41 protein-coding genes and 1 pseudogene (1 of these 42 running past the window's edge) are annotated in these 57,671 nt (G+C 39.0%); 20 read left to right on the top strand and 22 right to left on the bottom strand.

Features of this window, described 5'->3' with window-relative positions:
• Window positions 1-329, top strand: the final stretch of a protein-coding gene (locus tag ESZ36_RS16375; protein WP_170235866.1) for a LysR family transcriptional regulator. Its footprint begins 628 nt before the window's first position; only the last 329 of its 957 coding nucleotides appear in the window; its start codon lies beyond the left edge, outside the window; it ends in the stop codon at window positions 327-329.
• A gap of 273 nt (window positions 330-602) precedes the next feature.
• Here the strand turns inward: ESZ36_RS16375 and ESZ36_RS16370 are convergent, their stop codons facing one another.
• The 4 genes from ESZ36_RS16370 to ESZ36_RS16355 form a co-directional block, all read right to left on the bottom strand.
• On the bottom strand, window positions 603-1,586 hold the full coding sequence (locus ESZ36_RS16370; protein ID WP_146789852.1) for a HupE/UreJ family protein: 984 nt from the start codon (window positions 1,584-1,586) through the stop codon (window positions 603-605).
• Window positions 1,583-2,464, bottom strand: coding sequence for a peptidyl-prolyl cis-trans isomerase (locus ESZ36_RS16365; protein WP_146789850.1), 882 nt, complete (start codon window positions 2,462-2,464; stop codon window positions 1,583-1,585). The genes ESZ36_RS16370 and ESZ36_RS16365 overlap by 4 nt, the downstream gene beginning before the upstream one ends.
• A 120-nt stretch (window positions 2,465-2,584) precedes the next feature.
• A complete protein-coding gene (locus tag ESZ36_RS16360; protein ID WP_246129138.1) occupies window positions 2,585-4,489 on the bottom strand; it encodes a DUF3604 domain-containing protein in 1,905 nt (634 codons plus the stop codon).
• Window positions 4,490-4,935: 446 nt separating this feature from the next.
• Entirely contained in the window at window positions 4,936-5,970 is a 1,035-nt protein-coding gene (locus ESZ36_RS16355) for an IS110 family RNA-guided transposase (RefSeq protein WP_146789848.1), read from the bottom strand.
• A gap of 368 nt (window positions 5,971-6,338) precedes the next feature.
• On the opposite strand from ESZ36_RS16355, the gene ESZ36_RS16350 reads away from it, so the two are divergent.
• Complete coding sequence (locus ESZ36_RS16350) at window positions 6,339-7,871, top strand: phospholipase D family protein (protein WP_146789846.1); 1,533 nt, start codon at window positions 6,339-6,341, stop codon at window positions 7,869-7,871.
• A 149-nt stretch (window positions 7,872-8,020) separates the two neighbouring features.
• Here ESZ36_RS16350 and ESZ36_RS16345 read toward each other — a convergent pair whose 3' ends face one another.
• Entirely contained in the window at window positions 8,021-9,067 is a 1,047-nt protein-coding gene (locus tag ESZ36_RS16345; protein WP_146789844.1) for a PLP-dependent cysteine synthase family protein, read from the bottom strand.
• A 227-nt stretch (window positions 9,068-9,294) separates the two neighbouring features.
• Entirely contained in the window at window positions 9,295-10,164 is an 870-nt protein-coding gene (locus ESZ36_RS16340) for a LysR family transcriptional regulator (RefSeq protein ID WP_146789842.1), read from the bottom strand.
• Window positions 10,165-10,266: 102 nt separating this feature from the next.
• On the opposite strand from ESZ36_RS16340, the gene ESZ36_RS16335 reads away from it, so the two are divergent.
• Window positions 10,267-10,860, top strand: a complete 594-nt coding sequence (locus ESZ36_RS16335) for a LysE family translocator (RefSeq protein ID WP_146789840.1) — start codon at window positions 10,267-10,269, stop codon at window positions 10,858-10,860.
• Window positions 10,861-11,310: 450 nt separating this feature from the next.
• Window positions 11,311-11,493 (top strand): hypothetical protein, encoded by a 183-nt coding sequence (locus tag ESZ36_RS16330; protein WP_146789838.1) that lies wholly within the window; start codon window positions 11,311-11,313, stop codon window positions 11,491-11,493.
• 294 nt (window positions 11,494-11,787) lie between these two features.
• On the opposite strand, the gene ESZ36_RS16325 is transcribed toward ESZ36_RS16330, so the two are convergent.
• Window positions 11,788-13,503, bottom strand: a complete 1,716-nt coding sequence (locus ESZ36_RS16325) for a M28 family peptidase (protein WP_211357802.1) — start codon at window positions 13,501-13,503, stop codon at window positions 11,788-11,790.
• A gap of 606 nt (window positions 13,504-14,109) precedes the next feature.
• On the opposite strand from ESZ36_RS16325, the gene ESZ36_RS16320 reads away from it, so the two are divergent.
• Window positions 14,110-14,850: a hypothetical protein gene (locus ESZ36_RS16320; RefSeq protein WP_146789836.1), complete on the top strand. Its 741-nt coding sequence runs from the start codon at window positions 14,110-14,112 to the stop codon at window positions 14,848-14,850.
• A 319-nt stretch (window positions 14,851-15,169) separates the two neighbouring features.
• On the opposite strand, the gene ESZ36_RS16315 is transcribed toward ESZ36_RS16320, so the two are convergent.
• Window positions 15,170-16,192, bottom strand: a complete 1,023-nt coding sequence (locus tag ESZ36_RS16315) for a DUF1214 domain-containing protein (protein ID WP_146789834.1) — start codon at window positions 16,190-16,192, stop codon at window positions 15,170-15,172.
• 223 nt (window positions 16,193-16,415) lie between these two features.
• Between ESZ36_RS16315 and ESZ36_RS16310 the strand changes: the two genes are divergently transcribed.
• A complete protein-coding gene (locus tag ESZ36_RS16310; protein ID WP_170235865.1) occupies window positions 16,416-17,381 on the top strand; it encodes a LysR family transcriptional regulator in 966 nt (321 codons plus the stop codon).
• A 234-nt stretch (window positions 17,382-17,615) separates the two neighbouring features.
• Here ESZ36_RS16310 and ESZ36_RS16305 read toward each other — a convergent pair whose 3' ends face one another.
• From ESZ36_RS16305 to ESZ36_RS16295, 4 genes are all read right to left on the bottom strand, one after another.
• Window positions 17,616-17,927 (bottom strand): hypothetical protein, encoded by a 312-nt coding sequence (locus ESZ36_RS16305; protein ID WP_146789830.1) that lies wholly within the window; start codon window positions 17,925-17,927, stop codon window positions 17,616-17,618.
• A gap of 112 nt (window positions 17,928-18,039) precedes the next feature.
• Window positions 18,040-18,201, bottom strand: a complete 162-nt coding sequence (locus ESZ36_RS22560; protein ID WP_170235864.1) for a hypothetical protein — start codon at window positions 18,199-18,201, stop codon at window positions 18,040-18,042.
• Between the two features lie 363 nt (window positions 18,202-18,564).
• Window positions 18,565-19,698, bottom strand: coding sequence for a zinc-binding dehydrogenase (locus ESZ36_RS16300; RefSeq protein ID WP_146789828.1), 1,134 nt, complete (start codon window positions 19,696-19,698; stop codon window positions 18,565-18,567).
• A 111-nt stretch (window positions 19,699-19,809) separates the two neighbouring features.
• The gene (locus tag ESZ36_RS16295) at window positions 19,810-20,487 is read right to left on the bottom strand and encodes a glutathione S-transferase family protein (protein ID WP_146789826.1); all 678 of its coding nucleotides are present in this window, start codon (window positions 20,485-20,487) and stop codon (window positions 19,810-19,812) included.
• A 229-nt stretch (window positions 20,488-20,716) separates the two neighbouring features.
• Between ESZ36_RS16295 and ESZ36_RS16290 the strand changes: the two genes are divergently transcribed.
• On the top strand, window positions 20,717-21,628 hold the full coding sequence (locus ESZ36_RS16290; protein WP_146789824.1) for a LysR family transcriptional regulator: 912 nt from the start codon (window positions 20,717-20,719) through the stop codon (window positions 21,626-21,628).
• 457 nt (window positions 21,629-22,085) lie between these two features.
• On the top strand, window positions 22,086-22,994 hold the full coding sequence (locus ESZ36_RS16285; RefSeq protein ID WP_146789823.1) for a LysR substrate-binding domain-containing protein: 909 nt from the start codon (window positions 22,086-22,088) through the stop codon (window positions 22,992-22,994).
• A 462-nt stretch (window positions 22,995-23,456) separates the two neighbouring features.
• Here the strand turns inward: ESZ36_RS16285 and ESZ36_RS16280 are convergent, their stop codons facing one another.
• Window positions 23,457-24,749, bottom strand: a complete 1,293-nt coding sequence (locus ESZ36_RS16280) for a putative bifunctional diguanylate cyclase/phosphodiesterase (protein ID WP_246129145.1) — start codon at window positions 24,747-24,749, stop codon at window positions 23,457-23,459.
• Window positions 24,750-24,821: 72 nt separating this feature from the next.
• Complete coding sequence (locus ESZ36_RS16275) at window positions 24,822-25,997, bottom strand: CBS domain-containing protein (protein ID WP_146789821.1); 1,176 nt, start codon at window positions 25,995-25,997, stop codon at window positions 24,822-24,824.
• Window positions 25,998-26,237: 240 nt separating this feature from the next.
• Here ESZ36_RS16275 and ybaK point away from each other — a divergent pair, with 240 nt between their 5' ends.
• On the top strand, window positions 26,238-26,705 hold the full coding sequence (gene ybaK / locus ESZ36_RS16270; protein WP_146789820.1) for a Cys-tRNA(Pro) deacylase: 468 nt from the start codon (window positions 26,238-26,240) through the stop codon (window positions 26,703-26,705).
• An 86-nt stretch (window positions 26,706-26,791) separates the two neighbouring features.
• Here the strand turns inward: ybaK and ESZ36_RS16265 are convergent, their stop codons facing one another.
• Window positions 26,792-28,465 carry a M28 family metallopeptidase gene (locus ESZ36_RS16265; protein WP_146789819.1) on the bottom strand — a complete coding sequence of 558 codons (1,674 nt, stop codon included), beginning with the start codon at window positions 28,463-28,465 and terminating at the stop codon, window positions 26,792-26,794.
• Window positions 28,466-28,694: 229 nt separating this feature from the next.
• On the opposite strand from ESZ36_RS16265, the gene ESZ36_RS16260 reads away from it, so the two are divergent.
• From ESZ36_RS16260 to ESZ36_RS16230, 7 genes are all read left to right on the top strand, one after another.
• Window positions 28,695-29,021 carry a hypothetical protein gene (locus ESZ36_RS16260; protein ID WP_246129137.1) on the top strand — a complete coding sequence of 109 codons (327 nt, stop codon included), beginning with the start codon at window positions 28,695-28,697 and terminating at the stop codon, window positions 29,019-29,021.
• Between the two features lie 88 nt (window positions 29,022-29,109).
• A complete protein-coding gene (locus tag ESZ36_RS16255; protein WP_146790069.1) occupies window positions 29,110-29,307 on the top strand; it encodes a CPXCG motif-containing cysteine-rich protein in 198 nt (65 codons plus the stop codon).
• A gap of 211 nt (window positions 29,308-29,518) precedes the next feature.
• Window positions 29,519-29,818 carry a PaaI family thioesterase gene (locus ESZ36_RS16250; RefSeq protein ID WP_246129136.1) on the top strand — a complete coding sequence of 100 codons (300 nt, stop codon included), beginning with the start codon at window positions 29,519-29,521 and terminating at the stop codon, window positions 29,816-29,818.
• A gap of 335 nt (window positions 29,819-30,153) precedes the next feature.
• Window positions 30,154-30,630, top strand: a complete 477-nt coding sequence (locus ESZ36_RS16245) for a Cif family virulence factor (RefSeq protein WP_146789817.1) — start codon at window positions 30,154-30,156, stop codon at window positions 30,628-30,630.
• A 451-nt stretch (window positions 30,631-31,081) separates the two neighbouring features.
• Window positions 31,082-31,720, top strand: coding sequence for a thiopurine S-methyltransferase (gene tmpT / locus ESZ36_RS16240; protein WP_146789816.1), 639 nt, complete (start codon window positions 31,082-31,084; stop codon window positions 31,718-31,720).
• A 52-nt stretch (window positions 31,721-31,772) separates the two neighbouring features.
• Window positions 31,773-32,312 (top strand): DinB family protein, encoded by a 540-nt coding sequence (locus ESZ36_RS16235; RefSeq protein ID WP_146789815.1) that lies wholly within the window; start codon window positions 31,773-31,775, stop codon window positions 32,310-32,312.
• A gap of 27 nt (window positions 32,313-32,339) precedes the next feature.
• Window positions 32,340-32,903, top strand: a complete 564-nt coding sequence (locus ESZ36_RS16230) for a dihydrofolate reductase family protein (RefSeq protein ID WP_146789814.1) — start codon at window positions 32,340-32,342, stop codon at window positions 32,901-32,903.
• A 149-nt stretch (window positions 32,904-33,052) separates the two neighbouring features.
• Here ESZ36_RS16230 and ESZ36_RS16225 read toward each other — a convergent pair whose 3' ends face one another.
• The 7 genes from ESZ36_RS16225 to ESZ36_RS16195 form a co-directional block, all read right to left on the bottom strand.
• A complete protein-coding gene (locus ESZ36_RS16225) occupies window positions 33,053-33,355 on the bottom strand; it encodes a hypothetical protein (protein ID WP_146789813.1) in 303 nt (100 codons plus the stop codon).
• Between the two features lie 39 nt (window positions 33,356-33,394).
• The gene (locus tag ESZ36_RS16220; RefSeq protein ID WP_146789812.1) at window positions 33,395-34,993 is read right to left on the bottom strand and encodes a PfaD family polyunsaturated fatty acid/polyketide biosynthesis protein; all 1,599 of its coding nucleotides are present in this window, start codon (window positions 34,991-34,993) and stop codon (window positions 33,395-33,397) included.
• 270 nt (window positions 34,994-35,263) lie between these two features.
• Complete coding sequence (locus ESZ36_RS16215; RefSeq protein WP_146789811.1) at window positions 35,264-35,551, bottom strand: GIY-YIG nuclease family protein; 288 nt, start codon at window positions 35,549-35,551, stop codon at window positions 35,264-35,266.
• Between the two features lie 217 nt (window positions 35,552-35,768).
• Window positions 35,769-41,852, bottom strand: a complete 6,084-nt coding sequence (locus tag ESZ36_RS16210) for a beta-ketoacyl synthase N-terminal-like domain-containing protein (RefSeq protein WP_146789810.1) — start codon at window positions 41,850-41,852, stop codon at window positions 35,769-35,771.
• A 175-nt stretch (window positions 41,853-42,027) separates the two neighbouring features.
• The gene (locus ESZ36_RS16205) at window positions 42,028-44,748 is read right to left on the bottom strand and encodes a PfaB family protein (RefSeq protein WP_146789808.1); all 2,721 of its coding nucleotides are present in this window, start codon (window positions 44,746-44,748) and stop codon (window positions 42,028-42,030) included.
• Window positions 44,748-53,039, bottom strand: coding sequence for a type I polyketide synthase (locus ESZ36_RS16200; RefSeq protein WP_146790067.1), 8,292 nt, complete (start codon window positions 53,037-53,039; stop codon window positions 44,748-44,750). Before ESZ36_RS16200 ends, ESZ36_RS16205 begins: the two co-directional genes overlap by 1 nt.
• A 19-nt stretch (window positions 53,040-53,058) precedes the next feature.
• The gene (locus tag ESZ36_RS16195; protein WP_170235863.1) at window positions 53,059-53,946 is read right to left on the bottom strand and encodes a helix-turn-helix domain-containing protein; all 888 of its coding nucleotides are present in this window, start codon (window positions 53,944-53,946) and stop codon (window positions 53,059-53,061) included.
• Between the two features lie 467 nt (window positions 53,947-54,413).
• Between ESZ36_RS16195 and ESZ36_RS16190 the strand changes: the two genes are divergently transcribed.
• From ESZ36_RS16190 to ESZ36_RS23140, 4 genes and pseudogenes are all read left to right on the top strand, one after another.
• The gene (locus ESZ36_RS16190) at window positions 54,414-55,262 is read left to right on the top strand and encodes a 4'-phosphopantetheinyl transferase family protein (protein ID WP_146789804.1); all 849 of its coding nucleotides are present in this window, start codon (window positions 54,414-54,416) and stop codon (window positions 55,260-55,262) included.
• Window positions 55,263-55,700: 438 nt separating this feature from the next.
• Entirely contained in the window at window positions 55,701-56,558 is an 858-nt protein-coding gene (locus ESZ36_RS16185; protein ID WP_146789802.1) for a DUF6236 family protein, read from the top strand.
• A gap of 115 nt (window positions 56,559-56,673) precedes the next feature.
• Window positions 56,674-57,147 (top strand): hypothetical protein, encoded by a 474-nt coding sequence (locus tag ESZ36_RS16180; protein WP_146789800.1) that lies wholly within the window; start codon window positions 56,674-56,676, stop codon window positions 57,145-57,147.
• Between the two features lie 249 nt (window positions 57,148-57,396).
• Window positions 57,397-57,540 (top strand): annotated as a pseudogene (locus ESZ36_RS23140) (excalibur calcium-binding domain-containing protein); the annotation flags it as partial.
• Window positions 57,541-57,671: the final 131 nt, after the last annotated feature.

Raw genomic sequence — 57,671 nt, 5'->3', positions numbered from 1 at the left:
GGGAAAAAATGGAAAAGTTTAGTCACCCTATCGATAACGTATTATCTGCCCATGGATTACAACGAAATATCATATTCGGTAGTAATCAGTTGCAAATATTAATGGAAATATTAAGAACTAGTGATCATTTGTTTATAGCGCCCTCAGTGGTAATGAAGTCTGTAGAGTTTAGTAAGTTTTTCAACCCTATTTATCATTTTGCATCGGACAAAAAAAATGATATAAAATTATTTCTGGTTGAACACGACAGAATACAAAAGTCTCCAGAGCACCAGTGGTTTAAGCAAGAGTTGTTAACGCACCTAAAAGCGATGAACGACAAAAGCTAATGTCGGCTATTGGCTAGCTAGAGAAGTCTCTAATGCTCACTAGCCAATGTTAACAAAGATACGAAAGCTGACCTTGATAGAAATCTATTTGAAACCTTAATTTGTTCTGATGGCATAAAAAATAAAATATAGTGGGGTCAGCTTTCTGATCATATAGCAGACATAAATTTAATGGCTCTCTGGCACTACAAAGGAACACAATGCTCCTTTTAATACTTTATTGATATTGGTAAAAAGTGCCAGATACCATGCCGCTAAACTTATGAGAAACGATTAAAACGCCGCTAATCGTTCCAGCATCCATATACTAGCAAGAGAACCACATAAGTAACTTACTGGAAAACGCAAAGTATCTTTCGTTAGTGGTTTATACAATTTCGATATCACATAAAAAATAATAAATAACGCGGCGACAAATAATAACTGACCAATTTCCACGCCAATATTAAAACAGAGCAGCGCCATTATTTTTTCAGTTTCAGGTAAACCAATATCAGCTAATACTGAAGCGAAACCAAAGCCATGCAATAAACCAAAGCTTGATGAGACCAAAACAGGATAACTTAAGCTTAAGCTGTCTTTATTATTTTTAGCTATTTCCCACGCTAGAAATACAATGCTCAGTGCTATGACAGCTTCAACAGGCGGGATAGGTATAGAAAGCACACCTGTTGCTGCGAGAATAAGGGTAATTGAGTGTGCAACAGTAAAGCCTGTTATCGTCATTAAGAGTTTTTTTCGTGTGCCAGATATATAAACCAAACATGCTACAAAGAGTAAGTGATCAAAGCCAATCAGAATATGTTCAGTACCCAACACAATATATGTGAGTATTGTGTTCTCAGCTTTTAAGTCATCCTTGCCTGATACTGAAAAGCTTTGCTGATCGGCATTCAGTACCGTGGTGATAGTTTGTTGTTTTTTATCGATGATGCGTAATAGCACATTTTTATTGGTTTTAGTCAGGCCGTCCACGTAAACAGTAAAACCTGTTAAACCTTGTGCCCTTTCGATGGACCATTTTTCAATAACCGCTGTTGTTGTTTTTCGCGAACGTGTTGTACCTACTATCATGGTTTGTTCATCAAACGTAACAGATAGCGGTGGAGTTTTTCCTGATTTTAGGGGCAGTTTCCAAACAACGTCGAATGTTTTGTTATCAAGGGAATTAATAGTGAGAGAGGCCGGACGCATATCATCCGCGAACACCGACTGACTAATTAACATAAACAAGCATAGTGAAATTAAATACTTCATTGTTCGGGTTCTTTGCTTATTGCCACTTTTACGTCTGCTATTGTTTCTAGGGCTTTGCTTTCAGGCATTTGTACTTCCAGTTTATATTGCGCTAACAACTGTTCTTCATATTTTTCCTGAACATTTTTCTTGTTTTGATAATGCCAATCATCCAACACCTTTTCTTTAACACTCTCAAGTGTTCCAAGTTTAGCGGCAACATGGTCAGTTAAATAAATAAAATGTAGACCCAGTGCAGATTCAATAGGACCAAACCACTGATTTAATGGTTTGCCTTTTAGGCTTTCGGGAAATTCACTGCCCAGATTACGAGTAAGTTGAAAATTTGTTGCTTCGACGAAATCACTTTGCATTAAGCTTGGGTCACCAACAGGTGCTAAGCCTTTTATAATTCGTGCTTGTTGAGTAGATAGTAGTTGGTCTAATTCATCTTTTAGGCGTTCGGTAGAAATGTATACTTGGGTAAAACTATAAATGGCAGGGCCAAGATATTTATCTTGATGTAAAAGATAATAATCTTCTAACATTTTAGCCGAAGGCTCTTCTGCGGACGCTATGTCTTCAATTAAGTAGAGCATTTTTTTATGTAGCTGTGAATTTATCACCGCGTCATTTTTGTCTAGCCCCAAACTTCTCGCTTCACGTAAATAGGCATCTTGTGTTGCAAAAGCTTTTATAGCGCGCTGTAATTCTTTTTCATTGGGTAGTCGTTTCCAGCGGGTTAAAAAATGGTTATTTATTTGCTCAATCTTTCCTGCACTGATAACAATTGTATCCGATTCATTCGTACTAGGATTCAATGAGTTGTACGTCACAAAAAATAAAATGCCGATTAAAAGAAAGTGAATTAAGGGATCAGTCAGTAGTTTTTTTATCATAGATTGGGTGTCTTGAATTATGTTTCTTGAGTGTGGTATTGAGAATTTATTTTGGCTTTAAATAAAAGCCCGCAAAAGCGGGCTTTATATTGGAAACCATAACAAATCACTTAACTATTTCTATTTAGGTGAGAACCAAATTGGTGAGGTATAAGCACGTTCCTGCCCCACTAACTTAGCATTCTTATGAACTTTAGCGCCTAACTTAACTACATCGTAAAGAATCCAAGTCGGTGTAGGTATCTCTAATACACGAACATAATAAAAAGCAGATTCGTTTTTATCAAAGTCTGGATCAGTCCATACAGCGGCTAATTGAGGATCACCTATGTTATCAATCCAAGTTGCAGTTTTAAGATCAACGGTATTGCCAACTGGCTGTTTAGCACGGCCATTGTTGTCAATTTTACGACCATCGGATACTGCAAGGTCATAGATTTTTTCATGTAATTTTCCGCCTTTATCAATCCAACCTTTAATCATTTGAACTCTGTCAAGGTTAGCACTTTGTGGATCTTTTAAAGCGGTTACCATAAAGCTTGGAGACTTACCTTTAGCTTTAACAAGCTCGCCCCCCATAGGTACACCTTTTTTATAACCAATGGCTGCAGAGTTATTAGCGTATAAGTCTTCTTCTGTGAAGCCCCAACCGCCAAACATACGCACTCTCATTCTTGGACCTGTGGTACCGTAAGTTTCTTTACGTTCCCAAGCATCAAATAAGGCTTCACGTGTATTCTCTGCTGCCCAGATCCCCGTGTATCCTGATGCAAGAAGTGCATAACCTTCATGCGCACCTAATTTTGATTTTACAAAAGGATGGCTAGATCTATCTTTATTAGGCTCTACGCTAGTCGACTTACCAAAAAAGTTATCTTCATCAGCAGTTGCAAGCGAAGTATGGGTATCTGTTGCACCACCGATACCAAATTTATAAGGGTTGGTGCCTAGTTTTCTCTCTAATGCTAAACCTTGCTTAAGTGCTTCACGCGCATATTCGCCTTTAAGCATTTCAGGTTTTTTCAATTGAGAAATATCAAGATTACCAACATCCCATGTACCATAATCTGCAAATTCATCGTCTGGTGAAAGTGATGGATGTGCCTCGCCGTCACCTTTAATTTGGGTAACTTCATAATGCGGTTCCCACTTGGCACGTAGTTTCACATAATTATTATCAACTTTGCCACCAGCATAGGTATCTTCTGTTGGGAACATCCAACCATTAGATAAGTTACCATTATGAGAGAAGGCAAAAGCTTGACCTTTTTGTTTATTCTCATAATCCTCTAACCATTTATATAAATCGAGAGGATCAGTACTACCTAATGGTGGTTGCGTTGTAGGTGGTTGTACTTTTAAGGCTTTATCACCGCCATCTCTTAGCACAACATTACGGTGTAAGTTAAAGCCCTTGGGTACTGAGGTCCATTCAAAACCAATAAAGGCAGTAAACAAACCTGGTTCATTATGGTCGTCAGCGGCATTAACGATTTCTTTCCAAACGCCACCGAAAACTTTTGAGCCGGGGCTATAATCTTCAACCAGTTGCTCTGGTAGGGTCATCTGTGAAAAGTTACTGATCAAATCAAAAGCAGCTTCGCCTGCAGCTTTACCACCTTTTTTAAAGCCTTCATGCCACTCTTTACCTTTCTTATCGGCAAGTATATTAGGTGTACCCGATTTTATATCTGTAGCAATACCCATTAAATCGGTATGGTCAGCAACAACTAACCAGTCTAGCGGGCGAGCAAGCTGAATAGGCACACCTGATGAGGCGGTGAGCTGTTCGCCTTTAGCTAAGCGATAGGCTTCATCAGGACCCAGTGTGTTTCCAAAAAGGCCTGCATCCAGTGAAAGTCCAGTATGAACATGGGAGTCACCCCAATAGACATTCATTGGCACATCTGAATTAGCGTAAGGTGAGTATTTTTTTGCCGCTTCACTGACTTTGTCAGAAGCAAAGGTATTGGTAGCAGATAAGCAAAGTGTAATTAGTGTCAGAAAGACTTTATTGTGCTTCACGATAAATCCCTTATTAATAAGTCGTGCGAAACTAATGTATAGCTTGTTTTAACTGAATGTTCAATAGCTTATTAAAGATACAAATGAGACAAGCTAGAGAGTTATAATGATCTTTAATAGCAGGGAGTGATGAGCCGAACAAATACTTTTAGCTATTACAGCTTAAGTATTCGACGTATGGCAACTGCCTCTCTGGGTCAAAGCGTATATGGACTCCACGTATTTTACAATTAACAATTTAACATTAAACAAATTAAGATGCGGTCGTATATACGGCTTTTTTTGAGAAAGCTATTCTCTAGCCTATGATGTTTGCGCACCTATTATCCTTGTCGCCTTAACAGTCTTGATGACTTTCGCTTTGGTCAGGTTTTTAATAGGTTGGTCTTACCGTTTATGCTTTATCATTATTGTAAAAACTTTGCTTGTTGTTATTGCTCGTGTTTCTATATTGCTAACAATGGCTGCTGTTCATATTTTTTTTCATACCGTAACATTGCCCAAGCGGTTCTAACCGTTTTATTGGCTAAAGCAATGCAGGTTCGTTTAAGTCCTGCTCGATGAACTAGCCTTATCAACCATGCTTGTTTTGCGGTTTGGGGGTCTTCCGGTAATCGACAAATATAAGAAAGTGCACCCTGGTATAAGGCTGATCTCAGCTCCTTAATCCCTCCTGCTCTATCAATTCCGGTCATGAATACTTTACCTCCAGAGCTGTGTTGCTTAGGGGTTAATCCAATAAATGCAGATGCCTCACGGCCATTTTTGAACTGTTTCCCATCACCTATTGATGAATACAACATGCCTGCACACACTTCAGCAACACCTTCTAAATCCATTAATTTTTTGCAAGGTTGTAATTGACGAATAAGTGCATTTTTGGTTTTTATTAATTGGGCTAATTCTTGTTTTAGATGCAAATATGTCAACCACAGTTGGTTAACGGTTGATCGTAAACATTCTGGAATTGAATCTACGTCATTGAGTGTATCTTGGACGACTGTCGTTAATGCTTTAACCCCTCTAGCACTCACAATGCCGTACTCGTAAAGCATGGCACGTAGGTGGTTACTTAAAGAAGTAATACTACGAGATAAATAAACGCGACTTGTCTCTAATGTTTGGATCGTTTGTTGCTGTTCACTTTTAGGCTTACTCGATTTCAACCCTATTTGTAACGACGCATTTGCAATGGCCAGCGCATCATTAGCATCTGTTTTATGTCCTTGGAGAAAGCCTTTTACTTTTTTAGGACTAATTATCCGCACGTCATGGTCGAAATTTTCCGCATATCGGCCCCAATAATGACTGCTACCACATCCTTCTATTGCCACAACAGCAGGTTTTGCCTTTGCCAGGATCTCTTTAAGCTTTTGACGGCTAACGGCTTTATTGCTAACTAACTCACCATGTTTGCTAATTTCACAAACCTGAATAATATTCTTAGCTAAATCAATTCCAAAGATAGTAGACTTCAACATAATATGTACTCCTTAATAGTTACAGCAACTCTAGCCTAGTTGCTAGGGTTGTGGAGTCCATACATCGCCTTAGAGTATATGTAGCGTTTAATCGCAGTGCTTTCTCACTATCTTTTGTATATCTCATTTGCATCTAATGATTTATGCCACAAAAAAACCAAGAATTAAATAAATTAAGAATGCAGGTACCAAGATAGTTGCTTAAATAACAAAGTGTAATTATCCTTCCTATGTAATTCATATACCTTATGTTTTAGACAATAGACTGGTAATATTATAGGTGTTTCTAGCTCCAATGAAGTTGAATGAGATAATTAGTTAATTGAATTAAAATTTATTTTTAATAAGTAAAAGAGGAAATGTAAAAAATGCCTGCGCTCCAACGTATTCATGTAATCATTATTTTAGTCGCCATTATCTCTGGCTGTGCTTCACTCCCCGAGGAGATCAAGCATCCGATTGAACCACTAGTCCCCCAATTAACGAGTACATTGTCCGAATTAACTGACACTTATCAGCCACAACAGTCAAAACAAGGAGCGAGCGCCATTCTGTTGCAGGATAATGGCTGGGATGCTTTGGCTCAGCGGTTGGCTCTAATCGAAACAGCTGAGCACAGTATCGATGTCCAGTATTACATTTGGAACGCAGATGCTTCAGGACTCTACTTGGCAAACCGCTTGATAGCGGCTGCAGATCGTGGTGTTAAAGTACGTGTAATGCTTGATGATTTCAACTTAAGCGAACGAGAGACTTTTCTGGCAGCACTTGATCTTCATCCTCAAATAGAAATCCGCATATTCAACCCTATTCCTAGTCGTCGTGGGGTAGTAAAATGGCTAAATTTACTTAGTGATTTTTCTCGTCTAAACCGCCGTATGCACAATAAGTCATTTACCGTCGACGGTGTTCTGTCCATTGTTGGGGGCCGTAACATTGGCGACGAATATTTTGACCTTTCTGATGAAATAAATTTCCGTGACCGTGATGTACTCGTTATGGGTACTGTGGTAACTGATGTCCAAGCTAGCTTTGTAGAATACTGGAACAGTCGCTGGTCTTACCCTATTAATTTACTGGCTGATAAAGTCTCAACAGATCTAGCGGTACTAGATAAAGTGGCTCCTCCTCACTACAAACACTACCCCGCTTTGCCAGAAGGAAATAAGAGTGCTAATAGCTTTTTAAAGGATGTGATGGACGAGATGGTCTGGGTGCAAGCACGTTTTATTTCAGATCGACCTGTCCCTGTCGATGTAGACAACACCAGTGAACCCAAAGCTACAGCTAAATTATTGGCCGAGTTGGCACGCCAATCAAAACAAGAAATATTATTAGAATCTGCTTATCTAATCTTTGATGATCGCCAACTAAAAGCGCTACAGATGTTAACGAGTAATGGCGTTCAGATAAAAGCATTGACCAATTCGATGGCCTCTAATGATCTAGTCACTAATCATTCTGGTTACGCAGGTCGACGTGAAGATATACTTGAGCATGGTATACAGTTATTCGAATTGAAACCAGAAACTAATCTGTGTGAAGAGTCTACTAGAGACTTATCCAAATGTGCACCGACAGCGGCCTATGGTCTTCATGCTAAATTTGCTGTTTTTGACAGGCGAGTGACTAGTATCGGCTCTTTTAACTTCAACTTACGCTCAACTTACCTCAATACAGAGTCCCTTCTAGTGATCGAAAATCAGCGAGTAGCTGAAATGCTTGCTGATAATATTGAGCAGGCGATGAGCGAAGATAATAGCTGGCGTCTGAACTTATGTGAAGGAAAAGTCCGTTGGTATTCCGGTGAAAAAACCTGGGATAGCGAACCAGAGACAGCCCTAGGCGAACGAGTTAAATCAAGTTTGTTACAATTACTACCGATAGAGAAATACTTGTGAAACGAGTTATAAAGTTAACTCGTTAACAGCGAACATCAAGTTAAGTCCCTATCTACTTTTATTGGGCAAAGTCACAGTAGTAAACATAGCGCTAAAGAGGAAATCAAAAAAGTAATGAAGAAATGAAACATTTAATACGTTGGGGATTACTATTTTAAGAACCAATAATTCAACTTATCGGTGTACGGTTGAATATCACCTATGTGTTCTTTAACCCACTGTTCGTCATAATATGAGTCTAAATACCTTTCACCGCTATCACACATCAAAGTCACTATTGAGCCTTGTTCTTTGTTAGCCTCCATCTCCTCAGCAAGACATAATGCCCCCCATATATTAGTTCCTGTTGAAGCACCTGCTTTTCTACCAATAATTTTTTCCAACCATAACATTGTTGCTACGCTCGCTGCATCAGGCACTTGCATCATTCGGTCTATAACATTAGGTTGAAAAGAATGCTCAACTTTAGGTCGACCAATACCTTCAATACGGCTTGATTTATTGTTTGTCAGTGAGCGGTCACCCGATTTAAAGCAATCGTAGAAAACTGAGTTCTCAGGATCTACTACCAGAAGTTTTGTATCAAAGCCTCTATAAAGGATATATCTACCTAAAGTTGCTGAAGTGCCTCCAGTACCAGCACTCATCACAATAGCGCTTGGTATACTGTAAGGTTCTTTTTCCATTTGGTCATAAATACTCTCGGCAATATTATTATTTCCACGCCAATCTGTCGCTCTTTCAGCATAGGTAAACTGATCCATAAAGTATCCGTCAATTTCGGCTGCAAGCTTTGTCGCAGCGTCATGCATCTTTGGAGCAGAATCAACAAAATGACATTTTCCACCATAAAATTCGATTTTATTTATTTTACTCTTCGCTGTTGATTTAGGTAAAACAGCAATAAAAGGTACGCCAATCATTTGTGCAAAATATGCCTCAGATACAGCAGTACTGCCAGATGAGGCCTCGACAATAGTGGTACCCTCTTTAATTCTTCCGTTACACAGAGCGTATAAAAAAAGTGAACGGGCCAACCGATGTTTAAGGCTGCCTGTAGGATGAGTACTTTCATCTTTAAGGTATAGATGAATAGAGGGGGCTTTAGGGATATCTATTTTTAAAAGGTGAGTATCTGCCGAACGATTATAGTCAGCTTCAATTTTTTGCACACTCTGCTTTATCCAGTTTTTCATAAGAGGTTCTCTTGGCTTTTAAGCATAAATATTTTTAACGTATTTATAGAGTGTAGAATTAGAATGTTGATGAGACTAATCTTAATATTTACCTATGACAATAAAAACCCATAACACTCGTAGCACTATATTCAAATATAAAAACTACTTTTTGATACTGTCCGCTTTCGTATCAAAGTGAACGTTAGTTTGGCTAATTACGACCATATTCCGTTCAAATATATGTGTCAGATTAAAAATTCTAATAAACGTTTAACACTACTATTTTGAAATACATTACTCGGCCAAACTGCATATAGCGGAATCGGCTCAACTTGCCAATTTGGTAGCAATTCCACCAACGCATTATTTTTAATTTCTTTTTCGATTAAATAATCAGGAGGTGTTGCTATACCTGCGCCATTGATACAGAGCTGAGTCATAGCTTCAACACTATTGACAATGATATTGCTTTCAAAACCAATTTCACATTTTTCACCCGAAGAGTTTACTAAAGTCCTATGATTGGGAAGCATATCTAACTTTATCCAATTCCATGTTGTTAAGTCCTGAGGAGAGATGGGGGTTATATTTTCTTTCCAATAATCATAAGAACAAACTAATTTTCTATTAATTTCTCCGATCCGTTTTGACTTAAGGTTACTGTCATCCATTGCCCCTGCCCTAAAAGCTAAATCAATGCCTTGGTGAATCAGATCTTGTCTGTCATCAGTATAAAATAACTTAAAATTCAAAAAAGGATGTAACTTACTAAATTTAGATATTTTTTTACTTATTTCTGACTTGATTAAAGCTGAAGGTAACGTGAGGGTTAAAGTGCCTCTTAACTCTTGTTTTTCTATAGCTACTTGATTTAACCCTTGCTGTGCAGCTTGGATCATATTTAAAGCATACTGATACAATACTCCACCTTCAGATGTTAACGACAATTTTCTGGTCGATCTATAAATTAACGCCGTACCAACGGATTTTTCTAATTGAGTCACTTGATAGCTAACGACTGAAGGTGAAAGTTTTAGCTCTTTTGCAGCAGCTCTAAAAGAACCTTGTTTGATCGTCTCAGCAAAAATAGCCATTGATCGTAATTCATCTATCATTTGTGTCTTTATTGAAGTATTTAGAACAGTGAAGTTGAATTGTAGCACCTTATCTTATTAATAGAATGGATATATAGTTTACAAAAAACTAGAGGAAAAATTATGTCATTATTGTTCGCAATGTTTTCATTTTCATTGGTTATGTCAATATCTCCTGGGCCTGTGAATATGGTAATTTTATCTTCAGGAGCAAATTACGGGGTACGTAAAACGTTCGCATTCGTTTCAGGTGGAACGATTGGCTTCACCACACTGTTATTATTTATCGGATTAGGTTTTTATAAAATTATTGATTTGTATCCATTACTGCTTAAATACTTAGCAATTGCTGGATCATTATTTATTGTCTATATGGGGTATTTAATCGCATCTTCAAAGCCTAGCTTAGGTGTTAAAGAGCAAAAGCTGCCCACTTTTATACAAGGTTTCCTTTTACAATGGTTAAATCCCAAAGCATGGATTGCGAGTATGGCAGGTGTTTCTTTATTTTCAGATATTGAAAATAACAAAGTGTTTTTAACATTTTTATTTATTTATTTTTTAGTCTGTTATCTATCACTTTTTTCTTGGTCTGTATTAGGAGATAAAGTAACAATACTTTTGAATAATCAATTAAGGCTACAGCTTTTTAATCAATTAATGGGGGGACTATTGATTGTGACAGCATTTTTTTTACTCTACTCACAGTTTAATTAAACTCAATACGCACAGACAAATAATAAAAACGAATTAGTGCCTTTCAGCTTTCCTATCAAAGTGCTCCTTAAGCGAGGTGATTTTAATTCATGAAGAGAGTTCGCTTTGTGGCGAAATCTGAAACTAGTTAACTGTATTTTAGTGAGGTCTTTTATTACTCTCCCACAGTAATAAACTTTATGTCATAGGTATTAACATAGGAATCAATTTCAGCTAAGCGTTAACGCTTATTCAAGCAAAAATTTTAGCTGTCGTTCAAATTTAGTTGGTTTCTCAGTTTATCTTTCATATATTCAAAAAGTTAAACACCATGGCAATTTACTGATCAGATAAGGTGATATTTTCCAAAAATTTGATTGAAATCAATCAGAACATTTTTCACACTAATTTTTACGTAAAAATAATGTTACAATCAGTTCAATTATTCAACATAGATAGCGGAAATTACAAATGCGAATTAAATTAACCCAAGACCTAGTGTGTGGCCATGATACTTTTTTAGCTGGTGAGGAGTTTGAGGCAATATTAATATTACCTCGTTCAACAACTGTAGAGTTTGTTGCAAATTCAGGTAAAAAAGTCAGAGCTTTTAGTTATGAATACGTGAAAGTAGCCCCTGCAACAGACATCTAACCAAATAAGTATTGTCATGATAATCAGTAAGAGAATCTAAGCAAGAGCACTGACATTAATTTAGTTGCATAGTCTACATTTGAATTTTAAATTCAAAGTCTGATTTCTCTTAAACTGATAACTTAGTATTCTATATTACCTTCACGCTTATCCCACTACAACATTTGTTCCGACGATTAAGGTTTTACCATTTTCCTCACTGCGAAAATAAGAACTTACGTCCGTAACGGCAACTGCTCCTAAATAGCTGCCTTTAACAAAGGTCCATTACAGTGGGACAGTTAATCGCCTTATTCAGGTTGACGGCACAGTTCGCTGGTCATCGGTTTCAGCGCGGATCGCGCGAAATTCGGAACCCGCCTTCCACTGGGGCCATCGCGTAGAATCACCTAGGTCCCGTAATATTGTATGAAATAATTCAATGTCTTCAACCGCCCCCCGAAGATCCCAATCGGCGCTCCACGCATCGCAGGTTTGATGATAGCAATTGCCGGTATAGTCAGCGATCCATTGATCACCGGCAGCACGACCACCGTCAACCAAGTCAGCTCCTCCTGCGATCCCCATAATCAGCAATACAGGCACTCCCTGTCGTGCCAATGAAAAATGGTCGGCGCGGAAAAACAACCCATTTTCTGGCAGGTTTTCTGGGGTAACCACGCGTGATTGCAGCGCTGCTGCCTGAGTCAGATCGTCTTCCAGATCACTCTGCCCTTCACCGACTAATATTACATCCCGGGCCGGACCAGCAGTCTGAAGAATATCTAGGGTAAAATTAGCTACGGTTGAATGCAGAGGATAAATTGGTTTCATGGCATACGCCGCTGAACCCAGCAGGCCACTTTCTTCCGCAGTCCATACCGCAAACACTACGCTGCGCGCCATTGGCGGCCCTGCCTTGAGTACTCGCGCCAGTTCAATCACGCCAGCCGAACCCAAAGCATCATCATTGGCACCAGGGCGCACAGTACGTCCCTGCGCATCTGGCTCACCATGACCATAGGCATCCCAGTGAGACGACACCATTAAGGTCTCGTCAGCACGTGTACTGCCAGGCAGTCGTGCCAGTACGTTTTGCGATTCAATTTTCTCAACGGAAACATCAAAGCGCGCATTTAAGGACACTTGTGGTAATTCGAACGCAGAGAAATCATCACGTCGGGCGAGCCGACGCTGTTCGACAAGATCCAAACCAGCTGCTGTAAACAATGCGGTTGCCGCATCATAGTGAAGCCAGCCTTGTAGCAGAGGGGGCAAAGGGCCACTAGTTTCAGCCAGTGCAAATTGGTCACCCGGTGCTGAAGCTGCGACGTTCCATCCATAGCCCGCAGCCTTGTTTTCATGAATCACCAGCGCAGCCAGAGCCCCGCGACGAGCAGCTTCCTCATATTTGTATGCCCAACGGCCATAATAGGTCATGCGCTTGTTACCAAATCGCCCCGCGACAGGCTCGTCATTGGCAGCCGAAAAATCAGGATCGTTAACCAAAAAAACGGCAACTTTGCCGGTTAGATCAATATCACCAAAATCATCCCAGTCTCGTTCAGGAGCGCTGGCACCAAAACCAACAAAGACTAGAGGAGCACCATCAATGGCTACAGCTTCAACAGCCCGCACTGTGCTGACCGCAACATCAATACCTTGTTGCCAAGTTTGACTGGTATCGCCTATCTTAACGCTCAAATGACCGTTCTGGGCCAATTGAGTATGAATCAAGGGAACTGCGTGCGTCCAAGTTCCGTTCTCACCGCCAGGTTCAAGACCCAGAGACTGAAACTGATCGACCAGAAAGGCGATAGTTTTCGCTTCACCTGGTCCGCCGGGTGCTCGGCCTTCGAACTCATCCGAAGCGAGGACTTTAACAATGTCCGAGAGACGCTGACTATCTATGGCTGCTGCCGCTCTATTTATTTCGTTGTCGACAACCGACTCGTTTTTTTCAGCGCAGGCGCTGATGCCGATCATTAGGGTAAAGCAGATACAAAACTGGTTAAAGCGACTCATAAACATGTTTCTCGACAAAGTTGAAAGTGTGGCACAAAATAACTCGATATGGTTTTTAGGTGTTTTTTGATAGACAGTTCTTAGTTCAGTGTAAAGCCAACTTCATATGAACAGTCATAATTATATTCGACCATCGAACTATCGGTTATTTCTCTTACTTCAGTCAAGCGATTAAACAAGCCTCAAGCTGCTACTTCATTTCTATATATTATTTATCCTTGAGACTTGGAATAAAAAGGTCAGTGCCAATCATAGTGTGTCCATGGAAATGGGGTAAGACTGATCTGATGAGCTACAGAGGAAGTGTTATAGATAAGCGGTCGTTATTTGTCATTAAAATTTTCCCTGTCTAATCATCACTTTGATACGATAGCTGACTATGTTGAATATAAGAATAAGAATTATTCTGTGCGATAATTAAAAGTGTTCAGGGTCTGATTTTAATGTCTCCTTCAAGGTATAATTATCATAATACTTAAATAAGGATTCAGCCTTTAATTAGACTATTACACCTTCATCAAAATCCCTATAAGCAGGCAGAATTGATTAAGTTGACAGTAGCTTTTTCTTTGTTAAAGTGGATATACCTGAAAATCAATTATTAGCTTCGGCATGCAAAGAGTTGTACTTGTTCTATTAGCCTTGATTCAGTTTTTGGTTGTTGATATTAACGCAGCTGAAATCGCAACATTCAAAATCAATACAACCAGTTCAAGTGAAGAAACAAAATCTTCAAAAATGATGAAAGATCTCATCAAAAACTTATATGAACGCGCAAACTACAAAGTAGAATTTTCACACACAACCAGAAAGCGTGAGTCTATTTTGCTGCAACAAGGTAAACTAGATGCTGTGTTTGCAAGGTATAGACATATAGGTGATGAAGATCCAAATCTAATTAGATTAGATCCAGAGTTAATCAAAGCTTACGGATTAATTATTTGTCAAAAGAGCGAATTTTGTCAGTCCTATCGACATACCACTATTGGTTATCTCCATCAGTTTCAATATGCGAAAACTTTTTGTAAAGAACAAAAACTTAATTGTAGAGAATTTAACACAGAAATAAGCCTTTACAGGGCAATGGCTGCTGGTTTTATCAATGTCATGGTGTCATATGACGTCAATATTAAAATATTAAAAAAAATTAGATTTGATACTCAATTTTTTGTCAAAAAACTAAAAGAATTATCCTTTAACAGCTATCACTACTTGCATATAAAAAATATAAAACACCTTAAACAATTAAGTCATACCTTAACAAAATTGCATCATGAAGGATTTATCAAAAAAAGATTTAAACGATTTCAAGATGAAAGTTTATCGCATAAAAATATTACAATTTTACCTTAACCTTCTTTCAAAATTAGATAGATAGTCATGGCCTATTGAAAAATGCGTACGCTTTACATGTTTCATATAACAATTGAATCCCCACTATGTCAGCTTATGGCTAGCTGAAGAAGTCTCTAATGCTCACTAGCCAATGTTAACAAAGATACGGAAGCTGACATAGCCGATGTATTGAGAGATAACTTATTTGATATCCTTTTTGTACTACATGTAAAAACTTAGCAGTATCCTAAGATGAAGCAGTAGCTATCCGTTTTACCTGTTTAGTTAAGTTACCGTCATAAGGCACTCCGAAAAATGCCTTATAGCTGTTACTTAATTATTTCTGTTTAATCAAGTTATTGATTGGGTTCCACTTACCCGATTTAACTTTATAAGATGAAGCGTATGTGCGCCATGCAAAACCAAACCCAGCGTTACCACCTGATTCAAGGTTGTTGATTGCATCATCACCACAGTTGAATGAGATAGTATAGGTGCCATCCGCATTAGCCACTGCTTCGTTTGAGTTAATCACTGACTTGTATTCCATAGGTAATAACCAACCATCTGCATCGTATACAGTGAATGACCAGAACTCATCAACTTTAGGGTCTGCGAAGGTAGTTGTATAACATGCACCACCATCCATATTTCCAGCCACTTGGTAGTTATTAATGTTATGGTCCATTCCGCCCCAACCAACGGCATCACTTAGTGATTTAGCTTCGTTAGTAATGCGATCTGACTGGAAGCCGTATTCAAGTAGCATTCCTGAATCAATCGCTTTTTGCATATTTGCATCGTGCATTGCTTGATAAGAGTCTTGGTCGTATGCTTTAGGATTCCATACAGCAGACCCTTGCCCCGTTAATTTAAGTTGTTTTTGAACGACACGAGCTTGTTCTATGCCTTCTTCAAGGCCGATACGGAACAGTACCCATACAAACTTACCGTGTTTTTGGTCGATAGTAATGTCATGGTCGCCCTGTTGCCAGATGTACTCTTGTGCATAACCCGCTTCATCAAGCACTAATACTGAGGTATAAACTGATTGCTTTGGCATATGTACCTTAAAGCCGTTTGACGCATCAACTAACTGAGCTGAGTATAATGTGTCACGATTCATACGAACGGTTGGCATTGGACCTGCTGGCGTTGGAATAGTAAGGTCAAACATCTTGTTCATTGCATTTTTGTTTTTCCATTTCAGGAAGTTAACCTGTGCTTCAACAAGTGTAAAATTATCAACGGTAACAGGGATAGTTTCCTTATATTCTTTACCATCGATAGCTGTAGCCGCGAAAGTAGAAGAAGAAACAAGAGCAAGACCAATGGTAACCATTAAGATAGATTTTTTCATGTTATGTAATCCTTTAGGGTTTTAATGTTTGTCTTCAGTAATAGACAACTTCCATAACGCTCACTGAAATGCATTAGTAGTTATGACTGTTATTTATAGTGATGAATTTAATATACTTTACTTTATTCGAATGCGTTAAACATTTGATGAACCAAAGATACAAGAATCATGATATAACTACAAATCACCATTAATCATGAATAACATTACACCAAGGCATATCATGAATAAAACTGAGCAACAACTTTCTCGTATTGATCTTAATTTACTCGTTGCATTAAGTGTTTTATTAAAAGAAAGAAGTGTAACAAAAGCTGCGGAGGCACTTTATATAACTCAGCCAGCGATGAGCCGTACGTTACAACGTTTACGTGAGTTATTTGATGATCCACTTTTTATCCGTATTTCTCATGGTTTGGTGCCAACGGTTAAAGGCGAATTATTAGCGAATAAATTACCCTTGCTAATTAAAGATATTAAGCTGTTAATAGAAGATGAACCCTTTGAAGCAAAACGCTGCCAGCAAGAATTCTCAATTTCAGTCCCCGCCATTACTAGCCAAGCACTGGTTTTACCCTTCATTAAATACATTACTGAACAAGCTCCTAATATTCAAATATCAGAGCTATCAGCCGATAGAGAGCCATTTACTGGGTTAGAAAATGGTGATTATGATTTTTCTATTCATATTTTAAAGTCACCCGATCCACATTTTAATTCTCATAGAATAGCCAGTGTAAGTACTGCTATTTTTGCAGCCAAAAACCACCCATTATTGCAGAAAAAAAACAGAACTATTGAGCAATGCTTAGCGTATGATTTTGTAGATTTGGCAATGAATAATGAAAAAAACATTCCCCATAATATGCCAATAGATCAAATATTAAGGGATAAAAAACTACAGCGGTCTATCGTACTTAGAAGTGGTCAACTGAGCACATTAACTGATATGGTAAAAAAATCTGATAGGCTATTAGCGGGACCCAATATATTAATGAATTGTGAGGATTGGACAGAACATTTTTCACCCGTATATATATTTAATCAGCAACCAGAGCATGTCACAGATGTGTACCTTATAACGCATCAACGCATTGCGTTGAGTGAAGAACACCAGTGGTTCAAAAATGAGTTTTTAAATTATCATAAGATGCTTTCATTTGATGATAATCAAAACGATGTACCCTAATATTAATTAAGCCATACTTTATCTGAAAATAAAACCGTCCGCTAATAGCGAGAAGAGGAAGGCTTGTGATCTACTATTAGTAAGTACCATTAAATAGGACACAGCAACTAACCAAAAATGGTCAAAAGCTGTTCTCACGTTTCATAACCACTTAACGGGTAGGTTAATTTTCTATCCCGTAGAAGCTTTTCAAACTCAAAAATCAACTAATCTACGCGATTGTGTAAGCCGCTATTACTCATGTGGTACACCCATAGTTTTTGCGTAATCTTCGGGGTAACACCCATTACGACGTTTAAAATCTTCATTATTGATCATAATGCTAAGATTGCTTTTTACTTCACTGCGAAAATGTGCAAAAACCAACAAGCAAACAATAGCCGTCGTAACAACATAACTATTATTGGAATCGTTAGCTACACCAGCAAACATAACGCCGCCAACACTAGCCGCCATCAATAAGTCATAAGTATTTTTTTTGTCTGTTAATTTTGCCAACTCGACATTTTTAAGACCATCGTCAATGCTTAAATTAATTGTTTTCATAGTCGAATATCCTTTAATACGTTAAACAATGTTGAATAGAGTCATTATTTCTATCTACGTTATAAATAACACCGTTCTCAGTTAAGTGAGCATCGGCAATTATCCATAGCTTTTACGATTGAAAATCATCAACTGTATTTTTGCCTTGGTTTAAGTGGTAAAGCATAACTTCGTCTTCATGCTGTAAATTAATAGATAATTTACAGCTCGCCATTTGAGACACATCATAATTTTCATTTTCTCGGGTAACTACACAACAGGATAACGACAACATTGTCACTGCTTTGATATTTATGTGTAATTATAATTTTGCTGACCAAGTAATTGCTTTATCTTAGGTAGATAGTAAAGCTATATAAAAAATGAAATTGATATTTCGCGAACGGGTGTGATATTAATTAATTTATAGATTTTGAATCTTAGTTTGAAGTGGAACCTACTTATCTATCCCTTACATCAACATTAATGGCTTTCATAACTGCTGCGAAGATTCATATGTTTAATCCATACAGGCAGTTTTCCGTTCATAAAGCCAAGTTAAATGAATACAAGTTCTCTTCTATTTTGAGTAAGTAAATAAAAAAGCAGACACCAATAATTATTGGTGTCTGCTTTTATTCAACCAGTTAAGAAGTAATTACCTTTGAGGTGTAATTAAGTACTTCTCACCTGTAGCTTGCTTAGAATAAGCCGCTATCGATTCTAATTGCAATACTTCTGCCAATGACACTTCATGTGTGTAGTGGCTAGCAAATGTTGTGGTGATTTCATCTGTAACACGTTTACGCATCGCAATAACAGTTTTAGTACCTAGTTTTCCTAGCGCATTGAATAATAAGAACCCACTTACACCCCAAGCAAAACCGAAGTTACGATTTAGCGTAATAGGGCCACGGTCTAATGCGCCATAAATGTAAACTTGTTTGAAAGTGTCAGAGCCATATACGCTGTGTTCTTTCATATCACGAGCGGCAGCAACTTCCATACAGTTAAGAATGTCACTTGTTAATTGACCGCCACCAATGGGGTCAAACGCAATAGTTGCACCTGTTTCAATAATCGCTGCCGTTAATTGTGCAAGGAAAGTATCACTACTTGAGTTAACAACATATTTTGCCCCCATATCACGTAACAGAGTTTCTTGTTCAGTTTTACGTACAATGTTAATTAAGTCGATGCCATCGGCAATACAAATACGGTTTAACATTTGACCAAGGTTAGACGCAGCCGCCGTATGAATGATGGCTTTATGACCTTCAGCACGCATTGTTTCTACCATAGCTAATGCGGTAAGCGGGTTAACAAAAGCAGATGCGCCTTCTTTAGCCGTAATGCCTTCTTTTAATGCTAAGCAGCTCTGCACATTAGCACATATATATTGACGATAAGTTCCACCGCCAATCACAGCAACGGTCTTACCCATTAATGCTTGCGCTGCAGGCGATGAGCCCGCTGCTATAACGGTGCCTGCACCTTCATTACCAACAGGTGTTGCTTTACCAACACGGGTTTTAACCGCTGGCATAAACTGAGCTGGAACATCAGCAGTAATGACAGGGCTTTGTTCAGTGCCTGATTGTCTCGCTGTTGACATATTAGCTGCGCTGAACATAACCGCTAAGTCAGACGGATTTAAAGGAGCAGCTTCAATACGAATAACCACTTCATCGGCGCCAGGTTGTGTTATTTCAATGTCTTGTAAAGCCAGTGTTAATTTATTGTCTTCGCTGATTGTTGAAATAAGTTGGATATTTTTATTTGTATTTGTCATATGATTTTGCTCCTGCAAATAATTAACGTTGTTGAACCAATAACTTTATTGTATTGGTCATACTTTGTTCGTAATAATAATTTTAATATTGGTTATTTATATAGCTATGTACTATGCAGCATTCGCTGCTTGAATCTGAGCTTTCACCTTTTGGATAAACTCGGGCATGTTTGCCAGACGGTCTGTTTCCACGTTTTGGGCAATGTCAGATTGACTCATATAATCGTTCCACGCTTTCATTCCAGGTACTTCTGCAAGTACATCCCAGCCTAGTTGGCTAGCGCCAAAAGAGCTGACAATGGTGTTTACGTAATATACGTAAATATCAGCCATAGTGAATTGTTCACCTGCAATCCAAGGTGAAAACTGACATAAACGACTTAAGGCGGTAATGCCACGGTTTAATACTTGGCGTACTTCAGCGGTAACCGATTCAGGCGCTTCAGTGCCTGAAAATGCATAAGGTATAAGTCGTCTGCTTGGTAGTTCAAAATAAAGCTCTGCTATTTTCATAATTTGACGCACAACAGCACGTTCTGCAGAACTTTCAGGGTATAGCGGAGTTGTAGGGTAAGTTTCTTCGATAAAGTCACAAATGACACTCGACTCTGAAATATGAAGGCCTTCAGGCGTTGTGATAACAGGTACTTTGCCAGTCGGACTGATTGTCAGTAACTCGTCGCTACCACCGTAAATAAGGTTTTCTTGGATGGGTATTCCTTTGTATAGAAGTACATGTTTCACTAGATTGTAATAGTTGCTAGCCGCAAAACCGTGCAAAGTAATCATAAATCTATTTTCCATTATAAACGTGACGTTTGTTTTTAATTGCCGACAAAAGGCAATTAAAGGCAGAGTATTTATCACGCTGCAACAAGGTAAAGGTTGCAATGTTTAAGTTAAGCGTATTATTACTTGTTTAAATTCGGTTATATATAGGGTAAAATGCGAATCACTATTGCCTTTAAGACAATAATAAAGTAGAAATACTCAGATATTCATTTAATGGAGAAGTTAATTGGACCAACTACGTGCAATACGGTATTTCAGTAAAGTAGTCGAAACAAGCAGTTTTACCAAAGCTGCTCGTGCGTTTAATGTGCCGCCATCATCGTTATCGAGACGCGTTGCTGATTTAGAAAAAAGTTTGGGAGCGACGTTATTAAAGCGTTCGACCCGAATCGTTAAACTGACAGAAGTGGGACAAATTTATTATAACGATATACAGCAAATATTGAATCAACTAGAGCAAAGCAATGAAACGGTTCGTAGTTACCAAACAACGCCAATGGGCCGTTTATCTATAAGTTCGATGGTGAGTTTTGGTGACAAGATATTGCTTCCTTTGTTAGATGAATTCAGCGCGTTATACCCTGAAATTGTATTAGACGTCAGTTTAAGTGACGAATTATCAACACTCGGACGTGACGATGTCGATATTGCTATTCGCGGTGGTTACGCTCCAAATGAGCGAGTGTTAGCGATAAGACTAATGGACAATGGTTTTATTCCTGTCGCTTCACCAAGTTATTTAGATAAATACGGAGTGCCTAACAATGCGATGGAATTAAAGGAACATAATGGCCTTTATTTTAAAACACCAACAGGGCCAACTCCTTGGCTATGCAATATGAACGGTCAATGGCATGATGTATCAGGGCCAGCGGTAGCAATTTCAAATAACGGATCATGGTTGGCGAAAAAAGCCTGTGACGGTGAAGGTATTTTAATGTCAACGCGATGGGCGTTAGCTTCATATCTTGAGTCAGGGAAGTTGCAAGAACTTAAGTTTGAGCATGAGTTAGCTATAAGTCAAAATTCTGATATGGCCGTTTATTTGTTGTATCAAAAACAGCGCTATTTAGTACCAAAAGTAAAAGCGGCAGTAGACTTTTTAGTTGAAAGAATAAAAGTAACAAATGTGACTTAAGAGTACCAATAGAGCTATAACGTAAATGGTGAGTAGCAGTAATTAACTGAGCAAAGATGAGTTCGAGTGTTAATATTCTAAATTTATGTGAATGTTAGATGTTAATGACCACTTTGTTCGAAAGTTACCCTTAGTGAAAGATATTGAAACGTCAATATTAGACTCAGAACACTCTAAATAAAGATTAAATTCCTATTTCACTTTATGCCCCTTTCTGAGATAACACTAAGCGGAAGCTGGTATTCGGTTTATTGCCCATAACGGCAGCTTAGAGCATGCTAACTTATTTCACTAAGAATCAGCAGCCATATCTCCCCTGCTTTAATATAAGCAGACAAAGCTTGATAGCCAGTTAAGGTCGATTTCCACGACGCAAACGTTATCAGTATTTGATATTGTCAATTTAATAGTCGACAATCTACTTTCAATTAACCCGATTTTTAGACGAAGAAAATTCATGGCACGAAGCTTACCTCCTCTACATTTACTACAACTTTTTGAAGCAGCCGGGCGTCATTCAAGTTTCAAAAAAGCAGCTGAAGAGCTTTTCTTGACACCGTCCGCGATTAGCCATCAGATAAAGTCACTGGAAAAAAACCTCGGCATAGAGTTGTTCAAACGAGCAACAAGAGGTGTGAAACTTACGTCTGCTGGTGAGAAGTATATTGTTACTGTACAAGAGATGTTTCATTTACTAGACCATGGCACGTCATCGCTCAAGCGTGAATTTTCTGCACAAACGCAATCAACATTACTGCGAATATCAACTATCCCAACTATCGCCAGTAATATTATCATTCCAAATTTAGGGGTGTTTCAACAAGAATTTCCCTCAATTGAACTCAGAATAGAAACATCGATGGAGCTAATTGATTTACGCTATGATGATTTCGACTTGGCGTTAAGGCTTGGTAATGGCAATTATCCTGAGGTGGTATCTGAAAAGATATTTGATTTACAAGTAACCCCTTTATGCTCGCCAGAATTTGCTAAAAAACATGAGCTATCAAATGTTGAGCAAATTAAATCGGTGCCGTTAATTCAACACGCGAATATGAAAAATAGCTGGTCACAATGGGGCCGTGCTGTGGGCATTGACAATGTAGAGTCAAAGTCTAACCTAAGTCTTGGCTCTTATGATGCAGTTATCCAGGCTGCACAGCAAGGATTAGGCTTGGTATTGGGGGCTGTTCCCCTTGAAAATCTAGCGTTAAAAAGTGGATTATTGGTTCAGCCATTCAAAGAAAAAAATGACTTTTCACCTAAATGTTTTGCTGTTTATCATCCTCGAGATAAAGAACGCAGTGACATTCATGCATTTATCGGCTGGTTTAAAGAGTTAGTCGAAACTAGTATGGGTGAATAGCATTCACTCATGACGTCAGTATTATACGTTTGTCGACGGTGACGGGTATCAATATAGTAGTAATTCAAGCCATAAAGGGGATTACTATGAGTATTCACGACATTTTTTATAACTGCATTCGTACACTAAGTTTTGTATCTATTTTATGCATATTAAGTCTTGGGTTTATTATACCCATTTCATTCGTTCAGGCATTGGTGTTCAATCCAATAATATTATTATCATTAATGGTTATTTTGGCTTTATCAAATGAAAAGCTTCAATTGGTCAAATCGACTTAGCCACTTACATAACTCCTCAATTTAATATTTATCTATGTTAACGGATACCGCCAGAACGATTTATCTCATTTTTTATATCTTCAGGCGATTAATGTTGTTCGATTCGGCTAATGCTTTATCGCTTTTTAACAGTAACAACTCAAGTTGAAAATTAGCCATCTTTTATATTGAATTAGTGCCCTTAAGCATCCTGAATTATCTTCGGTAAAGTTTTCGCGCACACGGGCTTATTATATAAATATCCCTGCATTATTACGCAACCACGCTCTATCAAGAAAATCTTCTGCGCATCAGTTTCAACACCTTCAGCAACAATATCTAAATTAAGGTTTTGCGCTAATGTGATAATTGCCGAAGTTATTTGGCTCTCTCTAAAATTATGCGGCAATTTAGCAATGAAACTCGCATCAATTTTAAGAGTATCAATGGGTAAACTTGTTAAATAGCTTAATGATGAAAAGCCCGTGCCAAAATCATCTAGCGCAACTTTAACTCCCATATTTTTAAGCTGTCCTAAAATGTCAGTGGCTTTATCCATCTGCTTAATAAAACACCCCTCTGTTACCTCAATCTCTAATAATTCCGCCGGTAATTGGCTTTGTGCTAGCACCGACTCTACTGAAGCAACAAGGTTACCTTGGTGAAAGTGTAAAGCAGAAATATTTACCGCTATTCGACCACAATCAAGTCCTTGATCTAACCATAAATTTCGCTGTTTACACGCTTGTTCTAACACCCAATGGTCAATCTCAGTAATAAAACCAAGTTCCTCTGCCATGGGAATAAACTGTGCTGGTGATACCTGCCCAAGAATAGGATTATACCAACGTAATAAAGCCTCTACGCCCATTACTTTACCGGTAACACCATTGATTTGAGCTTGGTAATTCAGTTCAAGTTCATTGTGCACTAATGCTAAACGCAAGTGACTTTGTATTAACGAACGTTCTTGTGAATGAGCATTCATTGCTGGAGTAAATAATTGAAATGAATTACGACCAATATCTTTAGCACGATACATAGCGATATCGGCATTTTTCATCAGCTCCTCTTCGTTTGTCCCATCTTCAGGATAAACGGCGATACCAATAGAAGTTGTTATATTAAGTGCATGACCTTCAATATGATAAGGCTGACGAAGTTTTTCAACGATACGATTGCAGGCTTTACATATATGCTCTACTTCACGCATATCTGTTAGCAACAAGGTAAATTCGTCTCCGCCAATACGGGCAACGGTATCCCCTTCTTTTGAGCTTTCAGTCAAACGCTTAGCGAAACTTTGTAATAACTGATCGCCAATACGATGACCAAAATTGTCATTAACCTCTTTAAAATAATCTAAATCAATAAAAAAAAGAGCCATTTTATTACTTTTTCGATGTGCTGTTGCTAGCGCCATTTCAACACGATCAAAAAAGAGTCTACGATTGGGTAGTTGAGTAAGTTCATCATAAAAAGCTAAATTTTCGATACGCTTTTCAGCAAGCTTTCTTTCACTAATATCGCTAAAAATAGCGGCAAAAACTTTATTGTTGTCAGCACCCTAACTAATTTCAATGATAGTCAGCCATTGAGGATATATTTCATTATTCTTACGTTTGTTCCAAATCTCTCCCTGCCAAACGCCTTTCTCTAAAATGCTCAACCAAAGCTTTTGATAAAAATCACTAGGATGTCTGCCTGAGCTTAATATCTTTGAATTCTGCCCTAACACCTCAATTTCTTGATAGCCGGTCACGCGAGTAAACGCGGGGTTAACTGAGAGAATGTTGCCCCGTTCATTTGTGATCATAATGCCATCTAACGAGGCTTCTATAATTTTTTCAGCTACCAACAAATGTTTTTTTGATTCTTTAAGGGCGATATCTCTTTGTTGGACTATTTGGTGTAACTCTTCAACGTAAGCCAATTCAATATCGGACATAATGTTGTCCATTGATAAAGTACCAATGATGGCTCCATTATCATCAGACACCGCCAAATGACGAATATTGTTGCTGATTAATTGCTGGTAAGCTGAATAAAGGGAACTTTGGGCATGAATAGTTTTTAGTGGATAATTTGCATGATGCCAAGCAGCCTTTTTAGTACATTCACCCCGAGCGAGTAGGCTCAGTAAATCACGTTCAGTGACAATACCATATTGCTTTAATTCACTATTGAAAATGAGTGTAGACGAACACTCATTTTTTTTCATTTGCTCTGCTACATTGTCTAAACGGCAATCATGTTGCAGTAATTGTTGGCTTTTTTTATAGCTGTTAACGACAAGCTTTGCTTGTAAATAATGCTCTATACCTTGGTTTTTAATCACATCCGTTTGACTGACTATACCCACTGGGAGGTTATCAGTATCAACTACAACAAAGTGTCTAACGCCGTGATGTCGAAACTTAATAGCTAACTCATTAACCGGAACATCTTGCTTAATCGTTAGCACAGGTGAGTTCATTAACTCGCTAATGCTTACATTAAATTGTTCTTGATCGCTAAAATCAATTTTACGGCAATCTGATTCAGTCCATATACCAAGAGTAAGGTTACTTTTAATAATAATTGAGCTTATATTACGTGCTCTCATACGATTAGCAGCAACATTGATCTTTGTCTCAGGCGGACACGTTAAGATACTAGATTGCATAATATCTTTAACTATTAAGTTAAGCTCTGGTGTTTTAGTATGTAACAAGATATCCCTGCCTAAAAATTCTAAGTTCATCAGTTGCGAAACTCAGCTATCGTTGCTAAACGTTAAGCCAATTGTAATCTCTGAGCTTTGTAGAATTACTTTACTAAAATTATCATAATAAAAGGATGATCTAGCGCACTGATATTTATCAAAATTAAAGACATATTTATGAGAGTATTCTTCTTGCAAATGCAATATGTTAAATGTGAATATGTTCTATATGATTACGACCAATAATACCCACACCTAATGGTGACCTAGGAAGTTGATATGACACCAGGAATTAATGCCGCCAAGAAGAATAAAATTATTTATCAAGTTCATGAATATTCACATGATGCAGCAAGTGAATCCTATGGAGATGAAGCAGCAAAAAAGCTCGGTATATCAAGCGAAAGAGTTTTTAAAACTTTAGTGGTGAGTGTTGATAATAAAGCGCTGGTCGTTGCAATAATACCTGTGTCGGCAATGTTAAGTATGAAGTTAATTGCTAAAACATATGGTGGTAAAAAAGCCACTATGGCATTAAAAACCGATGTTGAACGTTCTACTGGTTATGTACTAGGTGGTGTTAGTCCACTGGGACAAAAAAAGCGTTTGAGTACTTTTATTGATTCATCAGCAGACCAATTTACTACGGTGTTTGTTAGCGCCGGTAAAAGAGGTTTGGAGATAGAGTTAAGCCCACAAGATTTACAACAACTGACTCAAGCCAAACTGGCTGAGCTTTGTCAGTAAACTGATCAGTTTGAAACAGCCACAAAAAAGCGGTAATGCTTTACAGCACTACCGCTTGACGTTAAACGCTGATTTTACCTTTACTTTTAACGCTTGAATTCAGACGTTTTGCTCCATTGTGGCCAAACATCTGATTCAGATAATTCAACGCCAATTTCAAAGAATAATTGCATATCTTCGACAGCGCCCGTTAAATCCCAATCTTGCGTATATTCATCACAAAGACCGTGATAACACTTACTAAGAATTGGGTCTAACTTAGCTCTTAAATCTGCCGTTGCTTGATCAGCCGGTATAGAGCCACCTTTTGCATATAACGCAGGAATACCAACGTTTGCAAAAGCGAAATGATCAGAGCGATAGTAAATGCCTGCCGCTGGTCTTGGATCACCCGAAATTATACGGTTTTGTTTTACAGCCGCTTTCGTTAAAAAGTTATCAAGTTCAGATTGCCCTAAACCATATACCGCTACATCTTTACTCTTACCATTGGCATTTAGTGCATCCATATTAATATTAGCCACTGTTTTAGCTGCTGGAATTACTGGGTTTGCTGCATAGAACTTAGAACCAAGTAAGCCCTGCTCTTCTGCCGTTACGGCTAAGAATGTTATTGAGCGCTCAGGTCTATTAGGTAGTTTTGCAAAAGCTTCAGCCACTTCAATCAAGGCGGCAGTGCCGGTCGCATTATCACGAGCACCGTTATAAATTTGGTCGCCTGTTTTAGTTAAATCAGTACCTAGATGATCCCAATGAGCTGAGTATAAAATATGCTCATCTGCTTGTTTTTGACCAGGTAAAGTTGCAATAAAGTTATATGAAATTGAATTTTTGATAGTATTTTTAACGGTAATAGAGGCATCTAAATCACCCATATCAACATTGAAACTGCCTTGAGCAGCACGCTCTTTCATTTGATCAAAATCTAGACCTGCTTTTGCAAATAACTCAGCGGCAACAGTACTGTTAACCCAACCTTCCACTGCAACACGACCTTTATTTAAATCGTCACGTTGAAAACTAAATTGAGGACCAGTCCAAGAGTTTTTCACTACCGACCAGCCATATGAAGCTGGTGCAGTTTCATGAATGATAATTGCCCCTTCAGCGCCCTGACGGCTTGCTTCTTCATATTTGTAAGTCCAACGACCATAATAAGTCATCGCATTACCATTAAAAACATCAGGATCTTGGGTAGCAAAACCAGGGTCGTTAACTAAAATAACAACCGTTTTACCCTTAACATCAAGATCTTTATAATCGTTCCAGTCGTATTCTGGCGCATTAACACCGTAACCAACAAAAACAAGCTCAGAATTTTTAAGCTGTTCTAATTCACTGATTCGAGCACTACCCATGACCATATCAGTGCCATGCTGGTAGTTTTTACCACCAATAGACAATGTCATATCGCTTGACGCTTCAATTGAGACTAACGGTACTTCTTGTAAAAAACTGTCACCATTACCTGGCTTAAAGCCAATAGCAGTAAACTGTTCAGTTAAATATTCAAGGGTAAGTTTTTCACCTTCGCTTGATGGCGCACGTCCACCAAATTTATCAGAAGATAATACTTTTACATGTTCAATTAATTGCGCAGTATTAATGCTGTCGTAGCTTGCACTAATGTCTTGGGCGCTATTACTCTGTGAAGAGCTAATCTTTGAAGAGGTGCCTTCTGAAGAGTCATCAGAAGTTGTTGCAACACAACCTACCAGCACTGCTGCCGATAAAAGCGATAATCCAATTTTTTTTATCATAATTATTATACTTATTCTGTAAAAAAGATGGTCGAAGTATAAAGGGTCTCAAAACAACTAACCAGTATCGATATGTAAATCAACACTAGACAACAAACCCAAACTGTCATGGTCAGTTTCCACAAGAGTAAATAATCACCGAACATGCTGATAGATTTTAAATGCTCGCTAGTTTACAGTAATAAAATAATGATATGCCTATCCAATCAAACCCTTTACCTATAAGAATATGATGAAAGAAACCTTAAAAGAACTCTCTGAAATAGTCGCCAAAGCCAATGATATATTTTATGACCGTAATAAAAATGTTGATACCCTCATGGGCATAATGGACAAAACATTACGTAAGCAAGGCATGAACTCTGATGCAATAACAATAGATTGTATCGCTATCAATAAGAAAATTGTCTTGGTACTTCATGATAGCAAGCCTGATTTAGTCGACATTGCCCTAGGTGATAAAGCCGGTGTGGTTCACTCGTCAACTGAGCATGAATTGAAAAATGTTAGTATTGTCCAAGTGCTCGATATGATGGAAGAAAACTTTCTGAACTAATGCAAAAATAAAACATATGTTAAAAAACATTGTGTGGTAATTATTGCTAACGATGACTTTATTTGAAACAAGGAATTTATCGATGAAATTGAACCAATTATCTGAGAAAAATATTGGCTGTCCCTACTGCGGCGAAGCGATTAGAGTGCTCATTGATTCATCCGAGATGGACCAGCAGTATATTGAAGATTGCCAAGTGTGCTGTAGACCGATAAATTTTATTATTTCTGAAAGTATTGATGGTGAGCTTACCGTGAATGTTTATAGCGAAGATGAAGCTTTTTAATAATTACTTCGCTAAAAGATAAAATGGCACTTTTACTCCTTAAGCCTTTCCATTTCACTAAACATTTAACCAACTTTATAAAAGGCGAATCATGATTTCAAAAGAAGAACTTACCGAGTTCCTACACTCTGAATTCCCTCAAACCAAATGCTCGATTGATGAAGTTGGCAATCGAGGAGCGATCGTTAGGCACACTGTAGGACAAGATGAATTGCGTCCCGGTGGCACTGTCTCTGGCCCCGTAATGATGACCACTGCTGATGTAGCTTTATACGTGGCAATTCTTGGCGAAATTGGACTGGTGCCACTCGCTGTCACAACGAATTTAACGATTAACTTTCTTCGTAAACCTTCAGCGCAAAAGGATATTATCGGTAAGTGTTCACTGATAAAAGTCGGAAGAACCCTTGTGGTTGGCGAGGTTGAGTTATATTCCGATGGTGAAGCAGAGCCAGTAGCCCATGTTATTGGCACGTATGCCATACCTCCGACAAAAGTTAATAATGACTAAGTGTGATGCAAATTATCTTAAATGCTAGCGCTTTGATAGTAAGCGTTAGCATCATATACCCGCTCCCCTTGAAAATGCAGAATTCAGCTGGAATTAGAAATGCCTTTAGGCAGGCATAGCAAGCAATTCCGCTTAATCTCAAATCAAGTAACACTCCACTATTTTTCTATTAAGCTTTAAGAACTCGACTCCAACATTGGCCAAGACCCCAAGCAATTGGTATATGTTCGCCTATACTTCAACACGAGCTTTAGTGGGTTTGTCTTTGAAAATGCGCTGAAGACCTAAGTTATCATAATGATAATTCTATAATTCAGATCCTAGGAGAAACAATAATGAAAAAACGATTCATAACACTAATTGGATTGTTAGTTCTCGCTGGTACATTCACTCAGACAGCGATTGCGACCGAGCAAGAGGTCAAAAATACTATCGTAAACGATAATGCTTATGTTAAAGAAAACCTCAAAGTACCTGGAGGGACTTATTCTAAAGATGGTGCTATGGAGTTCTGGTCTAGTGGCGGATTGATTCAAAATGTTAAAGCCGATGGTCGGTTAGAAGAATATGACTCTTTCAATATCGATGTTAAACATATTCAAGTGACCATTTTAGTGCCTGATAAGGTTGCATTAGCTCACTATTATTCAGAGGGCTCTATGACTCCAAAAGGAAGTCCTGCGGTCAGTAATTATAGAACTCGAGTTAGTCAGATATATACTAAAGAAGCGGGAAAATGGAAGGTACGATCGTCACATTGGTCACCAATAACGGGTGGTTCAGGGACAAGTCAAACAGCCATAGTTGAATAATCCAATCTTTTTGATAAAGAGCAAAATATAAATAATTGCCTCAAGAACAAAAAATAGTGATGGAGACCTCAATAAAACCCCGCGGGCTCTCCATTACATACCCCACAAAACATTCATAATTTATGTCAACTTATTGATGTTTAATAACTTTGGTTATAATCTCTAAGTCGGATAGGTTATGCACAACTGTTAATATTGTTATCGCGCCGCTTTGACAAAAAACGCCTGAAAATCACATTACTTATTTGGGGTTACTCATTTCTTCTTTGTGGTATTTAGCGACGACTTAATGCTATTGTTTAAGCAAATGACGTTCATATTTAACGACTAGACATCTACTACAAAGTACTCTTCACCTTCGATAGCTAACAACTTAAGTTGTTGATTTGTTGAAGTCACTGTTAGGGTGCTAGGAATTAGTAAATGACTGAAATAGCTAAGAGGTATAGAAATGGATTCAAATTTTTGGCATCAACTATGGGAAAGCAATGAAATAGGGTTTCATCAACGTGCAGTTAACCCGCTATTAGCAGAATATATCAATGTGCTTTCTTTGGCTGAAGGTGATCGACTATTTTTACCCTTATGTGGTAAAACGCTTGATATTGCCTGGTTACTCTCTAAAGGTTATCGAGTTGCCGGAGCTGAGCTAAATAAGCCAGCCGTAGAGCAGCTATTTATTGAACTTGGCGTAGAGCCAAGAATTTCTACATTAGGAAATTTAGACTGTTATAGTGCAGAAAATATCGATATATTTGTTGGCGATATTTTCGATCTATCTTCTGAAATATTAGGCGGCGTTGATGCCATTTATGACAGAGCTGCGTTGGTTGCCTTACCAGATCAGATGCGTAAGAAATATAGATCACATTTACTTGAAATCACCCGTATTGCGCCACAACTGCTACTTACCTTTGAATATGACCAAACAGTGATGGAAGGTCCTCCTTTTTCGATTAGTCCTGATGACGTTAAGCAGTATTACTCGGATAAATACAGCTTGAGCCTGCTCAAACAAATAGAGGTACCTGGTGGTTTAAAGGGACAATGTAATGCGAGTGAAAATATTTGGCTGCTGTCGGCCATCTAATTAATTTTTTGCTCTGAGTAATAAACAAGATAACTAACTTGAGGAAATTTAATTGAGTTTATCGAAAAACTTTAAAATGATGTCGCTTTATAATCAGCGGATGAACAGCCAATTGATGGATATTTGTCTGACACTATCAAGTGATACATTAGAAGAAGACACCCACTCATTTTTCCCAAATATCATCAACTATTGGAATCATATTCTGTTTGGTGATTTAATTTTAATAGGCCGTTTAGCTTCAAATAATATAGCTAAACTGTCGCCATTAGATTTATCAGACTTTCCAGAGCCTGTTTCACCACAAGATATTTATCACCATAACTTACGAGACATTGCCTCGTTAAGAGCGCAGGTTGATAAGCTAATTATCCACTATTGCGATAATTTAACCGAAGGGGATTGTGATAGGTTTATTACTTACACCACTACTGAAGGCGCAGCTATAACCAAAGCGGTTGCAGATGTTACTCAGCATATTTTTAATCATCAAGCTCACCATAGAGGACAATTAACCTGCGTATTAAGTCAGGCCGGTGTTGATTATGGCTGTATGGATTTACCTGTTATTGTTTCAGAGGGTAGTCGTTAGCAAAAACTAAACAAGGAGTACATGTTTATGAAATGTTCTGTATATATTGCAACAAGCGCAGATGGTTATATAGCAACACCCGATGGTGGAGTTGATTGGTTACATACGGCCGGTAATACTGATGCTGATATGGGTGAAAATTTAGATATGGGTTTTGCTGATTTTATCAATTCTGTTGATTGTATGATCATGGGCCGTAAGTGTATGGAAGTGATCTCAAGTTTTGATATTCCAGCCGAGCAATGGCCTTATCGTGACATTAAAATCTATGCTTTGAGTAATTCACTCACCCAACCCCCTGCAAACTTAGCGGGGAAAGTTGAAATGGTCGCAGGTGATATTCAAGCATTAGTTGATAAGCTGTCTGAGCAAGGGCTAAAGCATGCCTACATTGATGGCGGCGCAACCATTACCTCGTTTATTAATTTAAAGCTTATTAATGAAATGATTATTACCAGAGCTCCTGTACTGCTTGGCTCAGGCATTCCTTTGTTTGGAAAATTAAATCATAGCGTTAAACTCGACAATGCTGAGTCTGTTGCCTTTGCCAATGATTTCATTCAAGTCAAATACAACGTTAATTATACTTAACAAGCAACCTGCCCTAATGCCCCTTAATACAGGGATATAGGTAACGAAAGAAAAGCATTAAAGACACCTTCTTCTCGTTGCACCGTTGTTTGCTTTTACTTTACTCTTTGGCTTTGACTTTGGCTTTGGCTTTGGCTTTGGCTTTGGGGTTACTTTCCAATAACTCCAACAAAGTGGCCATAATAGAGTTTTTTACCAACCAAACGCTCTATTTCTGCTGCACTTGGATAGGTTGACCATTTAGTTGAACTTGCCTCTACGGCTTCAATGTTTACCCAAGTAAGATGCCAACATAACTCTTCTGCATTATCAGTTTTCACTAATATTTCGTGAGCAATAATATTTTCTTGCTCAGCATTTATTTCAATAAATAGTGACTCACTTAACGCGAGAACGCGTGCTAAGTTCGCTTCTTCAACCTCAAAAACTGCAAATTCAGTACATGTTGACATCTAATTTCCTCTTAAGCCTTAACTTTTAATACAGTAAAACTAATCTTCGCTACGATAGCCAGCCAGCTCAGTGCTTAAGCTAACACCTTGTAGTTTGAGCTGATTAACTCGTTGTAAGTAGGCAGCACCTTTTAACATATGCAAGGCTACATCTACTGCATAACGGCGAGTATAGTCTTCTAAATACGTACCTTTTACCCAGCTATTAAAGGCGCCTAAACTTGGACCTGCCCAAATTTGGTAATCCATTTCTCGGCCTTTTTCGCCAGTATTTGACCAGCGAGAGCTTAATCCTAAATACCAACGGAAAATTAGCGCCATTTTACGTTTAGGGCTAGATTGTGCTCGCGCTAACATTTCAGGATCACGTTCAGTGAAAAAGGCTTCAGTACCTGCCCAAACATCATCAAGATTAGAGCGAAATATTTGTTTTTCAATCTTAAGACGTTCATCAGCCGGAATAGCTTCAATTGAGTCATAGTTAATGTATAGCTCGTAAAGCTTCTTCGCTCGCATGGCGAACATTGAACCACGCTTAACTACTTGCAACTTTACGCCCATTTCAAACATATCTGCTGCAGGAGCCATAGTCACATCAGCCATTTCTACGCCCGCTAATAACTTGCGAGTATGTTCTGAAGCACCCGCCTCTACACAGGCTTGGTTTACTGAGCCAAGTACAATATAAGCTGAGCCCATATTAAATGCAGCTAACGCTGATTCTGGGGTACCAATTCCACCGCCAGCACCAACGCGTAATGCTGGAGAGAAATTATATTGTGCTTGAACTTCATCACGAAGCGCTATGATAGTCGGCAATAAGGTTAAGAAAGGTCGATTATCAGTATGACCGCCTGAATCCGCTTCTGCGGTAATGTCATCAGCCATAGGCACGCGTTTTGACAGCTCTGCTTGTTCTTGGGTTATCTTGCCTTGGCTAAGCAGTTTATCAACTAGCTTTTGCGGCGCAGGCTCCATAAAGCGTCGCCCTACTTCCGTACGAGATACTTTAGCAATTACCTTGTTACCAATATTAACGCTACCATCGCTATTTTCACTTAAACCCGCTAAACGATACCAAACAATATGCTCGGTTAACCCTAAGTAAGCTGAAGCTTCAACGGTTTTAACGCCAAGTTTTAAAAATCGTTCAACGGCGCCACGCTCTAATGCTTCTTCTGCAGGTGCATGAATCAAGTTCACCGCATAAGGTCCGTTTGGTAATTCTGCTTGAATACGTTTAATCGCATCTTCCACCGCATCAGGTACTAAACCTGCTGCGCCGAATGAACATAAAAATCCAGCTTTACCTAAAGCAACGACTAATTCAACGGAGGCGATGCCATTCGCCATAGCGCCGCCATGGTATGCGTATTTAACGCCATGCTGCTTTTTAAAAGCATCATCACCTAAATCTTGCGGAGTAAGTTTTTGAGCAAAAGCGACTACATCAGTATCACCCGTAGCTGCGGTAGTGTTTACCACTCCAAAACCATTAGCAGATTTTGCGACATAAACCGGCTTTGCTAAATCCATTAACGCTGACTTTATTTGCACGTCGTTACTGTTAACGTCGTTCGCGTTAACTTTCCAAGCCCAATCAATAGCTCTGGCATTATTAAAATCGATGTTTGACATATTCTTTCCTAATTCTTTTATTATTACTGTCATACCCGAAGTTGCTAGTCGGGTATCCATTGTTATTCATGTATATCAAACCGATGGATTCCCGCCAAGACAACGCGGGAATGACGGTTGAGAGGCTTGATTATTAACCTTTTCAGTACACCGCTTCCTATGATCTAAATCTCACGTTTATCGTCATACCCGAAGTCTCTTGTCGGACATGGCACGGATGCCACTTAATAGACAATGCATGGAGCATATTGTCCTGTATACATTTTCTAGCTATACAATATCATCGTACAGATCATTCCAATTGAGATTTGTCTTTTCTATTAATCTAATCTTCCAAGCCCGATTCCATTTTTTTAATACTTTTTCACGGGTAATTGCATTGACCATATCATCAAGTTGCTCAAAATATACTAGTCGCTTTACTTCGTGTTTCTCGCTAAAGCCACTTACAACATGATTCTTATGCTGCCAAATACGTTTTACTAAATTACTAGTTACTCCAACATATAAAGTGCCATTCTTTTCACTTGCTAAGATATACACACAGGGTTGTTTCATATTATCTTCCTTGATAACTGATTATTGCGCATTAGTGACAGTGGATTCCCGCCAAGACAATACGGGAATGACGGTTGAGAGGCTAATGTCTCACTATTAAGTAAACTATCTACCTATTTACGTCATACCCGAAATCACTTGTCGGACGTGGCACGGATGCCACTTAATAGACAATGCATGGAGCATATTGTCCTGTATCCAGTTTTATATTTAATCACTACGCTTCTACGATAGACAATACAATATCTTTTACTTCGTATATTCTTAGGCCATCTTTAGACAAGTTCGCATCGCCAATCAAACGTACTTCACCTTTCCCGTCAGCTCCGGCGGTTTTGACGATATCCGTAATATGCACATCTAATGACATTTGTTTGTTTAACGGCGTAATTTGACCACGATATTTCCATTTAACCAAAGTTGCTGGTGCGATAAATCTTGGGTTAGTAAATTGCTTACCTAAATCATTTTCTAGTGCATAGGTTTGCATTAATTCGATAACCGCTTCAACACCCAATGAGCCTGGCATTACTGGATCTTGATGGAAGTGATAACGGAAGAACCAATCGGTTGCATCAATAGTTCTTTCACCATAAACATACGCAACACTCGCTTTACCGCCGCCTTCAACGATTGAAACGGTATCAATAAAGTTCATTTGACCACCCGCTAATTTATAATGCGGTTTGTTCAATGGCGCTTGGTATAGAGGTAGATTTGAATTACTAAGATCAATCACCTTAATATCTGATTTAGGTGTATTGTTATCAACAAACCAAGGGTGAGTTACTTTACCGTTATCGATACCTAATTGGTTAGTTAACGCATCTGCACCAAAGTAACCAAAAACGGCCGTACCTTTGTAGAACAAGTCATGACTTTCTAATGACTGAGCAGCAGCACTTTCATTTTTAACATACAGCTCAAAAGTGAAGCTTTGTACTATCATACCGCCAGCCATAGTAGTGCTTAATAATACCGACTTATTAACAATAGTTTTATCACGTAAATCTACCTGTTTAATTAAGTCACCGCTGCCATCAAGGTTGCGGAAGAACAGATCTTTTTCTGGGTATTTAAGCGTGGTGCCCATATAACCCGAAATAAAGCCATTAGGTTGTAAGGCAATTTCCATGATGAGTGAATAAGGCATCCAGTTATTCACACTATTTTTTGTGAAGTACCATGCATCACTTGGCACATAGTATTCTGCGATGCAGCTAGAAGTCTTTTTAAGATCTAAACGCTCACCTTGCACTTCGACAACTTGTGTCACTACTTGTAAATCACCACATGGCGTGCGCGGTGGAATACGTCCTTTGTACACGTCAAAATCAGGACCAAAACATTTAGAAATATTACCCGTAGCAAATTCAAACATGTGCCATGGGGTAAATGGTGCTTGGTTAGGCACACGATTTTGTCCCGCTACCATTGGCGCTTCAAAATGCTGAATAGGTGTTACGCCTTTCTCTTTTGGCGCAGATAAATCAGACACAACTTTCATTAAAGCACGTTCAGGATGTTTAAATGGCGCTACGCCACGTTCATCCAGTTCAAGGTTAGCATCAACACTGTGTACTGCAGCACTTGTTGTTACTGACTTCATGTTACGAGATTTAAGCTTAACATTGTCAGGTAAAGTTACCGGATAGGGTGAGTTATCATCTTGTTCAGTGATCATCACTGATAAGTTTTTAAAATCAACAACCGCTTTACCATCAAGAATAATTTCGATATTCGCTTTTAAGAATGGGTAAGGCTGCATGCCCATTGCGGTTACTTCCATACGATACGTTAACGTATTGTGTTGTGGCAATACTTGGCCACGACAACGTACGGTTTGCGACTCACCTGGCATAGGCTGGAAACGTGCGTTATTTACATTCGCATGCATGCCTAATTTAAGCATTAAGAACATCGCCATTTGACCACAACCTTCACTCATTAATGAGCCGGCCATCACTTGGTCACCTTTAAAGTGACATGGGAAATACCAATGCTGTGGGTCTAAGTCTTTTTGACCTTCTAGCAAACCTAAGCCCCAATGGCCGCCTTTTGCATCAATTTTAGTAATGCGCTCTATCATTAAGAATTTCTTCGACGAGAACTTTAATGATGGGTTACGACCTTGTTGGTTATATTCTTCACCAAAACAACCCGCGACATCACCATCAACCAATTTCATCATGTCAACGTAATCGAAATGCTGCTTGGCTTGTTTCGCTTTATCAACATTAGTTATTAATGGTGTAAAATCACTTTTAACGGCATTGGCTAATTCAGCTTTATCTTTATCATTTAAGATTACGCCCTTGCCATCAGCAAGCTCTTCATCAGTGAAGAAGCCCGCACAACCATTACGCATGATGAGTACTTTTTTATCACCAACATAACAATCGTAGTGAAAGAAGAATAACAATTGCTCGCCGTTTCTCGCATATGAGTCGATATGGATTTCATAACGCAGTGTTTCACCACCAAAAGCCATTTCTTCTAAGAAAGTTAATTCACAATCCAGTAAACGATAAACACGTTCACCTTTGGCTTGAAAATCAATGCCAATATAAGAAATTAATAATAAATCACATTGGCCTGATTCAACCGATACTGACCAAGGGATTTGACCATCGATAAGAAACGGCGCATCAACGGGAATATCATACTCAGTGCACATGTATGATTTTTTATATTCATTTACAGTGGCTTCAAGCTCAGTAACACGCGATACCAATAAATAATCTGTGGTAGGTAAACGTACACGACGTGAATAGCTGTCGATAATTTTGAATTCGTCACCAAAAACTTTAGCGATATCACCTTCAGCAAATTCAACTAAATCGGCAGTGTCCCAAATAATTTCTTGAGGCTTATTAAAGCGCTCTTCAAGTTGTAATGGTGGATAGCTATAACCTGCAGGGCCTTTGATTTTAAAGCCTGATTCATTTGCCCAGCTTTCATTCGCAGCTTGTACATTTGAAGAGACAACCGAAAGTTCAGGTGCATGAGCACGTTCATTTACCGGCTCAGCTGCGCTTGCAGTTGATGTTGAAACATAAGCTGACCTTTCTACCGTGGTATGTGAACTAACGTTTGCTTGCATTTCAATCAATTTAGAAATCTGCTGACCTGCCATTTGGCGAGTATTTAAAAAAGCTTGATGTGTGGCTGTTTCTTGGAAAATTTCTTTACTTGCTTGATGTTTAACACCTGCAGGTACTTGCCTTTTGCTTTGCTTATTTGCAATAGCGGTATTAGTAACTTTCTTCACTTGTACTCCAGTAACGACCGTTGATCGTGTATGAGCTTGACTAGATAAATTAGTTTGCTGTGTGGCTTGGGATAACTGAACTTCAGAAGCCTTTGCTTCAGATACCTTAACTTCAGAAAGCTTAGGTTTAATGTTCATGACATTAACCGTCTGTTTAACCTGACGTAATGGTTGCTTAGTAAAAGCTTGTTTAATCGCCGCCATTGCCGGTGCTTTAACGTTGGCAATGATGTCTGCAAAAATGGCCTTGCCACCTAAGCTAATATTTTTTATTAATTTAGGGCGTTGCTTGCCTGTTGGCGCTGGTGCTGCTTGATGGGCTAACTTGCTCGATGACAAAATAAGGTGCGCACAGCTTTCGTCTTTACCTAAGCCATTGACTGCTATGTGAGACGCAACATCGGAAGCTTTAGAAGATTGGTCATCTAAAAGCAGCGCTGTTTTGATAATACTGGCAACACCACTGGCATTAAACGTATGACCAATATTACTTTTAACACTGCTAATCGCTTTGCCTGCATACAATGCAGGTAGCGCTTGAGCTTCTGCTGTATTCTCAGCACTAAAACCACTGGCATGTGCTTCAACACTGGTAATATCTGCGCTGTTAAGCCCTGCAATGTTCAGGGAAGCGATTGCAGCTTTAGTGATGGCAGCAGCATCTTTACCATTGGCAAAACTAACACCATCTATGGTGGCATAAATACTTTGCTCAGCAACTTGGATTACTTTAGACAGGGGTTTAACTACAAATGCACCTGCCCCTTCACCTACTTTCCATGTATTTTGGTCAAGTACATTTTCTGAGGTTGCTGAATTTGTTGAGACTGGGCCCTTATTTACTGCTCCATAGTGTTGTCTTAAGGTAATGTTTTCTACTGAACCAGCTAAATCAACCGAGGCAATGATCACGGCATCGATGTCTGATGTTTGGAATAAGTTTTCAGCCAATTCTACACAACGATAGACTGAGTTTTCTTCCGCAGAAAGCGTTATCGCTGGGCCCGTAAAGTCCCATAAGGCTGAAATACGTGACGCCATAATATTGCCAATAAACGAGGTATATTGATTAAGCTGCGCCGCATGAGCAACGCCATCTTTAGCGATATTGGTTAAGGTTTCACGTTGCTCAGACGTAAGCGTAACGCCTTGTTGTAATAAACTTTCTTCAATTTGTGTGCTTAAGTTAACGCGACCTCGGTATTGATGCAGCTCTAGTTCAATACCCATAGCAACAAGTACCGCAACGTTGCTACCTTCTTTCAGTCCTGCATCTTTCGCTGCATTATCAGCAACTTTCATCATCATCAGTTGCTGGGGAATTAAACAGTCTTGCTCGTTAGGTGGCACTTTGAAACGTAAAAAATCAATATCAAAGTTTTCAACATAGCCGCCTTGAGGTGCTTTAATAAGCTGCAAGGCATTCATTACATCAGTATCGTGATTAATGCCTTTCCAACGATTCGTCGGTAATTCTCTAAAAGTATTACCGTTAGTTTCGATAACCGTTTTAAAACTAGCAAGATCTTCAGCGCCACCAAAATGAGCATCCATACCAATAATGGCAAGCGGCTCACGTTTTTTGGCTTTTACCGTGATTGGTTCAAGTTGCTGTGTAGGCTGTTGTAAAACTAAGTGGGCATTAGAGCCACCAAAACCAAATACACTCACACCAGCGGTTCTTGGCTTGCTTGCTGTGTTAGCTTTCTTTAAAGGTACGGGCCAATCGATAGTGTCTGTTGGCATTTGTGCGCCGCCTAAGTAACCTTTTTTAGAGCTTAATGGCTCGTTTAAGTTAATGGTTGCGGGAATTTTTGCTTCATTGAGTGCCCAAATAGCTTTAGTCATACCCGGCATACCTGCCGCGGTAAGTAAGTGGCCTAAGTTAGACTTTACTGAGCCAAGCAAAGGCTTATTGCCGTTTTCTCTTGGGAAGCGACTAAAGAATGTATCCATAGAGCCAAGCTCTACGTTATCGCCTTTTGGTGTGCCCGTAGCATGACATTCAATGTAATCTACATCACGAGGGTCAACTGCCGCATCTTCATAAGCACGTTCATAAACCAGCACTTGTCCTTTGGTATTTGGACTAAGGACAAATTCACCTTTACCGTCATTTGATAAAGCACCGCCTTTGATAATGGCGTGAATTTTATCGCCATCACGTACCGCATCACTATGGCGTTTTAAGACCATCATGCCAGCGCCTTCTCCAGCAAATAAGCCCTGAGAGTTTTTATCAAACGGAGCATGAATATTGTTAGCTTGGTAGGCTTGAAAAATAGAGAATCCCATATTAACAAACATAGGATCAGAGCCAGACACTGCGCCTGCTAACATCATGTCAGCTTTACCGGTATGCAAGTAATCACAAGCCAATTTAACCGAATAACAGCTTGATGCACAGGCTGCGTCAAGCGCAAAGTGTGTACCACCAAGACCTGCAGCTTTCGCTAAAAGCGCCGCAGGATAACCCGCTACCAGCGCATTATCTGGATGAATATTGTTGCTTGCTATTTCAGTATCAGAAAAATGACTTAACTGAAAATCTTTATCTATACCGGCTTTTAATGCGTTATCGACAACTTGGTGATACAACGGCATAAATAAGTGATTAGACGATTTGGTTGGAAACGATAAGTTTCCTAAAATAACGCCACATTGCTCAAGCTTATCACTGCCCCAATAACCTGCGTCGGTTAATGCTTGTTGGGTAACATACAATGCCCACTTATTTAGATCATCTAGTTGATTTAGGTACTCTTCACTCAGCGGTGCGGTTAAACCAGCAGTGTTCTGAATAAATGAGGTAGCATCAAAATTGAAATCTCGAATATAACCACCGTGCACACAGTAAAATTTATCTGTGTCGCCTTTTTTTCCGGTGTATTTTTCAGGGTCAACACCCATTTGTTCTTTGGTTGCTTTACTGCGACAATCCTGTTTCTTCAGCAATTGCTGCCAAAATTCTTCTGGTGCAGAAGATCCTGGGAATAAATTAGCAATACCTACTACGGCAATATTTTCCATACTTTCCTCGAAAAGTTTATATTCTTTTTTAACGCTTTATACGCTATTTATTAGGCTATGGATCCCCGATTAGACACTTCGAGGATGACGATTGCAAGAGAAGTACCCTGCAAACCAGCGTCATATCCGAGGTTTATTGTCGGATATCCACTATCTCTTATATTTTCTTTTAAGCTTATGGCTTTTTCACGATAATTGAGCCATTAAATAAGCGGTGAAGATCTAGTTTCACCCCGTGACTAACCAATTTTGCAACGGCTCTTACATACGTTAACTCGTCACTTGTGCCTTTTGCATTCACTGGCACTGATACTCGTGCTTTATGAGCAACTTGATTAGGCTCTTGATTCGACTCTTTATTAGAAAGGCCATTCTTACTGATATCATCAAAATCTAAAATTTTATCTACCCAGCTGCACAACGAGCGTCCTGGTCCCATTTCAATAAATACCCGCGCACCTTTATCATGCATGGTGTTAATTAAACGGGGGAAATCTACTCGGTCACATAAACATTTAGCAACACTGTGAGCAATCGCTTTGCTCATTTGTGGTACGGGTAAATAACAAGAGCTTGAATACATTTTAGTTTTTAAGCGCGCAGTAACGTCCATGGTATAAAGTTCAACCATGTCGTCATATTCAATTTTTGCTGGTGCACTGTGAATTGCATTTGCCATGTTAAGTGGCATAGCACGTACACCCAATTTTTTAATAACGCGTAGACAATCGGCTGGATAACCACCAAGCAATAAACTGTCTGGCGTATTAACTATGGTGCAATAAACACGTTCTTCACCTTCACTGGCAGCGATAACTTCAGCTAACGTTGCTTTAATGGTGTAGGTTTCCCAAATCAGTTCATCATTGGTATGAGAAGGCTCAGGTAAGCCCCAATGCTCACGCAAAGTTAACAAGTCACCACATAAACGTTGATTAAAGGTATCTGAATTAGCTAAACGTGCGCTCATTAAGCCAGGTTGTTGCCATGCACCCAATGCAGCATACATACTGACTTCACCCATGCTGTAACCTGTAGCAAAGTCTGCTTTTACCTTAAAGACGTTTTCAAATACTTTAGTGAATACACACGCAAAACCAACGCCAGCTTCTGCAATATCGGCCAACTTACCACGAAGGTTTAAATCCAGCTGTTTTAATGCTTTAAAATCAGGACGAATTATTGAGCGAGGATTTAATAACTTATCTTTTAAACTTGCACCAATATCGTCGGCTAAGTTAGCAACATCTTGGTGTATTTCAGGAAAAAGGTGGAATAAATCACGCCCTAAACCGACATACGTTGCACCAATGCCTGGGTATAGAAATGAAACATTATTAGTGGATGTTGAATCCTTACCTGAATGAGTAGCTGAATGAGTAAATGACTCAATATCATTAACAGGGCTAGCACTAAAATAGCTGCCTTTTGGCGTTCGCCATTCTTGCTGTTTATTCTTATCAGAATTAACATCAGAAAATGTTAGAGGAACACCGGCTTTAGCGAGTTTTATTTCTTTGGCTAATTCTTCTATCGATTCACACAATAAGGCAATCGTATAACGACTACTATTGGCTTTTGACTGTTCAAAACGAGTTAAGGCAATATCTTTAAGGAGTGTTTTACTCTGCACAGACTTACTTTCAAGCTCAAGTTCATCTTCAAGGTCAATTAACTGGGTTAATAAAGTGGGTAGATCATTTGCGCCAATTAATACTAGCTGTAAATCACTACAGGCAATAAAACCATTACTGCGAATATCGCTTGCAGCATGTTTACCATCGACAAGACCAACCTGCTCTTCTTGCAAGATGATGTGACAATAATCATGCTTAACTGCTGAGTTATTTGCTGAATTCTTTGCTGAAACGGTTAAACAACTGTAGGCGCCAAGGTGGGCATTGCCATTAGGTTGTGGATACCATGGGCGTGCCTCTGTTGGAAAATAACAGCTTGAGTTTTTCCATTTTTCAAGTTCACTGGCTTCAGGTTGTTGCCAATCAGTGATGGCTGGAATATAACGTTGTTGCAACGCAATAACGCTGCGTAATAAACCTAATACTTCAGAAAACCCAGCACCTTCGCCGGTAACACTTCGTGCACAAGAGATAGCCGTGTTTAATGCTGCATTTCCATCTTCACTCATTAATGCTTCATTAGCACCATTTATTAAATAATGGCTCAATAAACCTTGTGTTTCAGCAAGCGCAGCTGCTTTATCTGATAACGCAGAAACTTCAAGCAAACCAATATCTGTTGCATTAACTTGCGCTTTATCTAACGCGGCAGCCGTAACACTGGCTATATCACTACCCGTGGCAAAACCTTTTACCCGTGAATACACGTAACAGTGATGAGTTTGTGCAAACGTCGCTGGTGCAAATAATAATGCAGCAATACCGCTACACGCTTGATAAGCGCTAAAGTTTTGATCATATGAAATGGTCGCCAGCTCTTGGCAAACATCACTGCTATGTTGCTTATCGCTGAAACTAAGCGCACTAGTAAATTGTAAATTAAGACCAAGCAAGGCTACCAAGAAGTTTTGCTCAATCAACGCATCTATTTGTTGAAGTGCGTTAGCTAACGAAGTAACAACAATAACATTTTCAATATCAATGACTGTATTTTCACTGTCGTGCATTAACACAACAGCTTTGATATCAGCGCTATTCACTTTGTTAGCACTTGCCATACGTGCAACCGCCGCTGAACAGCTCATATTGAGTGTTGTATTTTCCTTGTCTGATATTTCACTTTGACCTAGGCTCTTACCTGAAATTTTGCCAAGGTATAGCGCACGTTCAACACAATCAATATCGGTTTGAATGCTCTGCTGATTTTCAAACTGAGCATCTAAACCAATAATGGCAGTTTTATAATGATTATTAACCATTACGCACTGGCCTCACTTTTACCTTGTTTAGCTTTCGGTGCCTTTTTAGGTAGGAATAAGTCATTTAAGTTAGCACTAGCGGTCACTTTAGCTGACTTGATTACACTGAGTAATTGATTATTGTCATCAATCATTTCAATATCAGCCGTTAAAGAGCCACGTTGCTTTCCTTTGCCTGAACTTTTCACTACCGTTAATTTAAGGTAGAAGTTTTCACCAAGACTGACATCGCGGTATACCATCCAACTTTGTGTACTTGACGGTAAGCTACCTAAACCTAATTGCTTTTTAGCCCAAACTAACATGGCTTGATAAGCGATATCATTGGCAAAGATGTTCGAGTGTTCGCTTGCACTATTTAACGGACTAATCGGGAAATCGCCCTGCTTAATACTTGCAACTTCTGGTACTTGGCAATGCAATAATAGACCTTGCTCATTACACTCAAGTATTGCCTTAATCCCTTGCAGGCTTTCACCGTGGAATAAAGTACCATTAGTATATAAAGCGTTTGCATTTTCACTGCTCGCTTGTACTGCTTCTGGTAAAGCTTCAGGTAAAGCTTCAGGTAATATAAGTTCAACCGTTGGCGCTTCTTCTCTTGGCGCTTTAGCGACTAATGTCAACTGAGCGCCATAATGAAATACTAGTTTACCCTGCTCATTAGTACTTGAGATTTTAGTGTCTACTACTAAGCTTTCACCCTCAAATTGAGCAATCATATCGATTGAATATTCTGTTGCTTCACTGCCATCAAAGATGATGCCTTTAAACAACTTATAGTTTGCTAGTCCTTGATAATGAAATGCTGGATAAGCAACCATTGCTGCATCACTCATCCATGCAATGGCGCACACGGTTGGTAATACTTTGTCATCACCAATTGTGTGGTCAGCTAAAAAGGTATTGTTAGTCGCTAAAAGCGTTTTATTAACACGGGTAGTTAAGCGACTAACTTGTGGCTTTTTTACAGATGCATCCTTAGCTGTATCCTTCGACTTATCTTTAGAGAGGTCATTACCAACAAGGATTTGCGCACAACGGTTAGTATCTGCAACAAGTTCACTTACCAATAATTTAGCGCCTGCATCAAGTGGAATAATATAAACACCACGGTCGTTAAACATGCGTTTCAGCTCTGGTGTTACCATGCCACCATCCCAAGGTCCCCAGTTGAAACTTAATACTTGAGCACTTGGGTTTAATGCTTTAAAACGGTATGCCGTTTTATTTAAAATATCATTAGCGATGGAGTAATCAGATTGTCCTGGGTTACCGTAAAAACCGGCCGCTGATGAAAATAACACTAAGTGCTTAATGTTTTCTGCATTGGTTGCTGCTAATAAAGACAATAAACCATCTATTTTCGTTGTGTATACTGCGTTAAATTCTTCAAGCGTTTTTTGCTCAATAAACTTGTCCGCTAATACGCCCGCACCATGGATGATGCCACTTACTTGTAGAGAGCCTTGACCTAAGGTTTTTAGTAACGGTTGAACCGCAGCGCTAACACTTTCACTATTCGTCACGTCGGCAGCAGCGTAATGTGCTTGACCACCTGCAGCTTTAATTGCCGTTAATGTTTGGGCAATTTCACGATTAGCTAATACCGGACGTACAAACTGTGTCACTTTAACCGGTGTTGGTTTTTCGCCGCTTGCAATCAATGCTTGCATCGCTGCTTTTTTCAAAGCAACTTCATCACTAATACCTTGTGCCCAGCTTGGCTCGTTGGCATCAAAGGATGAACGACCTAATAAAATAAACTTAGCTTGGTACTGTTTGGCAATTTCGATAACACAATGTGCTGTAACACCTTTTGCGCCACCGCTTACCAAAAATACCGAGTCACTGTTAATTGCTGTGTTTGACCCTTTAGCAATTGGCGCTAGTGCATAACTATCGGTAGCAACACCTGATAGCGTTAGACGTGAGCCAATGTTATTGCTCAAGTTATCGGTATCATGTGCGACTTCAACAATACTACCGTCAATATCAAGTAACTCATCATTGATGATAGTGGCTGCTTTATCTGCTGCTAATTTACTTGATAAATCGATAATTCGACAGAAAACACTGCCTTCGCCAGCGTTCCATTCATGGTTGATGGTTTTAACTAAGCCCGCTAAACCCGCTTGAACTAAGTCTGCTTTAACATCGGCCTTCACTTGTTGCGTACCACTATCAGCATCGCCATTAGCAAATCCTAAAGCGCCACCTTGGCGCGTTACCACAACAAAGGAAGCACGTGCTTTGGCTGCCTTTTTAACATTCGACAATTTAGCTAATACGAAGGCTAACATTAGGCCTTGTTTTGCCGCTTCTGGGTATTCGATAGCATCAACAGTATTTGCTGCTTGTAAGTAAATAACTGCGTCTAATTGTGCTGTTTTATCGATGATGTCTTTTACTTGAGCTTCATCAAGTGTTTTATCATTAGTACCAATTTCAACAACATTTACTGCTTTAGCAAACGCTTTTTTCGAATCGCTAACCACCCAATTAGGTTTTAATGCCGTAACTTGCCAACCTGCTTTAATCAGTTGAGCACTTAACGCTACTGCTGTGCCACTGCCATCATCAACAACTAACGCGTTAGCGCCTGATTGTTTTCCTTCACCGGTGACATCTTGAACAATTTTGTTCACTGAAGATAATGCTGTTAGTTCAACAGTTGCACTCGGTGCGCCTTGAAAGTTAACCGCTGTTTCTACTAACTTATCAGTTGAAGGAACAGTGGCTTTAGCACCAGTCCCCTTAGGGTCAGTCGGATCCGTTGGCGATACTTTACTTTGCATATAACTTACGATTTCACCTAAGGTACGTAACTCAGCTAAATCTTCTGGATTAAGCTCTGGTAAGTCAGGAATAGTTTCCTGAACAGCACCTAAAATTTCAACACGTTTGATTGAGTCAATACCTAAGTCTGCTTCCATATCCATGGCTAACTCAAGCATTTCAGTTGGGTAGCCAGTTTTCTCTGCCACCACTGTCATCATTACAGATTGAATGTAATCTAAGTCGATTGCTGGAGCACTTTCAGTCGCTAGCGTATTTGTTTCAGCAGCTACCGTAACATCTGCAACGGGTGCTACTTTAGATTGCATATAACTTACGATTTCACCTAAGGTACGTAACTCAGCTAAATCTTCTGGGTTAAGCTCTGGTAAGTCAGGAATAGTTTCCTGAACAGCACCTAAGATTTCAACACGTTTGATTGAGTCAATACCTAGGTCTGCTTCCATATCCATGGCTAACTCAAGCATTTCAGTTGGGTAGCCAGTTTTCTCTGCCACTACTGTCATCATTACAGATTGAATGTAATCTAAATTGATTGCAGGAGCGCTACTTACATTAATTTGCACACTTTCATTGGCTGAAGCACTATCTACAGCAGCGACAGGCGCTACTGATACTTTACTTTGCATGTAACTTACGATTTCACCTAAGGTACGTAGTTCAGCTAAATCTTCTGGATTAAGTTCTGGCAAATCTGGGATAGTTTCCTGAACAGCACCAAGTATTTCAACTCGCTTGATTGAGTCGATACCTAAGTCAGCTTCCATGTCCATTTCAAGTTCAAGCATTTCAGTTGGGTAGCCAGTTTTCTCTGCCACTACTGTCATCATTACCGATTGAATGTAATCTAAATCAATTACAGGGGCGCTACTTACATTAGTTTGCACACTTGCTAAAGCTGTTGCAGGCGCTACTGATACTTTACTTTGCATGTAACTTACGATTTCACCTAAGGTACGTAACTCAGCTAAATCTTCTGGGTTAAGCTCTGGTAAATCAGGGATAGTTTCCTGAACAGCACCTAGGATTTCAACACGTTTGATTGAATCGATACCTAAGTCAGCTTCCATGTCCATTTCAAGCTCAAGCATTTCAGTTGGGTAGCCGGTTTTCTCAGCAACCACTTCCATCATCACATTTTGGATGTGAATTAAATCGATTGCAGGCGTGCTGCTTTCACTTTCATTCGCTGACGCACTTGATACACTCGCTACAGGAGCCGCTGATACTTTAGATTGCATGTAGTTAACAATTTCACCTAAGGTGCGCAGTTCCGCTAAGTCTTCTGGGTTAAGCTCTGGTAAATCGTTAATGATTTCTTGTACTGAACCTAAGATTTCAACACGTTTGATTGAATCAATACCTAAGTCAGCTTCCATGTCCATTTCAAGCTCAAGCATTTCGGTTGGGTAACCGGTCTTCTCTGCAACCACTTCCATCATCACATTTTGGATGTGCTGTAAATCGATGCTTGGCGCAACTGAGCTATCAACTAAATGAAGTGCTGGTGCACTGTCATTCGCTGACGCACTTGGAGCCGCAGCTTGTGCTTTTGACTTCATGTAGTCAACGATTTCGCCTAAGGTACGTAATTCAGCTAAATCTTCAGGGTTAAGCTCTGGTAAATCAGCAATGATTTCTTGTACTGAGCCTAATATCTCAACGCGCTTGATTGAATCAATGCCTAAATCGGCTTCCATATCCATTTCAAGTTCTAACATTTCTGTTGGATAGCCAGTCTTCTCAGCAACCACTTCCATCATCACTGTTTGAATGCGTTCAAGGTCAAGTGATGATTTCTGTACAGGAACAGCGATAGAAACTTCAGCTACTGGCGCCATCGCAACGGCTGTTGCTACTGATTGTGCAGGCGCATTTACTACCGGAGCACTTACTAAAGGAGAAGATACGGCGGCAGGTAATGGTTGTGTTGCAGGTGCCACTGACGCGGTTGGTTTAACAACAGGCGCTTGTGTCACTACACTTTTAACAGCTGGTGCTTGAGGCGCAGTTGGTGATGTTTTAACTACGTTAGCAGTCACCGATGCATTACTTTCAGAAGTAGATAACATCGCTGCCATATTATCTGTTTGGTTATTCAAATATTGCTCATGAACACGCAACGTTTCTGATTGGAAGTCATGATACATACCTAAGGTACGGTCTAAGCTTTCAGGTAACTCACCTGCTTCTTGGGTGCTAAGTACTGCATCAAAGGTTTTTGCATAGTCTTTTGGACCTTGCATATATTGTTCATGTACGTTTAATAACTGCTGTTGGTGATCAACAAACTGACTAACGCTACGTTCAATACTATTTGCTACATCGTTCGCATTACTTGTTATTGGTGCAGTAATTTGACTACCATCTGCAGCTGTTCCGTCAGAGACTTTCCCATCTGAAGTAACGTAAACAATTTTCTCAACTTCAACAATGCGTTCTACTTCAACGATTCTCTCAACAATTTTTTCAACCACTTGTGGCTCAGGCACAGCAACAGGTACTGACGTTGCTTGTTTAATTGTCCAGCCGTCATTTAGTGCATCATCAAATGCTTTTTTAGTTTTAGGGCTAACATAAGATGCGCCAGTTAGCTTCATTGCTAGTGGTGACATTTTAGGTGCAGATAATGGACGCTTAACTGCTGAATACGGGTCAATCTCTGTAAGCTCTAAACCAAGTACCGCCATTTGCACTGCCGCTTGACGCATTTGCATATCAGCCGATTTCTTTGGATTAGCATTTACGGCAATAGCAACAACGTCTTCTTTATCTTTTAAGATATTTTCAACAAGCTTGGTTAATACATTTTTAGGACCGAATTCAACAAATACTCGTCCGCCATCAGCGTAAATATTGTCAATTTCTTCGTTAAAGTGCACTGACTCCAAAATATGGTTTTTCAGTGATTTTTTAATATCCGCAGCTTTATTTGAATGCGCTTTTGCCGTGCCATTTGAATAAACAGGTACAAGAGGCTTATTAAATTTAGCGTTATCGATAGCATCGCTAAATGGTTTTTGAGCATGGCCCACAAGTGGCGTATGGAACGCGGCAGACACTGGTAATGGTACGACTTTATAGCCTTTGCCTTTCAGCTCATCGATAGCGATTGCTATTTGAGTGCTTACACCGGCAACAACTACTTGGTTATTAGAGTTGTAGTTTGCAATAGAGATATCTTTGATGTCTTTAATATCATTAGCAATATCAGTTGGACTTCCGACAACGGCAATCATAGTGCCCGCATCGAACCCTTCTGCAGCCTCACCTGTAGGTGCTGCCATTGCTTGACCACGACTACGTGCTAACATCATATAGTCACTATCACTTACTACACCAGCAGCCCAAAGAGCGGTTAATTCACCAAAGCTATGCCCCGCAGTAAAGTCTGCCTTAAAACCGGCATTAGTAAACGCTTTATATAGACCAACACTTAAGGTGCCAATTGCAGGTTGTGCGTGTTGGGTTAAACGTAAAACTTCATCTTGCGCTTTACGTGCATCATCACTAAATACAGGAATTGGATACGTTGTCGGGGTTAATTGACCTAAACCTGCTTGTGTAAACTCACTATCCATATCTGCAGCAGCTTGCATTACGCTTGGGAAGTTACAAGCAAGCTCGCGGCCCATATTTACGTATTGTGAGCCTTGACCAGAGAATAACGCAACCACTTTTCCGCTAACTGACAAGCCAGACTTACGGTAATAAATACCCGTTGGCACTGACCATTCTTCACAAGGAACGGCACTACCTGATTTGGCTTGAAATTGCTTCAAAGCACCTTCAATCATTTTGATTGCTTCATCAGCATTTTTTGCAACAAAACCACAGCGAGCTAAATCAACCGCAGGTGTCGTTAAAGTGTTTTCAACAACTAAGGCGTTAAAAGCGTAGGGTTGATCATCTGCTTTAACACTTAATTTAGTTTTCCAATCCGTTAATGAACTCACTAATGCTTGTTCGTTAGCCGCTGTAACTAAAAGTGTTTGTGGCACTGCATTTAAGCGATACTGACCTTGTGCTTTTGGCGAGTATTCTTCTAATACCATGTGGTAGTTAGTACCACCAAAACCAAACGAACTGACACCTGCGCGACGTGGTAAACCATCTTCACGTGCCATCCAAGGACGTGTTTCGCTATTTAAATACATTGGACTGTTTTCAATGTCTAACGAGGTATTAGGCTGGTCGATATGTAGTGTTGCTGGTAGCACTTTATGATGAAGGGCTAATACCGCTTTTATCATACCTGCTGCGCCAGCGGCCGCTTTAGCGTGACCAATTTGAGACTTAACAGAGCCTAAAGCGATATGTTGCTTTTGTTCGTTATCTTGAGAGAAGTGTTTAACTAAGCCGCCAAATTCTGCTGCGTCACCTGCTTTAGTGCCAGTACCATGCGCTTCAATCATGCCACAGCTTTTTGGATCAAAACCTGCATCTTCATAAGCACGCTTTAACGCTTTAGCTTGACCATCTGGGCGTGGCGCATAAATTGACTTAAAGCGACCATCGCTTGAAGTACCAATACCTTTAAGTACGGCGTAAACTTTATCACCATCACGTTCAGCATCTTCCAAACGCTTGAAAGCCATCATACCGATGCCTTCACCAATCATCATACCTTTTGAATCATTATCAAATGGGCGGATGTCTTCACCTGTTGTAAAAGCAGGCGTTTTTGAAAATGACATATACATAAATGGTGAATTGTCACAACAAACGCCACCAGAGATCATTACTTCAGATCTGTGCTCAAGTAAATCAGAAATCGCCAGTTTTATTGCAGCAAGCGAGCCTGCACAAGCAGCATCAACAACACAGTTAGTACCACCAAAATCAAAACGGTTAGCAATACGACCAGAAATAACATTGCCTAACATGCCTGGGAATGAGTTTTCTTCCCAACCGATATAGGCCTTTTTGAACTTTTCAATGATCATAGCGCGATCAGCTTCTTCAACACCTGACGCTTTTAACACTTTCTCTAATACTGGGCCTTGCAAGCGAGAAGTTAATGGAGAAATTTGTTTCTGTCCACCACCTACACCTAACGTAATACCTACTTTGTCACGATCGTAACCAGACCCATCACCAATACCTGCATCGTTTAATACTTCACGTGCAACCACTAAAGACAATAACTGAGCAATATCAGTTAACTCTAAAATGTTTGGTGGCAAACCAAATTCCATTGGATCGAAGTCTATCTCAGGTAAGAAACCACCACGTTTACAATAGGTTTTATCTGCCTCTTTTGGATCGCTAGAGTAATAATCATCCTTTGCCCAACGGTCACTGGGTACATCTTTAATTGCATCAACTGATTCAAAAATGTTGTCCCAATAGTTTTCTAAGTTCTTTGCATCAGCAAAGATAGACGCCATGCCAACAATGGCAATAGGACATTCTTGTAAACGTGAATTAAACGCTTTTTCGTCTGCTTCATTCGTTACAGGGTTATTAGATGTGCTTTGTTTTTTAGCCATTATGGTTTCTCTAAAGTTGTTATTTGCTTGCATCTTCGTTATCCGTTTTGGTATCACTACCGTGAAAGTTTTTTGATGAGAACAATGTTGTTGCCTCATCAGGACTTTCATTTAATAAACGAAAACGACTTAAAAATTCATTATAATTTCCCGCTAAAATTCGGCGGATATGAAAAGGGGCTTTGGTGAGTACGTAGCTCATATAACGGCTAGCGGCTTCACTTTCATTACCATCGTAAATATCAACGTAGACCCAACCTGACTTAGGATCATTGGCGATTAATAAACGACGTTTACATTGTTGTTCTTTAGAACTGTCTGAAAAATTAGGTATTTGGGTGACTTTTACTTGCACCACTTGATCTTCACTCAAATCGTTATCGCGGTTTAACACTTCACGCATTGCTTTTGGGGAAAGATCTGAAATGAGTTGCTGATGTGCTTGGGTATCTTCTAGCAATACTTGCACTGTTGTAGCTTCAGGAGATGTGGTTTCATCTTCATCATTGCTCTCACCATTACCTTCCGCATCAACTTCCATATCAGCAAGACGAGAAACACCATGACGTTTTAGACATCGTTGTAGGCCTGCACGCGAGACACTGGCGTTAATAAATAATTTACACACCACAAGTAATTCATCAAGAGATAGTAATAAGCGTGTTCTAAGCTCAACCACAACATACTCTTGTGCTTCACTTAAGGTGGTATTTAGTTGTTTTGGTACGTTAGACGCATCAGCAAGGGATGCTCGTTTACGCCATTTACGGATGGTAGATTCTGAAACCTTTAATAAGCGTGCAAGCACAGCCGTGGGTAGGTCAGATTCATGGATGAATGCTCTCATCTCTGGCGTAGTGGTTGCGTTAGCGTGTTGAGTAGATGCAGTTTTTGGTTGCTTGATCATTTTCATCCATCTATTTTATTCGTACATTTTATCCAGAGTATTATACCCGTTCTACTTGAAGATGCAGGATTCAGCTGGAACTAGAAACGCCTTTAGGCAAGGCATTGATTGAAGAGAATAGTTATTCTATTGTCGAAATCAATAACGCAGCATAAAGCGTTTATAAACCACTTAACGCGGCTAATATACACACGTTTCAAATCCAATACAATCACCCGATACAAGCTTTTCTAATTTATAGACTAAGGTATGAGCTGAACTGTTCCACCAGTTTTCTATAAATCGGTTCTATTACGAAAGAGTTAGTATAAATTACTATCACTAATGACAAACAGCGGGTTTGCGCTATATCAAACAACTTAAAAAAACTCATAAAAACGAATTACCCTCTGTACTGTTTATGATAAAATATCGTCTCACCAGGTGAATAACGCAATAAATCAACAACACAAGCTACCGATACTTTTATGACCTCTTTTTCTCAATCTGAACTTTCCACTCGAACAAAAGAAAAGCTCGACCTTGCTACCAATGAAATTCATATATGGGTGACCAAACCGGAGGAGTTACTCGGTAATGATGAGCTATTATCAACTTATTCAACATTACTCACGGCTACCGAGTTGGCCAAACAGCAACGATATAAGTTTGCTAAAGATAGACACGATGCCTTGATTACTCGTGCTTTCATACGCGATTTATTATCTTATTATGCTGATGTAGCACCGCAAGATTGGCAGTTTGAAAAAGGTAATAAAGATAAACCTGAAGTGATTAATTGCCCACTACCGCTACGTTTTAACATCAGCCATACAAAAAATCTTATTATCTGCGCAGTAACGCTTGAAGATGATATCGGTTGTGATGTTGAAAACACCGGCCGCAATAATAATGTATTAGCGATTGCTGAACGTTATTTTTCATCTAAAGAAATAGATGAACTTTTCGCACTGCCAGAAGCACAACAACGTAATCGCTTTTTTGATTATTGGACATTAAAAGAGTCTTATATTAAAGCTTGGGGTTTAGGTTTAGCGATACCGCTCGCTGATTTTAGTTTTGAAATTAACGATACAGAGCATAATCATAATGATCTATTTACTATCAAACAGGACATTAACTTAAGCTTTGCTGAGCACAGAGTAGATGAACCACAAATTTGGCGTAGCTGGTTAGTTTACCCAACTGCTGCCATTGATGAAAAACAAGAACACCGTATCGCTTTATCATTAAGAACAAAAAGTGATAATCAAAAAACTGACTACCAATTACGTTTTTTCAATACCCTACCCTTGCTTGGTTATCAGGAAATCTAAAACTACTTTTATTAAGTTTGTTGTGCGTAGGAAAAACAAATCAATGCAACGCATGCTTGCCATATTTTAACCGCACAATAGTTAATTAAGATTTAGATAAAACGCGACTTAGGCAACTACGTCGCGTTTTTTATTTAAGTGACTAAATGAGTTTAATAAAAGTAATTTTAATAATAAAATAGTCTTACTCTTTATTTTGAAATATCTGTGTTTTTATACAATCCACCTTAATGCCTTCTTTCCACGACAAAGCAGGAATAATGCCGCCTTTCACACATCGACCACTTAGCTCAGTATTTTTAACTCATTGATCTATAGATAACATTCAAGTAGTCTCTGCTCATTATAAAATTATGGACGATTTTCCCCAGCTTGTAGAAAGAAGGAATTTTGCCTCATATTAAACTGTTATGAGTTTCTCAAGGTTGGAGTACAAATTTGGATAGAGGTGTTATAGCTTCCCCGGGAATCATTCAAAGACTTCCGCAGGGATTTAAAATGGAACGTAGCCTTTCACCTGAGGAACTACGTTATTATATTATGTATTGGGATAAAGTTGTTATCCCAGGTAATAATCTTGTTTATATTGGTCTTCCCGATGAGGATATATTAATTCAATCAGGAGCGATCGAAAGACCTAAAGTTGGTTTCTCTGGAAGTTTTGGTGGTGACCAAGTCACAGATGCAATTTTGTCTTGTCAAAGTCTAGTGGCAAAGGAGTTAGTTAAAGATAAGTCTGTTGACTGGGTGATACACCAATTAGGAAGTGAGTGTTCTTTTCCTAACGGCTACAACCAAAGACGAAACATAATAAGAGTTGATTTGGCTTCTATTTTACCTGTGCCCGACAAAGACACCAACATATATGAAATTTTAGAATTTAAAGAAAACCGAAAAGATGAATTAAAAAATCTTCATAATCATTTAGATTCATTATATGAACTTGTGCTTACTGCCCCAGATTCAGAATTGGCTGCCAAAAAGTCAATGTCTGAGTTAGCTAGCGTTATTTCAGACTTGACTGTGGTAACAGCTGAAAAGTTTACAAAAACAAGAAAATTCGATTTATCCACTGAATTAAATTTAAGTGGTAAAGATATTGCTATTGGGATGGCATCTGGTTCATTAATTGATTTTTTTGCTCTTGGTATGGATATTCCCCTAGCTACAATTGCGGGGGCAATAATTTCTACAATTAAGGTTACTTCAAAAGCTACTAGTACATTCCAGCCAGCCGCACATAATTCTAAACTGGCTTATTTGTCTACGGCAATTAATGATGGTTTAGTAGTGTAAACTCATAACAAGTTACTCTAACGGACGCTAAACAGTTGGCTAGCACTCGTTCCTCGCACATTTTAGCCAACTATTTCGCGCCGCTTAGTAAGGCGTTAAGTTACTAAGGAAGGTTATGTATATTTGGAAAGTATCACCATTAATCGAACAATTAAAATCTGAAAGTTTAAGTCAAAAGGAACAATTAAAGTATTTTTTAACTTATGGCATTCTTATGACTTTAGCTACAGACCCGCTTTTAACTGTAGGTTTAGAGTATGGATTCTATGACGCTATAAATACTGTAATTATGAGTTTAATGACAATTATTGGAGTTGTTTACTGTTATAAAGTTAATAAATCGACTGATGATAAAGATTTTATTCTTAGATTTGTAACTTTAGGTTTACCTATCACTGTTCGCTTAATCGTTTTGACACTTGTAATTGGTATTTTCTGGGGAGTAATTGACGCTATTTTTATTGATTCTTTATATTTAGAAGAAAGCGAAACATATCAAACAACAATTGTAGATGTTTCACTTACCAGTATTTTAATCGTTGTTTATTACTATTATTTTGCAAGTAAATTAAAGCTATTTGCTAAGTAGTAACTTAACAAGCTGTTAAAGCAGGAAAAAATACAGTTGACTGCTTTCGTTCCTCAACATTTTAGCAAACAAATTTTTAGCCCCTTAACGTGGGCGTTATAGGTTTCATAAGGATTGTGTACATTGAAGATTTTATCCCCAATTTTAATACTTGTTTTTTTATTAATTTCCTCAGATAGTTTTGCTAAACAGGGATCTAATAATGATTCTAAAAAATATGCTATAAATAAAGAAAAAAAGAAGCTGATGTTTAAATGTGATGGTAGGCAACATTGTTCTCAAATGAGATCCTATGATGAAGCTAAGTATTTTATTAAGCATTGTCCTAATACCAAAATGGACGGTGATAATGACGGTATTCCGTGTGAAGGGTACAAAAAAACAGGTGATTAAACCTATAACAACACGCCCTGAGGTGGACAACAAGTTTAAATTAGCTATTTACCGCAAATTTTAACAGTGGCGAGCCTCTTCGTTTTAATGCCTTTAAATATTTTGATTCGTCGTAGGGTGTATTGGTTTTC

Origin of the sequence: Colwellia demingiae (genome assembly GCF_007954275.1) — a bacterium.
In the GTDB taxonomy this organism is placed as follows: domain Bacteria; phylum Pseudomonadota; class Gammaproteobacteria; order Enterobacterales; family Alteromonadaceae; genus Colwellia; species Colwellia demingiae.
Note: the sequence above shows the minus strand (reverse complement) of the source record. Positions and strands in the feature narration are given on the sequence as shown.

What these genes read in the sequence shown, in the direction of transcription:
- ESZ36_RS16220 (WP_146789812.1), bottom strand. Translation starts at nt 34,993, where the DNA reads ATGTCAAACATCGATTTTAATAATGCCAGAGCTATTGATTGGGCTTGG.
- ESZ36_RS16325 (WP_211357802.1), bottom strand. Translation starts at nt 13,503, where the DNA reads ATGTTTATGAGTCGCTTTAACCAGTTTTGTATCTGCTTTACCCTAATG.
- ESZ36_RS16305 (WP_146789830.1), bottom strand. Translation starts at nt 17,927, where the DNA reads ATGAAAACAATTAATTTAAGCATTGACGATGGTCTTAAAAATGTCGAG.
- ESZ36_RS16335 (WP_146789840.1), top strand. Translation starts at nt 10,267, where the DNA reads ATGTCATTATTGTTCGCAATGTTTTCATTTTCATTGGTTATGTCAATA.
- ESZ36_RS16265 (WP_146789819.1), bottom strand. Translation starts at nt 28,465, where the DNA reads ATGATAAAAAAAATTGGATTATCGCTTTTATCGGCAGCAGTGCTGGTA.
- ESZ36_RS16300 (WP_146789828.1), bottom strand. Translation starts at nt 19,698, where the DNA reads ATGACAAATACAAATAAAAATATCCAACTTATTTCAACAATCAGCGAA.
- ESZ36_RS16340 (WP_146789842.1), bottom strand. Translation starts at nt 10,164, where the DNA reads ATGATAGATGAATTACGATCAATGGCTATTTTTGCTGAGACGATCAAA.
- ESZ36_RS16215 (WP_146789811.1), bottom strand. Translation starts at nt 35,551, where the DNA reads ATGAAACAACCCTGTGTGTATATCTTAGCAAGTGAAAAGAATGGCACT.
- ESZ36_RS16245 (WP_146789817.1), top strand. Translation starts at nt 30,154, where the DNA reads ATGAAAAAACGATTCATAACACTAATTGGATTGTTAGTTCTCGCTGGT.
- ESZ36_RS16350 (WP_146789846.1), top strand. Translation starts at nt 6,339, where the DNA reads ATGCCTGCGCTCCAACGTATTCATGTAATCATTATTTTAGTCGCCATT.
- ESZ36_RS22560 (WP_170235864.1), bottom strand. Translation starts at nt 18,201, where the DNA reads ATGTTGTCGTTATCCTGTTGTGTAGTTACCCGAGAAAATGAAAATTAT.
- tmpT (WP_146789816.1), top strand. Translation starts at nt 31,082, where the DNA reads ATGGATTCAAATTTTTGGCATCAACTATGGGAAAGCAATGAAATAGGG.
- ESZ36_RS16285 (WP_146789823.1), top strand. Translation starts at nt 22,086, where the DNA reads ATGGCACGAAGCTTACCTCCTCTACATTTACTACAACTTTTTGAAGCA.
- ESZ36_RS16295 (WP_146789826.1), bottom strand. Translation starts at nt 20,487, where the DNA reads ATGATTACTTTGCACGGTTTTGCGGCTAGCAACTATTACAATCTAGTG.
- ESZ36_RS16370 (WP_146789852.1), bottom strand. Translation starts at nt 1,586, where the DNA reads ATGAAGTATTTAATTTCACTATGCTTGTTTATGTTAATTAGTCAGTCG.
- ESZ36_RS16330 (WP_146789838.1), top strand. Translation starts at nt 11,311, where the DNA reads ATGCGAATTAAATTAACCCAAGACCTAGTGTGTGGCCATGATACTTTT.
- ESZ36_RS16200 (WP_146790067.1), bottom strand. Translation starts at nt 53,039, where the DNA reads ATGGCTAAAAAACAAAGCACATCTAATAACCCTGTAACGAATGAAGCA.
- ESZ36_RS16195 (WP_170235863.1), bottom strand. Translation starts at nt 53,946, where the DNA reads ATGATCAAGCAACCAAAAACTGCATCTACTCAACACGCTAACGCAACC.
- ESZ36_RS16310 (WP_170235865.1), top strand. Translation starts at nt 16,416, where the DNA reads ATGAATAAAACTGAGCAACAACTTTCTCGTATTGATCTTAATTTACTC.
- ESZ36_RS16210 (WP_146789810.1), bottom strand. Translation starts at nt 41,852, where the DNA reads ATGGAAAATATTGCCGTAGTAGGTATTGCTAATTTATTCCCAGGATCT.
- ESZ36_RS16205 (WP_146789808.1), bottom strand. Translation starts at nt 44,748, where the DNA reads ATGGTTAATAATCATTATAAAACTGCCATTATTGGTTTAGATGCTCAG.
- ESZ36_RS16355 (WP_146789848.1), bottom strand. Translation starts at nt 5,970, where the DNA reads ATGTTGAAGTCTACTATCTTTGGAATTGATTTAGCTAAGAATATTATT.
- ESZ36_RS16230 (WP_146789814.1), top strand. Translation starts at nt 32,340, where the DNA reads ATGAAATGTTCTGTATATATTGCAACAAGCGCAGATGGTTATATAGCA.
- ESZ36_RS16345 (WP_146789844.1), bottom strand. Translation starts at nt 9,067, where the DNA reads ATGAAAAACTGGATAAAGCAGAGTGTGCAAAAAATTGAAGCTGACTAT.
- ybaK (WP_146789820.1), top strand. Translation starts at nt 26,238, where the DNA reads ATGACACCAGGAATTAATGCCGCCAAGAAGAATAAAATTATTTATCAA.
- ESZ36_RS16315 (WP_146789834.1), bottom strand. Translation starts at nt 16,192, where the DNA reads ATGAAAAAATCTATCTTAATGGTTACCATTGGTCTTGCTCTTGTTTCT.
- ESZ36_RS16275 (WP_146789821.1), bottom strand. Translation starts at nt 25,997, where the DNA reads ATGAACTTAGAATTTTTAGGCAGGGATATCTTGTTACATACTAAAACA.
- ESZ36_RS16225 (WP_146789813.1), bottom strand. Translation starts at nt 33,355, where the DNA reads ATGTCAACATGTACTGAATTTGCAGTTTTTGAGGTTGAAGAAGCGAAC.
- ESZ36_RS16190 (WP_146789804.1), top strand. Translation starts at nt 54,414, where the DNA reads ATGACCTCTTTTTCTCAATCTGAACTTTCCACTCGAACAAAAGAAAAG.
- ESZ36_RS16180 (WP_146789800.1), top strand. Translation starts at nt 56,674, where the DNA reads ATGTATATTTGGAAAGTATCACCATTAATCGAACAATTAAAATCTGAA.
- ESZ36_RS16260 (WP_246129137.1), top strand. Translation starts at nt 28,695, where the DNA reads ATGATGAAAGAAACCTTAAAAGAACTCTCTGAAATAGTCGCCAAAGCC.
- ESZ36_RS16365 (WP_146789850.1), bottom strand. Translation starts at nt 2,464, where the DNA reads ATGATAAAAAAACTACTGACTGATCCCTTAATTCACTTTCTTTTAATC.
- ESZ36_RS16320 (WP_146789836.1), top strand. Translation starts at nt 14,110, where the DNA reads ATGCAAAGAGTTGTACTTGTTCTATTAGCCTTGATTCAGTTTTTGGTT.